A 48,616-nucleotide genomic window follows, 5' to 3' on the forward strand; every position below is an offset into this window, starting at 1 on the left:
CAACAGGTTCACCGGGTGGCGAAAACGAATACCGCTATCATAGAAATAATCACGATCGGAACTACGATCGCAAAGAACACGACGGCTTCAATAAGCTTGTCGGTCGGCGGTAAGTGAAGTGCGCGCATGATGGCCTCCTGATTTCAGGGTCCGTTCACGGACGCTGTGCGAGTTACCATCGTCACCGTCTGGCGGGAACTGAAGGCATGACGATTCAGTGACACCCGTCTGCGTAGCGGATCCACCCGTTAAGGGTAATCGATGCATGCCAGACATATTAATCATAGGCCGAGTTTTTGCTTGGGGTGTAATTAAAAGAATTAATTTAAGCATTCTCTTATGGACCACTCGCCAATGAGCAGTGATAGTAACGGGAATCTCCTATCCTGCGATGTCAGCCTGTGGTACGGTGGCAATTGTCCGCTCTGAAGAATAGTTGACAGATTTACTTGGTTCATGCGGCGACAGCGTGAACAACAATAAAATTTGGGACGGAAGCGGACGCTCTCGCTAAGTGATTTCTTTCTTGGAGTTGATCCATATCATATCTCCATAAAAGGCTTGAGACTTAAAATAATCCCGCATAAAGATTTCGATGCATAATTTTATCTTAGCCGCGGTCTGGGTAGGAGGAGTCAAGTATCATGCTGAAGATAGGTTTACTGATCGTCGCGCCGTCGATCCTTACATATCTGGCGTCGACGTATTTTCAATTCATGGAAAGTTTCTTTTATATTTTTGTGCTGTCGTCAGCCGCACTCTTGGTGGCGATTCTGTCGCATATCGGCGCGAAGTCTAAATCCTAAGAATTTTTGGCGTCCGCAACACCATCTGATTGTTGAGGACGGAGGGTGGTTGGGCTGGTTTTAGAAAATTGTGCCTGGCCCCTCTTAATGCTTTTCATGTCTGCCCTGCTCTTCAAGCCTCAAACTCACTGCGTTGGAGCCCACTTTGCCGAATGATGGAAAGTAGCGTGCCAATTTTCAGCTCCAAGTGATCTGGCACTGGAACAGTTGTGGTACCAACGTCGGTCTTGCGCTACATGACGACATGGCTGCCGCGCCTGCGAACCTCAACAAACCCGTGTTTACCTAGGATACGACAGACCTCGCGCCCCGAGAGGACACGCAGTTTAGCCATGCGCTGCTTCGAAGGTGGTTACCAATATCCGGTCGTGCAGGCGTTGTTTGATTTCGGCAGGATCAGCGGTTTCCAGGAATAATTCCACCGCTTCTTTCAAGTTGGCAGTGGCCTCTTCCACGGTTTTTCCCTGGCTGGCGATATCCAGTTCCGGGCATAAGGCGACATATACATCGCCTTCACGCTCTAAAATCGCTGTATAAAGATTCTTGGCCATTTTAAAGTTCTCCTGTATCGAAACGGAATAGCACGATATTCATGAATGACGCATAAGTCTGACTATACCGTGGTACAGGCGGTGGTCAGCCCTCGATGTAAAGGTTGGATATGAAACAGAACAGTGGAAAGGCATGATTCATTCTTGTTCGTCACCCCGCGTAGGCGGTAGAAAATCGAGCCAGGCCCCATTAATTCCAAAAGCTGTATATGAAATCCTCCCAAGCAACGGTCGAGAAATACACACACCTGTAATCTTTCGGCATCGTTCGCACATGCCCCAAACCGCCCCGGCGCCTTGACCCGCAACGACATGTATATACAATATTGCATATACTGATAAAAGGACTTGCTCTGTGCGCGTCGAATGGGACGAGAAGAAAAATCGCGCGAACCAGAAAAAGCACGGCGTCAGTTTCGAGCTGGCGCAGGAAATATTCGACGATCCGCTTGCGCTCAGCAAGCTCGATCGCGTGGAAGGCGACGAAGAGCGCTGGCATACCCTCGGGGTGGTTGAGGGAATTGTATTGTTGCTGGTGACACACACGGCGCGTCACGATGAGGACGAAGAAGTCATCCGCATTATCTCTGCGCGAAAGGCGACCGCGCACGAACGGAGGCATTATGAGCAAGACTAAGCGAACGACACGACGCAAAAAGGAAGTGCGGGCAGTGAAATACCTTCAAGAGAAGGAGATCGACACCAAAGATATCCCGGAGGTGCGCGACTGGGACGGCGCCGTGCGCGGGCGTTTCTACCGCGCCGTCAAGAAACCTATCAGCCTGCGCCTCGATGCCGACGTGCTCGCTTGGTTCAAGACACGCAGCGAAAAGTATCAATCAAAGATCAACGAAGTACTGCGCGAGTACATGCGCCGGCATCAGTAGTCGTATTTGGGCCTCTGCCCTGGGCGGCAACAGGTATTGAATGACCCAAAGCCGCCCCTTGGGCAGCTTTTATCCTTCTTGCTTGTCACCCCCGCGGAGGCGGGGTGAGGCGGTGACTTCGCGAACATACTTAACGTATGTTCGCGCCGCCGAACGGGTGCAACGGGTTTTGTTGCACCCTGGGCGGCAACAGGCTTTACACATCATCCCCGCTCAGCGGGGATTCTTTTTACGCCTTATACCTTCTTCACGAACTCGGATTTCAGCTTCATCGGCCCAATCCCATCGATCTTGCAGTCGATATTGTGATCGCCCTCGACCAACCGGATATTTTTGACCTTGGTGCCGACCTTGACCACCGATGAGGAACCTTTGACCTTGAGATCCTTGATGACGGTGACGCTATCGCCGTCCTGCAGCACGCTGCCGTGGGCATCCTTGACCACGAGCGCCTCGTCGCTAGTTTCGGTTACCGCCTCTTTTGACCATTCGTGCGCGCATTCCGGGCAAACGAACATATTTCGATCTTCATAGGTGTATCCGGAGCCACACTTCGGGCACTTGGGCAGGTTGCTCATGGTGATATTCCGTTGCTGATTAACACAAACGTGGCAGTTATGATGAAAAATATGGCTGAACTCGTACTCAGCTCCTGACAGTTCTTCATATTAACAAAAACTGTCCTTTGATCCGGTTTATTACTGCCGAATCCCGCTCCGCCCCGGTTTTGCGCGTATAGTGACACTGTGGCCCACGGGCCAGCACGCGTTAAATCGAGGAACCGCAGTATGGAAGGCATCAGCGATATCAGAATCACGGGCATCGACGAAAGGCGCCCGCCGCGAATCCGCAAGGAACCGTACATCGACCTCTGCTTCCGGCTCACGCACAAGGCGCCGGTTGACTGGTGTCACGATTTCATCGATCACCAGTCTAAAGCGACCTTCCCGTCAAAGATCGACACTAATGAGTGCCTGTACATCGAAACCTGGGTTCGAACACAGGAAGAGATCGTCGGGCACCTGCAGAACCTCAAGCAAGCCGTGGCGCAGTGCAACGCGCGCTACATTGAAAAGATCGAGGCGCGCGAGCGCGACCGGGACGGCAACATTGATGCGCTGGCCAAGGAGGCCGGCCCCCAGGGGCAACTGAACCGCCTCATCGCCGCGCTGGACTTCAGCGACTAACGCCCACCCGACTGGTATCCCGGCCAGCCGCCGCACATGCCGCGATGGCGGACCGGCGGCACAGATTCACGCCCCATTTCCGCTGCTTAATCTTTAATCCATCCGTCCCCTTTTATTGCGCAGCATAGCCACCGACTGCGTATAACGCTATACGCCGTCTGATGGGCCTTGCCAATTGTAATGTCACGCATTACACTTGATTCGTGATCGTTCGCTTCCGGCACAAGGGCCTGCAACGCTTCTTCGAGACCGGAGATCATCGGGGCATTGACCCAAGCACGCGGCGCGTATCCGCCGCCTGCTCGACCGGTTGGATGCTGTTTCCGGCCCCCAAGACATGAACCTGCCGGGTTTTGGATTTCACCCGCTCAAGGGCGACCGGAAAGGCGTTTATGCCATCGACGTGTCGGGAAACTGGCGCATCACCTTCCGGTATGGACCGGATGGAGCCTACGACGTGAACCTGGAGGATTATCACTGATGAAGACACTGCGCGATCCTAAGCGTCGCCCGACGCACCCCGGAGAGATTCTGCGGCAAGACGTGCTGCCCGCGCTGGGCATCACGCAGGGCGAGTTCGCCAGACGCCTGGGCGTATCGCGGCTCACTGTCTCGGAGCTGCTGCGCGAGAAGCGCGCGGTCTCGCCCGACATGGCGCTGCGCCTGGCGCGCCTCCTGAATACCACGCCGGAGTCCTGGCTCAACATGCAGCAGGCCGTGGACCTGTGGGAACTGGGGCGTGCGCGCACCGGTCGCTATGCGCGCATCAAACCGGTGAAGAAAGCGGCCTAAGAAAGCGGGGCCAGATCAGAATGGCACTTACTTAAGCCAAAATGTAGGGGATGTTGCGCGGCCCTTCTGCGCCGTGGTCACCAACACCACCGGACCGGGCGGAAGCCAGCCGTAGACTTTGGACAAGGGAAAGGACTTTTTCATGTCTTGTCTCCCGTGGAAAATCGGGCCAAGCCACTTTAATTACGCTTCTCACCTGCCCCGATCAAGAATATTGGAAACGCCGCTATCAGCACGGTTTTTCCGCGTTACGTTCTGGTTGAAGCAGGGTAAGACCTTGAGCTATCGTCCGCACATGAAGATCGATCTGCTAGACGCCATTGACGCCGCGCTTGCCGGCGATTGGCAACGCGCGCACAAGACCGTGCAACAGGACGAAGACGACCCGCTCGCGTGCTGGATTCACGCCGTGCTGCACAAGATCGAAGGCGATGCGGGCAATAGCCGCTATTGGTATTCGCGGACGACGCATTCATATGGTGAATTTGCCGACGTCGAGCAGGAGTTGGCGGTAATTAAACACGAGGTAGAGAGCGGACGCTAAGACCCGCGGGAGCGAGTATTAGCGAAAACTGTGATCTTACCCCGGTTTTTTGCCTGCCGTGGCCAACACATTATTTTGCGCTGGAATTTCCCAAGCGGTCGCCTTATTGTTTCGGATGGCCGCGATACCCGGCCAGTCGGGAGAACATCCATGGCGACCAGCAGCGACGATCCGCCTAAATTGCCGAGCGTTGTCATCCACCCGCTCGTAGTGCGAGTCGTCCACTGGATCAACGCGTTCGCGATCCTTGTCATGATCCTCAGCGGCTGGCGCATCTATAACGCCTCGGCGATATTCCCATTTCATTTTCCGTCGAGCCTGACTCTGGGCGGCTGGCTCGCGGGCGCGCTGCAATGGCATTTCGCGGCAATGTGGTTGCTGGTGGCCAACGGCATCGTTTACGTGCTGTACGGCGTTATTTCCGGGCATTACCGCGCCAGCTTCTTCCCGTTCACCGCGCGCGCCGTCGCGCGCGAATTTGCCGATCTGTTTCGTGGTCGGATGTCGCATCGCGTGGGGGCCTACAACGCGATACAAAAAATGGCCTATCTCGTCGTCATCCTGCTCGGCATCGTGCTCGTCCTGTCCGGGCTTGGCATCTGGAAACCGGTGCAGTTCCAGAGTCTGACCGCGCTCATGGGCGGCTACGAGGGTGCGCGCCTGCTGCACTTTTTCGCCATGGCCGGCGTCGTCGGGTTCATCGTGGTGCACGTCGCCTTGGTGATCCTGGTGCCGCGCACGCTGCTCCCCATGTTCACCGGCCGCGCGCCACACGGTGCCACCTCGCCCGAGAATGAGCACTGACATGAAAAAACGCCCACGCCTCGCCAACGCCCTCGCGACCGTCCCGCCGAAACAGATCCAGCTCATCGAACGCCGGCTGTTCCTCAAACGTTCCCTGAGCCTTGGTGCACTGGCGCTGCTCACCGGTTGCGACGTCACCGATACCGACGCAGTGGAGAAGACGCTGTGGGCCATGTCCCGGTGGAACGACCGCGTACAAGGCTGGCTGTTCAACCCTCGCCAGCTCGCGCCTGTCTATCCGGAAAGCGCGATCACCCAGCCGTTTCCGTTCAACGCCTTCTACGACGAAGACGAAGTTCCCGTGGTGGATCCCCAGAGCTACCGGCTGGCGCTCGGTGGCCTGATCCGTGACAAGAAACCCTGGACGCTGGCGCAACTCTACGCCCTGCCCCAGGTGTCGCAGATCACGCGCCACGTGTGCGTCGAGGGCTGGAGCGCCATCGGCAAATGGACCGGGGTGCCATTCCGCTATTTTCTCGAGCGCGTGGGCGCCGATCTTTCGGCCCGATACGTCGGCTTCAAATGCCTGGACGACTATTACACCAGCATCGACATGGCCACGGCGCTGCATCCACAGACGCAGCTGACCTTCCAATTCGCCGACCGGGTACTGCCCGCCAAGTACGGCTTCCCCATGAAGCTGCGTATTCCCACCAAGCTCGGCTTCAAGAACCCGAAACACATCGCGGAAATCTTCGTCACCAACGTGTACCCGGGCGGCTACTGGGAAGACATGGGTTACAACTGGTTCTCCGGTTTGTGAGGTCCGGCATGAAAAAACTCTTCTTCGCCCCGTTCATCCTGACGCTGGCGTGCGCCCTCCCGTCAACCGCCGCCGAGAGGAGCGCGCCGGTGTCGTCCGGTGACCAGCCCGCCGGGAGCAGCGCCGATCAGGACACTGCGCGCATGCACAAGACGATGCAAAGAGAATCCACGCAGCCCATGAACATGAACGAACCCATGCCGACGGGCATGGCCAAGAAAGGCATGAAAAAGGGCGATGTGAAGTCGCGCGCGAAACAGAAAGAAGCCGTCATGGACGAGATGATGAAGCAGGAGGAAATTAAAAAGTAAACCACCCCTCCCCGCGAGTGTGACAGCGTCAAGATAAAAAAGGATCGTAGTCTTGGCTTCCATCACGTCCGCATCGCGCAGCCCACGCGCGGTTTCGTGCACGACTTTCAGAATCGTTTTACGCTTCGCCGTTTGCTTATTCGTACGCGCCAATGCAAGCCGGAAAAACAAGGGGCTCCGGAAGAGCCCCTGTGCCCTGGGTCGAATCCACAGGGGAAGTAATTAATTTCTATTTCAAGCGACTTTGAAGTCGAGGTGTTTCAGATCAGCCAATGGCACCCGCTCCTTCACGCGCAAAATTTCAACCCCTACTACTTGTTTGTTGTCGTTATAGTCGAGAACAATCCCCGGCTGGACTTCCTCAGACTCGATAATTTGCGAATTGTCGAGCCGTAAGTACAGCGCATCAGACTTCTCGTCATAGTGCATTTTCATAACTTGCCTCTCATAGCCCGGTCGAAATAAGCCGTCACTACCCGCCATGGTTCAGTGTTTATATTGTAGACCACTCGCAGTATCCGGTCATCACGCTCAGCAATACGTCCAAGCGCATGGTGCAACTCAGGGTCAACCCTGTCCGGCTCGATCCGTTCCGGCCTCATCAATACGCGCTCAACCCAAGCCAAGGGTATTTTCCGTTCAGCCATCACGGTAACCGCATGACTGGTTAGCTCGAAATGAATTTTTCCTGGCATTCTTTGTTACCGTGCCCACGAAATAGACTGTTTACTCCACGGTCTGGGCCGGGCGGCTCGACGGTTCTTGGCCAGTCGTTCCAGCCAAGAGTGAACATCCCCTGCCCGGTATACTGCCGCACCCTTCTCAATCGAAATATCCGAAGCAAGCGCCTCGCGCACGAATTCACGCATCCGTTCTTCTGTTGTACGTTTCATCAACAAGTGTTCTTAGTAAAGATTTGTGACTTAGTGCCGTTATTTCAATACGCCAACAAGCATATTCATGATCAAATGGATGACGATCTCCTTGTCCTTGGGATCGGATTCCGCCACAAGCAACGCCAGCGCGGCAAGCCCAACGTCGTTGATCACCGCTTCACCGTTACGAAACAATTGCCCGTTGCGGTTCAGAAAATCCACGAACAGCAACGACCCGATGCGCTTGTTGCCATCGCTGAACGGATGGTTCTTGATAACGAAATACAGCAAATGCGCCGCCTTGGATTCGATGCTGGGATAGGCTGGCGCACCGAGCACGCTTTGTTCCAGGTTCCCGAGAATGGACCCAAGGCCTGCGTCCCGCTCCTGACCGAACAGCGGGCCGGCCTCACGCCGGGCGATCAGATCCTTCTTGAGTGTGGTAACGGCGGACCGGGCCTCAGTTGTCGCGGGTAATGTACCGCCGGCAGTGCCCTTCGGTTCCGTCAGCAGCCCTTCGTCATAGCGCTGCAACAGCAGGAAAGTCTGGGTGTAGCGGGAAATAACATCCACCAGCCCCCGCCCCTGATCGCCGGACAGCGCCTCGCGCCCGGCAGTTTTGCGCACCAGCGTGAGCGCTGCTTCCAGCTCGCGGGCATTTTCCTCGAAGCGCTGACGATTCAGGGTGTAACCGCGAACCAGGTGGTCCTTGAGTGTCTGGGTGGCCCAGATGCGGAACTGTGTGCCGCGTTTGGACTTCACCCGATAACCGACCGAAATGATGACGTCCAGATTAAAGTATTTGGTGCGGTACTTTTTGCCGTCTGGGGCAGTTGTCAAGGATTCCTTGACAACTGCTTTTTCAGCGAGCTCCCCCTCGCGAAATATGTTGCGGGTATGCAGGCTAATGTTCTGTTTCGTATTCTCGAAGAGTTTTGCCATCTGGACTTGGGTAAGCCAAACGGTGTCGCCTTCAAGCCGTACGTCGAGGGCGGCTTTGCCGTCCTCCGTTTTATAAAGAACAACTTCGCCCAGTTTGTTCTCTCGATTTTTCACTTTCCCACCTTAAGGGTTTGTCCTGTCCGCCGCCATGGTTTTTTACCAATCTCTGCTTTGGGTTTGATTATATCGTCGTATATGCGGCGGTCAGCCCTCGATGTAAAGGTGGGTAGTAAAACGGGACGGCGGAAAAACAGGGACCCCCTCCCCTCGCGGGAGGGGGATAGGGGGAGGGGGTCGGCAAACGCGTCAATCAATATTCCGGCTCACTTCATCCGCGAAGGCAGCGTGATCGTCCTGCCGTCGACGACGAAGCGGCCCTTGCCGAGGTGATGCAGGGTGCGTGGGCGTTTGCGCGCCGGGTCGATCCAGGCCTTGAGCACTTCGAGCACGAAGAAATTGTACCGCGTCGCCATGCGTGCGTCGGTGACGCGGCATTCGAGGCTGGCGTAACACTCGTCGATCAGCGGCGGCGCGACATGCCGGGCCGGCTGCGGCGTGAGACCAAAGGCGGCGAACTTGTCGAGGCGCCGGCCGGAACTGTTGCCCACGCCAACCACCTTCGCGGCCAGTTCCACGGTGGGAATATTGATGACGCACTGCTTCGTGGCCTTCAGCGCCGCAAAGCTGTAATTGCGGTCGCTCATCACCACGCCAACCAACGGCGGTTCGAAGTCCATCATCGTGAGCCACGACAAGGTCATGACGTTCGCCCGGCCCTTCTGTGCCGTGGTCACCAGCACCACCGGACCGGGTTCCAGCAGGCCGTAGACTTTGGACAAGGGAAAGGACTTTTTCATGGTCTGGTCACCCGTGGGAAATCGAGCTAGGCCTCTTTAATTCCGCTTTAATTCCGTCGGCAGCACTCATGATCAGCCGACGGATATCGGGAGGTGCAGCGACAATGGTGTCTGACCATATTGAAATGACCGTAGATACTTCGCAAAAACTATGCAGGGAAATTGGTCCTTTTCTGACAAATAATGTTGTTCCATTCACCCGGCATTGCCTTCGCGTTGCTCGCTCCACGGCGAATGTAAAGATTATTATCCTGCCGGATATAGATAGGCCTGTTTTGTGCCTCAGCAACTTCGATAATGGCTATGCGACGATCTTCAACGACTGTCTGTAAAAATCGAACAGATGGATCTCCCACCACGACATCACGAATTTTCCCACGCAGCGCACCAAGATATTCTTCGCACGCGTTATCGTCTGGGGAATTTTTTACCCATTCAGCCAGTTTTTCATCTATGCCCAATAAGCTACAGCTGTCATCAATCCCAAGAAAAATGCGTCCACCCTGCGCATTGGCAAAAGCGACGATAGTTTCGACTAACTCGCCTAACTTTGTCTTTTTGTATCCGCCATTAAGCTCAATAAATGGCTTGAATTCAACTTTCAATCCTTCTCCATCACGACAAACCTCTTGCACAATTGCAACGAGAGTGGAATCTGCACCAAGGAGCCGCTTTCGTCCAAGCCCGGTATGTCTATAAATGTCTTCGCGCTGAAAGTCGTATATCGTGCCATTGGAACCCATAAGTACATATTCCAGACGGTCGACATTTTCAGGAATATGAAGTTCTGCGTGACCTTTGGTAACTGGCTCCTCGATATGATGTATGCCATCCTCCGCCCACCAAGCTCCTTTGAGGAAAAGTGCAAGTTGGTTTATCTGCGTTCCTGCTATCTCGACCTCAAGCGTCTCACCTTTGGGAAGAGTATTAACCAAATACGCTCTCGTTTCTGGTAAGAAAAATACGATATGACCGTTATGACTGTCGCTATTGCCATGATACACGGGGAAAGGCAACCAATATCGGGCTGCTTCTGCAAGGTCAGGGTAATACGGTTGGTCGGTTGTCACCAATGCACTATACATTCCCGATAGTCTGCTATTGAATCGCGTAGACAACACATGGCCCGCGCGGAACATGTGATGATTACTCAAGGCAACTTGTTCCATGTCCCATTGTTGTCGTGTCTCGGTCGTTTGCACGATCAGATCACCGAAATGCATACGTCCTTCCGCAATTTGAATCATAAGCTTTGAACAGGCTTGGTTAGTAAGCCATTCTTCGAACAGGATAGCCTGAGGATAGTGCCTGGAGGAAACGCGTCCGACAGGTATAGTGTCACTAGTAATTGCTTCTATAACACAGCTAACTAATTCCCACTTACTGTTCGAGTAATTGAGTACAGCTCTAAGCCGTAACTCTCGGTAGCCCTGTTGGTTAGCTTCGAGAAACCCGGCCAGTATTTTTTCTGGATCAACTATGTTGTATTGGTGCTCGATCATTAATAACCAACTCCTCTACAGCTGGAACGGTCTGGATCAGAGAACAAATAACGCTAATTTTTAAAGACTAGTATTGTCTGACTCTATTCTTCTATTTTTTCAACACCTTCTTAATCTCCCGAATCTCGCGAGAATGAACTGCGAGAATTTGCCTAAGGATGCCATTGATGTCTGCGTCCTTCGGTACATGCCCTTTCACTCGGTTACCAGGAAGGTCCATCAGATGAGTAAGCAATGTTTCAATATCTTTTAGGTAATTTACTCTTTTGATACGCGCAATGACAAAGTGATCCCACTTGCTTTTATGCCTGTCTTTTAGATGGTGACTAACACGACCGAAAAGATTCGTCGTCAACCCGACATAGTAGACGCTACCCTTCCGATAAAGCGCATAGATTCCCGCGTAGCCTTTCATCAGCTCCTTAAGTTTTTCCCGAAAAATCGGACTTGCTAGAATTTCACTCGGGAGCTTCCGGGACATCCCTTTTATTAAGGCTCCCTTAGTAGTTTTAGTTTTCCGTCTTTTTTTTGCCATTTCTTATCCTCCATACCTTAGCTCTAAGGGCTAACTGACGAGGTGTGTTGTTACATCTGTAGGATGCTGTCCACCTTTGAAACGTAACTCTATCTTTCCCGCTTCATCTTCGACGAAGTGAACATGCCAGTACACCCGGTCTTCCTTTTCTGTAATGTTCATTTTTGGCAACCAAGCTACGAACTCAGCAAGATTAAATAGAAGAATCTTTTCAGGACCCCCACAGCCAAACGCTATATATGATTTTTTGTACTCGTTCAATGGGTCCTTGTAATACGGATGAAAAGCATACCAATAATATTTATTCGGTCCTCCGACGTGCGACTTAGAAACCAAGGCGCGCGCGGAAACAACCTTGTCGGGTGTTACGTATAGAGTGCGTGTCTCTTTCTTTAGCTCAACACTCAATGCCTTCTGTAAACGACTAACCACTTCCTCATGAAAGGCAACCGGCGTGAATTTTTTCTCCTTCTTACCTGAGAGAACAGCTCCCTCCGCTTCCTCATCTGACGAGACTGTTTCCTTAATATCATCTGCCGTAGTGGCAAGAAGATCGACAATAAAGTCGACCTTTGTAAGATCTAGAGGCCTTAAGACAGTCCTGATTTTTTGAATTGTCTCTTTGTTATCTGCGGCTTCCTTAATTTCTACAAGCTTGAGAAGCTTATCGGCACTGATAAGCCGAATATCCCATCCATGTCTTGAGCCGCGCACTTGTGCTTCAAGACTATCTGTGTCTTTTCTCCCGACTACTATTAACACAGATGAATTCTCCGAGATCTTACCTTCCTTAATTAAGGCATTACGGTATCCTGCAATTTTTTCTAGTGAGATGTTATACGCATCGGTCGTTTTAACTTCGACAACAATGCTATAGCCACCTGGAAATCTCCAGATTCCGTCAAATCCAACAACATTCTGCTTGCCTCGGTAAAGACCACGATCAATGTCGCACCCAAGCCTTTCACCGAGTTCATTCACAACATCTTGCAGGACAAGGCCACTGTCATCAAACGATGTATCAAGGCATTGCTTAAGGTATCGCTCAACCACCTCTGTCGGGACAGCTGCAAGGAACTCCCTTAATTCAGTAGAAGCTTGACCGCCGTCCTTGAGCGCTCCGTCGCCCGCTATCTTCACAAGCTGCTGGATATGCTTATTTCCAATATCTATTGGATTGGACTGCCACAGCGTTAGTAGAGACACATGGCCCTCCCTATGAATCAGGCAGACTTAATCACTAGAAGTATCCTGCGCGCCGCTAAGGTTTGTTGCAATCTCCCGGAACTGCTCCTACGCAGCTTCAAGCTGAGTTGTCCCCGATTTATTATCAACCTTGCCACCGCCACATTAGCAATCACACCATAGATTGAGCTCTGAAATAGGGTGAAGGCACGGTCGGGTAGGCTCTGTAGATATGGCGGAACACCTCTTCAGCTCTCGCCTCCACGTCATCTTCAGCAAAAGCGTCCACGGGCAAACCTGTCGCCTCATCCCAAAGGTAATCATGGATAACCACCCGAACCGCATCACGGGTCGCTTCTTTGTCGCGCCAGTGATCCACTCGAAGTATCTCTGCCTTCAACCTTTCGAGCAATTGCACAGCGACGGCCTTGATACGCTTGATCTCGGATGCTTTGAGATGCGGTTTTCTCAGCAGGTCGAATATCGCCAGTGACTCTTCGTCAAGACCTTCGCGGACGGCGCGTCTCTCTTCCTCATCGAGTTCCTGAACGAGCTTGAACAAGGCCTCAAAGGTATGCTCGATGGTCACTCGGTCCTTCTCGCGGTTGTACTCGGAAACAATCTGCTCGTAATGCTGCTGATAATTTGTGCGTAAAGGGTTTTGCAGCAAGAGGCGTTGCAATCGTTGCTCCACGGCCTGCCGCAGGTTCTGGACGGTGGTTTTTTTTCTAGGGCTGCTTTCGAACTCTTTGCGCAGTCGGTCGAAATCGATCTTACTGATGTCATAAGTTGAAGATGGATAGTCTTGGGTGCCTGGTCGTACTTCGATTGCGTCGTTCACCACAAGGTGAAGCTGCCGGATGATGTCGGTGATGTCGGCCTGTTCGCGATCCTGTTGCAGACTCTTGTAGACGATATTAATCGCATCCCGATCAGACCGGTGGGCATTCACGCCCTGGACGTTAATGCAGGCCTTGAACTTCTTGAACACCTCGCGGCACATCACCTCGAAGCGCTTGCGGGACTCATCGTTCTCGTTGGCCACCTCCTTGCACGCAACTATGGCTCCGTTGCGCTCAAAGCCGGTCTTCTGAATGACATCATCGAGTGCGGAGTACCTGTCTTCAAGGAAGGCTCGCACCAGGGCGATTGCCTCGGCCAGGTCCGCCAGCAACTCCTCGTCAGATCTAGCCGGGTCGGTTTCTTTGCCTTCGCCCTCCGGCTGCGTTCCGGCAAAGGTCGCCAGTGCCTTGCGCAGGTGTTTGAGAATGCCGCAGTAGTCCACGATCAGGCCATTGTTCTTGCCCTCGTTCACGCGGTTGGCGCGGGCTATGGCCTGCATCAGGGTGTGGGCCTTGAGCGGTTTATCGAGATAGAGGGTGGAGAGGCTGGGCACATCGAACCCGGTCAGCCACATCGCGCAGACGATGGCAACGCGCAGCGGGTGCTCCTCTGCCTTGAATGCATCATCCAGCGCCAACGTCTGCATGTTGCGGTACTCGGGTTTGCTGCGCATTGACTCGGGCAGGTCGATGCCCTCCTTGATCAGCCTGCGGTGCGGGGTGATATCCAGATCCCACTTGCGGAACTTGTCCACCTCGCCCTGCTCCTCGCTCACCACCACCGCCATGCGGGTCTCGCGCATCCAGTCGATCTGGCGACGGCGGAACAGCTCCTCCTGCTCGTCGGCGACCGATGCCAGCTCCTTCTCTAGCTCGCGGACTCGCTCGTCCCAGTATTTGGCGATCAGGTTGTACATACGCACGCAGGTCACTTTGTCAATGCACACCAGCATCGCCTTGCCGGTTTCCCACGCGGTGGAGTAGTGCCGCACTAAGTCCCGCGCCACCTGATCGAGCCGCTTGTCTGCGGTGATAATGTGATAGTCGCGCTTGAGTTCCTTCTCCAACCGCTGCTCTACATCGATGTTGTCGGTCTCCAGTTCCTCCAACTTTTCGGCAATGCGTTCGTTGAGGTCACCGATGGCCACGCCCAGCTTCTCGCCTCGGGCGTCGTAGTAGAGCGGCACCGTGGCCTTATCGTCCACCGCCCGCTGAAAGTCGTAAGTGGAAACATACTCGCCGAAGACCCGGCGCGTGATCTCGTCGTCCTTGAAAAGCGGCGTGCCGGTAAAGCCGATGTAGCTGGCGTTAGGCAGGGCGTTACGCAGATTGAGTGCCAACGTGCCGTACTGGGTGCGATGCGCCTCGTCGGTGATGACGATGATATCGTCGCGTTCGCTATACGGCTGCTCTGGCTCCACCTTTTGATTAAACTTCTGGATCAGTGAAAACACATAGGCCTTGTGTAGAGTCAGCAGCTCATTCAGGTGATGGCCGCTGGCGGCGCGGCATAGTTCCTGGTCGCTCACCACACCACAGCCGGCAAAGGTCTTGTAAATCTGAGTATCGAGATCATCTCGGTCGGTCAGCACCAGAAAGGTAAAGTTACCACCGAGCTTGCGGTGCACCTTGCGGGTGAACATCACCATCGAATAGCTCTTGCCCGAGCCCTGAGTGTGCCAGAAGACCCCCAGCTTGCCCTGTCGCGCCTTGCGGTCGCGCACAGATTCAATGGCGCGGTTGACTCCAAGAAACTGGTGATTGCGGGCGATGATCTTCTTCGGCTCGCCGGCGGACTCATCGAACAAAATGAAGTTCTCCATCAGGTCGAGGAAGTTGCGCTTCTCACACGCACCCTTGAGCAGCGTCTCCATGTCGACCGCACCCGGCGCCTCCTCGGCCAGACGCTTCCACTCATTGAAGTGCTCCCAGCGGCTGGTGATCGAGCCGATCTTCGCTTGCTCACCATTGCCAAACATCACGATGGCGTTGTGGTGAAACAGATGCGGAATGGTGTCGCGGTAGTCGGAGAAATTCTGCTCGAAGGCAGTCTTGAGATTCCTGTGCAGGTTCTTGCACTCGATGAACAGCAGCGGCAGGCCGTTGACGAAACCGATGATGTCCGCCCGCCGCCGGTAAAGGTCGCCCCGCACCCACAGCTCGCGCACGCATAGGAAGTGATTATTGTTCGGCTTGTCGAAATCGAGCACCCGCAACCGTTGCCGCACCCGCTCGCCTTTATCATTGCGGAAGGTGACATACACGCCGTCGCGCATCTGGGCGTACTTCTCCCGGTTGGTGGCGACCAGAGTTTGCGAGGCGACGATGGCGGTGATTTCCCGCACGGCGTCATCGTAGGCTGCATCCGGCAACCCCGGATTTAGCGCTACTAGCTTCTCGCGTAGCGTGCGCGTCAGCACCACCTCGCGGTCTGAAGTGCGCCCCAACAGGCTGTCTGGCCCGAAGCCCTCGTTGTTATAGGCATAAACCGACTGCCAGCCGAGCCGCTGCTCCAGGTAGTCGGCGGTGGTCTGCTGGACGAGGGTGTCTTCGGTATAGTTACTGGGACTCATCTTTAGTTACCTTTTCATTTACTTACACCATTCCACCCCTTCTGATTAGCTCAGCCAAACGAATAAAACGAACATCATTGGCCAACTGCTGGTCCGCATGCTCAATGGCGTCCAGGCATTGCCGTAGCTCTCTTGGCAACCACTGAGCATCATCGGCAACGACAACGGTCAGAAACGCCAAAGCATCTTCTGGGAACTTTTCACAGAGTTTTGCCTCGTGCATGAGATGAACTAGAAAATCTGGGTTTTGTGCTGGTTGTAGCCAGTAGCGTAATTCCTGTAATGCTTCAGGAAACGCTGCACCGGCTGCCACGCACAGTCGTGCGAGATTTTCAGATATCGCCGGTGTTATTAATTCACGAGTTTTCGGCCAGATGCTGCGAAGATATGGAAGAAGACGATTACGCCAATATTCACCGCGCTGATCCCTCGCTCCTTCTAGCGCTCGCACCAGAGCCTGTGCCGAGCTTTTCAGCCCGTCTGCTGGTAAACGGCGAATTGCATCAGCCAATTCCTTCGGTGTGAAAGTATCGCCTGGGTCCAGTGCCGCAAAGGTCAAAAAAGCTGCATACTGATCAGCATGTTTGCCAAGTTCACCATAACGAGCCGCCGTTTCCAGCAGCGGTTGCTTAATAGCAGATAGAAGTGGCCGATATAGGCGTGGTGACCACAGAAAACCTTCCCAGACTGCACGAGCCTCAATCGGTGAGCGCTGCCAGTCAAACATCGGCAAGAGATGCTCCGTTGTCCAATCACGATCAACGCGGTACAGCGCAATAACGTGCGCGGCCAATAACACACGACCATGGCGGAACTTTTCTATCTGTATGTTGCATAGCTCTGTGAAGATGGGTTTGAGTTCTTCTGGCAGGCTTTGGCCATCTTCCAGCGACCTCCGATACCACCACTGCAGAAGCGCCTCCGTCACATGGCCCACGGGATGATTGATGGCCTGCATGACAGGATCTTCACCTTCCACCCCATCCTCGTGATTCATCGCAAGAATGCGGCGGCAAAGGAGAAAGAAAAGTGCTTCATGCCCTTCGAACGTCTTGGCGATGGCCTTTAACCACCAACTGATCCCATGAGTGTGCGAACGCACCAACTCATCAGGTGCATTAATCAGGACAGGACTCATGTAGCGCCATGATCGCTTAATGAGCTTCTCTTCTGACCAGGCTTGAAGTGCCTCGCGCCAACGGTCACCCAGCCATACACCTTCATTGGCTAACGCGCACAAGGCGCATGCCGTAGTTGGAAAGTCGTCGCGACAACGCTGTCGCCAGTCATCGTCCTTCCAGGGGTCAGAGCTGGCGTGTTCCTTGAGCCATAGAACCAGTTCACGGCGGCGGTGTGGCGTGCGGTAGAATTCTCGCCATTCATCCCCCTCTCCCTCTCCCATCCAATACGGAAACTCGTCTCGCTCGTCTTCGGCCAGCTGCCAACGTGGGTGCTGCAGTGTAAGCTCATCCAACTTGGTTTTTGCAACCTGACCCAGTTCAGCCCCGGTAGCCTGTACTTTCGCAAGGCGCAACCACATTTCCCGATTAACAATCCGCTCCCACTCTTCCTGCTCAATATCCTTCTTGAACATGGCACGTGGTGGTCCTCGAAGAATGGCCTGTTCCAGTTCAGCCATTTCAGGCTCACTCAATTTTGGTGCCAATGCCACCAACAGGCGCAACGCCTCACGCTCGGTTTCCACTGACCACAACCACCAGCACTCATCAGCCAATACCCAATCCAGCGCCTGTCGCCGTGAAATCACGCCTTCATGAGTGGCCGCAAATAAAGCCAACCGTTTAAACACTGGATAAGGCGCTTGCCACCAGCCTTCGGCGGCATGTCGTGCTGGCACACGATCCGATTGCGCAGTCGCTAACCAAGCATCCCGAGTCAGTTCGATCAGAGCTGTCCAATCATGGAAATCTCTATTTTGGGGGTGCTCGCTGATCGAAGGTTGATGGATATAAGTCGAATCGCTCTTATCTTCCACGCCGCCCAATTCCTTCATCAGATCAAGCGCATCGCGCAATAATCCGGTGAAGTCCTGCAACAGATCAGGCAATGCTGCCTGCCACTTCGATTTGTCTTCCCGATCACGCAATGCGGAATGTACATAATCACTTGCCAGTTCAAGCTCCCAGTCAACAAGGTCTTTGATGCGCCTCGGCTCAAACGGGTCAGGTTTTTCCTCATCCCAATGAAAGGGTGCACGCAAAGTTACGTAGGGCGTCAGAATTTCGCGCAGCTCCATACGCAAAGATGGTGTAATGCCATCCTGTTTTATGCGGCGTAACCAATCGTAGAGATCAAAACGTCGGGAAAGTGGCCTTAGGCGGCCTGCCAAAAGAATCCGCCATAGCGTGCGCATCAATGGGCCGGGAATGGCTCTGGGTGCATCAGCACGGATGCGATCAAGGTCGTCCTGCTTCCCCTCGGCATCTAGCCGGTCTAGCTCTTCTAGTCGGCTGCGGATCAGCCTTGCGAATCGCTCATGCAACTGACCGCCTTTTTTGGCGAGCCAAATGATTAGGCCTGGGTCGTCTAGATGCCGCGTGAGCCAACGCGCCAATTGAAACATTACGACGTCCCAGTCGCTTCCCCGTCCACCCATATCAACGATGCACATCCAGGGCGAATGCGTATACGGTGCTGGACGGCGAACGATACTGAAACTTAGTTTCTTATTCTCGTTGCTGTTAGCAGCAACCCCAAAGCGTGATAAGTCTCGATGTTCAAACTGGTCTTCGCATAACGGCTCCAGCCACTTTATTGGAGGTACGGGATTCAAATCGGCAAAGTGTTTTGCTGCTAGTCCATCTGTTAGCGCCCACAGCACGCGACCCACGGCATAGTCTGACCGTGATGGGGCCAACGGCGGCGTACTCGCGTGCTGAGCGATGATCATCTCCTTGCCCCGCACCCCATCGCGATAGGTATCTGCCCACTCTTTGAGGGTACGATGGAGTGCAGAATGGTCTTGCGTACCCGTAGGCACCTTATACAGCAACGGAATAACCCCTTTCGCCTCCCATTCTGTTAAAGTTTCTTTCTCTTCGCCGTCGCAGAAGCTTGCGAATGCGTACGCATCTGGCTTCGCCTCGCCAAGCAATTCATCAGCAGCAAGCGCATCCATCATATAGCGCAAAACAGGATCATTAATACCGTAACCGACAAAGCAAACAATGTGATATCGGAAAAGCTCACTTACGAACCGAGCCGCCCAACGCTCGGTTAAGTATGCCAAACCAAAATCACCGCTACTGAGCACCAGGCGATTTAGTGCCGTGTCATCAGATCGATCCGGCAACAATCCATGTAGATGCACCACTCCATGCCAGCGACTTGGTTTGGGGATAGGAAGAAGAGGCGCCGCTAAGCTAGGAGTATCAAGTTTTTGCTTGGCGATAACTCGCTGGAAAATTCGGTCAAAATTAGTCGTAACGATCCTGACCGCACCTTTTCTGTCTGTCGCGAGCTGCAATAGTGCCCCGTGCGTGGTCGTGGCATCTTTTCTGTGCCACTTAGGCTTGAGAATTGTCGCCAATGTTGACCTAACTGCCAGACGCTGTCCTGGGTACCTTCTCTCAAGCTGATCGAGTGTCGCGTCATATTGTTCTTTTTCATAAGCCTTGTCCTCTACAGGCGTTTTGGTCGTGCCCAACTGTGCATAGATATCGTCAACCAGTCCTTTGAAAAGCGGCAAGCCTGCCGGAGTAGAAATACCGGCACCACAGAAAAATACAACGCGGCCGTCTTCGTGCGCTTGCAATAGATGCTCTGGGATATTTGGACCATTGGAAACGAAGGCAGGCATCAGACCGCCACCTCTCCGTTCATCAGACGCGGTAGGAGCAAGCCGCGAGCTTGGGATAGCTTTATATTCGCATGTGCCAACGTAAATATCTGAGAAAAAAGTGGCTCAACGGTGTCGTCAAATGCGGCGAGTAGACCTTGCTCCTTTGGCAACAACACAATCTGTCTACCGATGTAGTCTGTATTCAGATTCTTCTGGGTCGCACCTTCACCAATACCAGCGAGTATTTCTCGCTGCTTTTCAAAAAGACAGCAATAGAAAAACCATTTGGATATGCGTTTAAGCTGCTTGAAATAGAGCCATCCGTCATGAATACATCCTGTAATGCCAGTGAAGTACGGTATTCCGCATGTTGCGCTATTGGAAAGGATGAGCTCTAGCGGTTGCAGCATGACGCTCTTTTTTACCCCATCCTCGATGATCTTTTCAGCGGTTGAGAAGACAAAGGGACTCTCAGATGCTGTCGCATCTCCGATCTTGAACCAGGGAACCGTTCCGTCTAAATAGTCGTTGATTGGCCGGGGCGAACCACCACGACCGACCGTACAGAAGTTTGAGATCGGGGCCTTCTCCCAACCCTCCGGCACGCCGTCTTTGATTTTGACGTGTTCGTGGCCGGGGTAGCAGAGGTGGACGAACCATTCCTGATAGAGCAGTCGTGCGGCCTGCTCCAGCAACTGTATCCGCCGCCGGTTGTTTTCGATCAGGTCATCGTAGGCATTGAGAGTATCGATGATCCGGTCTTGCGTGGAGGGCGTTGCGATGGCAACCTTTAGACTTAACGCATTCGTCCTGTTCAAGCCAGGAACCGCGACATCCGTGTTCATGCTCGGCAGTGGTAACGTCTTCAACAGGTAGTAGACATAGCGCAACCGAAGATGGGTGTCTTTGGGAAGCACATAATAAGTAGTATCGATCGGATAGAAGTCGCTGTCAGACCAATGCACCGCACCCACCGTGCCCTTCCGACCAACAATCACGCCAGGCCCTTTTACAAGGGCCACATCATGTGTGTCGACGCAGCCAGCAGACCCAAATACTGGAACAAGCCCCGGCTTACGATCACGAGCCGGTAACCCTTTGCCGTAGGCGAACTGAACGAAATCTCCAAGCTGGCCATGTCTCATACCCCTAACTCCTCAAAATTCCTTTTGATAGTAGCAGCCAGGGCGACAGCCTCAGCGTTGAGGTCTTCCAGCTCGACATGAATTTCGCGCAGGGTTTCCTCGAAGTCGAAGTCTTCGTCTACTTCCTCGGGGGCAACACCGACGTAACGGCCGGGGGTGAGACTCCAGTCGTTAGCTTCGATTTCCTTGATGTTCACCAGTTTGACCAACCCTGCCACCTCGCGCAGTTTGGCCTCGGGGAAGCGCTCGGTAAGCCAGTGGGTCTGTTTCCAGAAGTAGCGCACCTGCTTGAGTTGTTCGACGGCAAAGTGGCGCGCTTCGTCGGCAACCTTGCGGGCGCGGATGATGTCGCGACTTACCCAGGCGTCGCTCTCTTTGGCCTTGCATTCGTTTTCGCAGGTATCGATCAGACGGGTGGCGAGCTTATATATAAGATCGGTCTGCTTGATCAGGTCGCGGCTCGCTTCGGCTATTGGCTCGAACTCTTTGGTGAGCTTGAGCAGCGCGGCGTTTGTATCCGGTGCCGCCTCCCATTGTTTGGCTGCCTTCTGCACGCTCTTGCGGAATAGTTCAATGTCCTGACCGAACAGTTCGGTCTCTTTTTCCAGTTCCTTCAGCACTTCTACCTGCGACCCAGTTTTGGGCTGGCTGCTCAGGAACGGCGCCAGTGTTTTTCGCAAAACCTTCAGCGCCTCGGCATAGTCTGGCAATGGCTGGGCGGTCTGCCCCATTTCATCTTTTAGCTCAAAACAGGCTTGCGCTTCCTCCGCGACATTCCCGAGGTATTGCGAAACCAGTTCCAGATAGCGTTCGGTTTCACCTCGGTAGAGCCAAACGATGGCTTGCAGGTTTTTCTGCTGTTCGGGGGAGAAGTCGTAGATCTTGCGCGTGACCTTGCGGTAGACGTTGCGCGCATCGATCATCAGCACCTTGTCTTTGTGTGCCTTGGGCTTGTTACGGTTAAGGAACCACAGTTCGCAGGGCACGGCGCGGGTATAGAAGAAGTTGGAGCGAATGGCGATCATGGCGTCGACATCGCCGGTCTCGATCAGCTTCTGCCGCACCTTGGCCTCACCACCACCGGCGCTGGAGGCCTGGGACGACATGACAAAACCGGCGCGGCCCTTCTCGCTCAGGTAGCTGTAGAAATAGCTAATCCAGACGTAGTTGCCGTTGCTGACTTTCTCTTTTTTATTGACGCCGGGCAGACCGAAGGGCAAGCGCGGATCGCTCTTGATTTTGTCCGCGTCGATTTCGTCCACGTTGAAGGGCGGATTAGCCATCACGTAGTCGACCTTGCCAACCAATTCGTGCGGGTCTTCGTAGTAGGTGATGGCCTTCTGGATGTCGCCTTCCAGGCCGTGGACGGCCAGGTTCATCTTGGCCAGGCGAATGGTGGTGGCGTTCTTTTCCAGGCCGCGGAAGGTGAGCCGCTCGGTGGGGCTCTGGCCGTGCTCCTCGACAATGCGCGCGCTCTGCACAAACATACCGCCGGAGCCGCAGGCCGGGTCCAGCACCGTGCCGCGCTCGGGTTCGAGCACGTGGGCGATCAGCGAGACCAGTGAGACAGGGGTGAAGAACTCACCGCCGTCGTGGGCCTTCTGGTCGGCGAACTGGGTGAGGAAGTATTCGTAGATGCGGCCGAAGACGTCGCCGGAGACCTTCTTCAGCTCATCGGGGTTGAGAGTGCGCAGGAGTTGGCCGAGGACTTGATTGTCTAGTTCCTGATATTCATTCTTTGGCAACACACCGCGTAGGTTCTCGTAGTCCTTCTCGATGGACTCCATCGCCTCGATGATGGCGCGGGCGCGGTCGGCGCTGTCGGGTAGAGCCACGAGGTAATCGAACTGCACATTGGGCCGCAGGAAGATGGCGCTTTGCTGAGAGAAATCCTCCTTGGTCAGTGCGCGCGTCTTGCCGCCGCGACTGGGTAAGTTAGGCTCGATCTTTTCCTTCACCATCAGATAGCGACTGTAGGCGTGGCGCAGGAACACCAGGCCCATGACCGGCAGGAAGTATTCGTTGCTGGCGTAGTTGGAGTTGGAGCGCAGCGTGTCCGCCGCGCTCCAGAGGCGTTTTTCGATCGCTTCGATGTGTTCGAGCTGTGGCATAGGCGTTTGTTTTCCTATATTTCTATCTGCGCCTGGCTGGTTAGGTAAAAATTGGAATAGCTGTGGCAGGACAACGAGAATTCTGGGATTAATGCGCGACGAAGGGCCTGAGTACCTCCATTAAAAGGATTGCAGACCACCCTGCCGGCTTGAGTAAGCAGCTTATCAATTGTCTCCCTGGCTTGTTGTTCTGGTTGTGCGACCAACGCCCTCCTCCAATCCCTTCTAAATTATGTTGGAATCCTAACATCTGGGTCCCGGCTTACACCATGCCAGGATGTCGATGATGTAGATGAGTCGTTTTTTAAAGCCTGGATTCCCGCTTTCGCGGGAATGACAACCTGTTTCTGGATACCCGCCTACGCGGGCAGGACAACCCACTGCTTTGGCGGGGATGACGGCCAAATATAGGCAGAGTTTGAAACGCCCTTCCCCCACCCCCATTGGTTTGGGACTATGGACGACAAAACTGTCATGGACCGGAAGGTAGAACTGACGGGCGGCGAGGACTTGGGCAGCAGCGGGCGGGGGGGCGATGCAGTGGCGCCCGCGGACGCGGAGCTGCTCGATGCCTATTCGCGCGCGGTGATTCACGTGGTCGAGCGCGTGGGGCCGGCGGTGGTGAATATTCGCGTGGGGCATGCATCAACGAATGATTTTCACCCTCTCCCTAGCCCTCTCCCTAAAAGGAGAGGGGAACAGAATGATCATTCGCGCGGAGGGAGAGGGAATAATAATTATGGCGAGCCGCACGGCGCGGGCTCGGGCGTGGTGATCGCGCCGGATGGTTATCTGCTCACCAACCATCACGTGGTGCAGGGGGCGGCGCACCTGTCAGTCACGTTCACCGACGGTGCGGCGGTGGCGGCCGAGGTCGTGGGCAGCGATGCGCCGACCGATCTCGCGGTGCTGCGCGCGCACAGCTCGGGCCTGCCGTATGCCGCGCTCGGGGATTCGGCGCGGTTGCGCGCGGGCCAGCTCGTGATCGCGATGGGCAATCCGCTGGGGTTCGAGTCGAGCGTGTCCACCGGGGTGGTGAGCGCACTCGGGCGCAGCCTGCGCAGCCAGACCGGCCGGCTCATCGAGAACATCATCCAGCACACCGCACCCCTCAACCCGGGCAACTCGGGCGGGCCGCTGCTCGATTCGCGCGGGGCGGTCGTGGGCATCAACACCGCGATCATCGCGCGCGCCCAGGGCATCGGCTTTGCGATCCCGGCGCGTACCGCGCAGTGGGTGCTGTCGCAGATTCTTGCGCACGGGCGCGTGCGCCGCGGCTATCTCGGCATCGGCGGGCGCGACCGGCCGGTGGAACGGCGGCTAGTGCGCGCGCTCGATCTGCCGGCGGAGCGCGCGGTGGAGGTGATGTCGGCCGAGCCGAACGGCCCGGCCTACCGCGCCGGCGTGCGCACCGGGGATTTCATCCTGGCGTTGAACGGGCAGGCGGTGCAGTACGTCGATGACCTGCACCGGGGGCTTTCCGAATCGCCGTTCGGGGAGCCGGTGCGGATCGAGTTGCTGCGAAGGACGCGGAGGATGGAGTTGGAGGTGGTGCCGGAGGAGATGGATCCCCAGCGATGATGTAATCGGGGGCGGGCATGACACCTTTTTTTGCGGGCCAACCTCTAGCTGTAAAGATTTTTATTGTTATTTACTAGGCACCAAAGGTTCGAGTTGTGAAATTAATTTCGGGACTTCGTTTCGAACGGTTTTCCAAACCTCTTCGATGTCCACATCGTCATATTTATGAATGAGCACATCGCGCATGCCGGCCACACTTTTCCAGGGAATATCAGGGTGAGCATTTCGAATGCCCTTCGGACAATCGTTTTACTGCTTCACCGGCAAGAAGCAACTGATGCAACACGGCGGACTGCGTTTTGATATCCCGAAAGAACGAGGCTTTATCCATGCCCCCTACAAACTCCTTGGCCAGCTTTACAGACTTGAGTATATCGAGAACGACGGCATTATCGCGCGACATAAACCGACTCTGCCGTAGAGAGTATATTCTCACGCCGAATCCAGTTGCCGCTGCGCTCAATGGCCCGGCGGCTGACGAGATCGACTTTACGATTGAGCAGCGCTGAAAGCTCTTCCTGCATGGCGGCATGGTCGAGCAGACTCCACTCAGCATCGGCCGCATAACTGACGAGCACATCAATATCGCTATCTGGCCGGAAATCGGCACGCAGAACAGAGCCGAACAGGGAAAGCTCGGTAATTTTCCACCGCCGACAGAAGTTAGCGATGCTATCCCGGTCTATGGCAACCTTAGCATTCATAATGCGCAATCTTTTGCTTATTTAAGCCACATAGAGCAGCTTTCGACTCTGATTAATCTGCTCAATAAAGTATGGGTTCCGCAAGCCGCCAATCATCACGAGATCGACTTTGTGTCCAAAGAGGCGCTCAAGCGCATCCTTAAGGTCAAAATATTCCGCGAGCCATGGCCCCATCTCGTGGTCAGGAACAAACTCGACAAGAAAATCGATATCACTCGTCTCAGGCTTGAACTCTCCAGTCGCGGCCGAACCGAACAGTTCCAGGCGCTGGACGTGATAGCGCTGGCAGAGCTGCTCCAATTCAGAGCGATGGGCTTCAATGAGCGTGTTCATGGCGATTTGTAAAGAATAACCCAGAAATTGATGTATTGCATGGGATAAAGAGCCGCTCCCGGATGCTTCGACGGTCTTTATCGTACTCCCTAAGTATAAATTACATGTAAGGGTGGTGATGTCGGCCGAGCCCAACGGCCCGGCCTACCGCGCCGGCGTGCGCACCGGGGATTTCATCCTAGCGTTGAACGGACAGGCGGTGCAGTACGTCGATGACCTGCACCGGGGGCTTTCCGAATCGCCGTTCGGGGAACCGGTGCGGCTCGAGCTGCTGCGCAGGATGCGGAGGATGGTGTTGGAGGTGGTGCCGGAGGAGATTAAGACTTAGATCGAATCCCCGCTAAAGCGGGGATGATATTCAAAACCTGGACCCCCGCCTTCGCGGGGGTGACAATTATTTTAATGCTACGGTTGCTGGACGCCCAGCTTTCGCGAAGATGACAGATAAAAGGAAGGTTGTCATTCCCGCGAAAGCGGGAATCCAGGGATTACATGACATCCCCGCGCAGCGGGGATGCATTCTCTCACTCACTTGGAAATGCACTGCCGGGAGAATTACGGAAAAACTAAGCGTGGGCTGGGCTGAGTGACAACGAAGCTTTTGTTACACTACTTACGTAGCTCATCAGCTTACTTCTACTGGTTTAACGTCTACTGGCTTCGCTCCTCAGCCCACCCACTTGGGATGGCGCGCCTCTCACAGGTGAGAGGTATTTCTTAGAGTTACGCTCCACCGTCCTCCGGTATCGAGGACAGAATTAGGTTACTCCCATGTGCCAAAATTACAACGCAGCGAAATAGTAATTTACTGATTTGGTCGGGTATCGCTATACGCTGGAAGCCCGTAGGTTGGGGTGAATGAAATAAACCCCAACATTGGGGTTACGGGGCCATGCTGTGTTGTGGTTCGCGATGCTCGCCCCAACCTACCGAGCTACGATGTCTCGGCACCGCCGAGGCGAGCCGGTTCTTCCAGAATATCGAGAATCGCCTTGGCGCAATATACCTTGTCACGCTTTGCCTGGCTTATTTGCTTCACGATGGAAAGTGCTTCGAGCCGTGCCACGGCGCGCTGCGCGGTGGTGAACGCGGTGTCGAACTCCTCGGCGACCCGCTTCACGGTCAGAAATGGGTTCGCCGCCACGCGATCGAGCAGCAGGAGCGGCAGTCTCGAAGAGGCCCCTGCCACTTGCACGCGCCATTTGGCGATCAGCTTGTTGATGCGCTCGGCGCGCGAAAGCGCGTCTTCCGCTTGCCGCGCCACGCCGTTGAGAAAATAGGCGAGCCAATCCTGCCACGCGCCGCGCCGGCTGACTCCGAGTAGCCCGTCATAGTAGTCGCGTCGGGTCGCTTCAAAAAAGGCGCTGAGGTAAAGGAGTGGCGTTGGCAGAATGTCACGCTCGACGAGAAACAGGGTGATGAGCAGACGCCCGACACGGCCATTGCCGTCCAGAAAGGGGTGGATCGCCTCAAACTGATAGTGCACAAGCGCCACCTGCACGAGCGGCGGTAAGGCGCGATCGTGGAGAAAAATTTCCCACTCGCCGAGGCAGCGCATGAGCTCCTCCGGGGGCGGCGGAACATAGGTTGCGTTGGCGAGTGTACTGCCGGGCGCGCCGATCCAGTTCTGCGAGCGGCGAAACTCCCCCGGTGTCGCGTGTTCGCCACGCACACCGGTCATGAGTTTCTTGTGTAGTTCGCGCACCAGCCGCAGCGACAAGGGCAGCTTTTTCAGACGGCGAATGCCATGTTCCAACGCCGCGACGTAGTTGCCCACCTCGCGCAGATCCGCCGGGCTGCGTTCGACCTTGGCGCCGGCTTCGGCCGCGAGCAACTCTCCGAGCGTGGCCTGTGTGCCCTCGATGCGGCTCGACAATACCGCCTCGCGCCGTATGAACGGGCGCAAAAGCAGGTGCGGGTTTGGTAGCCTCCCTCCCTCGCCCGCGAGTCGCCCGATCAGGCGATCAGCATCCGAAAGCGCTCGCACCAGTTCCGGTGACCAGACCAGTGCCGGCGGCAACGGGTCCGGTACATACGCCTGGTGGCCACCGGCGGCGCGGATTTCCCTGCCGGGTCTCTTTATTGAATTTGCCACATCCGTTCCTTATTTTCGGGTCTGAAAATAGCCTGACATGTTATTTTCATAATTGTGGTATTTCGATAATAAATGGTCAAGCCTTTTATGCAAGCCTTTCACAGCTTTCCATTGTGGTTTACCCGTTTTGCGGCCAATCCAGGGAGGAGCCCGTAGGTTGGGGCGAATGAAATGTACCCCAACGACTGTGATACACCGGCCATGTTGTGTTGGGGTTCGCGATGCTCACCCCAACCTACCGAGCTCAGGTCATCGAGGATTTTTTAGTAGTTATGCCTCACGCGGCTTTGCGGCGTGAACGGATTTCCTCGCGAACAATACGGCGCAGAACTTTCTCCAGAGCTTCGCGCCCCATGGCCTGTCGCAGCGCTTCGTTAATCAACGTCTGATAACCACGGCCACCGGCCTTGGCCTTGAAATACTCGATCACGGCCACATCGAGCATCATGTTGACTTGCTTTTTGCCAAGCAGGCGGCGGAAGGCAGCGCGACCCGCCTTTTTGCTGATTCGCTTTCCGCCGCGTTCGAACCAGCCCTTCGAAAGAGCGATGGTCGTCAGATCTGGGGCATCATCACGTGGATCAAGCGAAGAACTGCGCGTAGTAACGCCTTTCCCTTTCATTGGCATACCTCATTGAAATGATGCGACGGCTTCCGGTGCGCGGCGTGTAGACAATCACTACCATCTTTCTTTCCTAAAGATCGTCTTATCCATTTGCTGTGTCGGATTATATCGTCGTGCGTGCGGCGGTTAGCCCTCAATGTAAGGGCCGGGGCGATAAAGGCGCGGCTATTCGCCGTCTTCGATCTGAATAGCCCGTAGGTTGGGGTGAATGAAATGAACCCCAACGTGCGATACACGTGGCCATACTGTGTTGGGGTTCGCGGTGCTCACCCCAATCTACCGAGCTTTTGGGCTCCCACCGAAACTCACCCTCGAATAATGTGGTAATTGAGGGCGGGAAATAAAAACATTCTATTTGTTCGCGCGCGCCGGAAGATTTATTTTAATCGCATTGCTGGACCACAGGAGGTGATAACCATGGATATTCCCATCGCTGATGTCATGATCCATATCGATGAAGCCCTGCCCCGGGACGCGCTGATGAAGCTCGAGTACACGGTGCGCGAGGACGAGTGCGTGATCAGTGCGAGCGTGCCCGCCGGCAAGGAGCACATGATGCTGGTGGCCTACAACCCGGATTGCACCTCGGCCACGGACATACTGGCCAGGGTCAACAAGCAGGGGATTCACGCCGAGTTGGTCGGTCTATAGTCAGACAGCCGCACATGGAATCCCCGCTGACGCGGGTATGATATTCAAAAACCTGGACCCCCGCCTTCGCGGGGGTGACAAATCATTTTTTTGCCGTCATGCCTGCTCCTGACTACTCTAGTCGAGGGCAGGCTTCGATGAGAAACCAAAAAGCTATAACGTTAAAGGTTGTCATGCCCGCGGAGGCGGGCATCCAGGCTTTACATAATTATCCCCGCATCAGCGGGGATTCCTTTGCTTACGTGGAATTGCAACGCCGGGAGAACAAAGCGTGGGCTGGGCTGAGAGACAACGAAGCCTTTACATTTCATCGATAAAACATCTTACGGCAGGAGGACTAACTTCTACTGGCTTCACTCCTCAGCCCACCCACTATCAGAGATGGCGCGCCTCACGAACGTGAGAGGTACTTCTTTTGATTGACGCTCCACCGTCCTCCGGTATCGAGGACACACTAAGGCTATACCCACGTGCCAGAAATTCAACGGAGCGGAATAGTAATTTATTGATTTGGTCGGATATCACTTTGCGCTGGAAGTCAGATATTGAATCCCCGCTAACGCGGAGATGAGATGTAAAACCTGGACCCCCGCCTTCGCGGGGGTGACAAGCTTTATAAGCCCGCAGGTTGGGGTGAAGGACACAGGCAGCGCAAAAAACCAGGGCGTCCGGTGGACGCCCTGGTGGCTTGAGGCTTGGTTTTTGATCGCTAGAAGTTGTGCACCGTGCTGGTGTTGGCCGTCACCGTTACCGTCGTGGTGCCACTGAAGGTCAGCGCATCATCGACGATCGGATCGTCAGCCGCGGCGTCACAGGTGTAGGCGATGGTGTAGCTGCCGGCCTCGAGGAAGGCGGCTTTGTATTTGTACAGACCGTCGTTGCTGTCGAGCTTCACGCTTGCGGTGGTCACGGGGTCGGGCGCGATGCCGTCGATGTCATCGGGCGCGACGCCGCTGCCTGCGAAGACATACACGGCCGGGGTACAACCGCCGGGGACAAGTGACGCACTGACCGTGCCGGAGATGGAACCGACCATGACGTTGTCCACCATGCGCAGCGTCGGGCGCAGCATGTACTCGCCGGTGCCGGTGACATGCACCGACTTGCGCAGATCGAAGTCGATGGTGAAGTCGGCACTGCCACCGTCGGGCACGTCGAAGCCGCGGTTGAGCTTGAGCCCTGTCTGATCACCGCTGGGAATGGTAAGTTCGTGTTCTGCGCCGCCCAACAAGACAATGTAGGAATCATGCGCGCCGTCGGTATCGACCATCAGCCGTACCCAGCTGTAGTGGCCGGAGGGGAGCGTGAAGTCATCCAGCAGTAAATCCGCCTGGCCTCCGGAAAGCGCCAGCAGATCGAGCTGTTTCGGCGCTGGCGGCGTGGTGCACGCGGTATCCTTCAGGACGGTTTTGGTGGCATCCGCCGGGTCCTGGCAATAATACAGTGTGGTGCGCTTGCCGTCGGCGGACTGGATTTCGAGTCCGCTGAATTGGACATACACATGCTCAGCGGTATCGACCGGCCCATCGGTGATCTGCAACGAGAGCGTGCCGGTGGAGGCACCACCACTGCCGCCGCCCGAGCCGCCACAGCCGGCAATGGCCAGCATGGTACCGAATACCAGAATGGAACCGCATCGTTTCAGGATGGAGGGGGTATTCATATCTCTGCTCCTCATAACCGCATTGAATCAATGTTTATTGCCCTTTGGCATGCCAATACTGCCGCGCTTCCGGGCTGCTTAACAATAGTAAATGCACCTAACGGTCTATCTTCCTTGACGCGCGGCAAATAACCAGGGAGGCAGGATCAACGACGTTCCTGTTCATGCCAGTAACGGCACAACTCGTCAACTCTCATTCACGCATGATATACATCCATGCGCATGCATTCTGTACGGTACCTAACATAAACGGAAACGCTACGCTGGAAGTCAGACATTGAATCCCCGTTAATGCGGGGATGACATGTAAAGCCTGGACCCCCGCCTTCGCGGGGGTGACAGATAGGAAGGTTGTCATTCCCGCGAAAGCGGGAATCCAGATTTTGAATATCATCCCCGCATTAGCGGGGATTCCATTGGTTTTCCGCCACCCCATTGTCCGTGCCACGCGGCCGCTCTACCATATATCCCGCTAGGATCACCGCCACGGAAAGGAGGCACGCCATGGTCAACCTGCTTATCAACGGAAAACAGCAGGAGGTGGACGTGGCCGCCGACACGCCGCTGCTGTGGGTGTTGCGCGACCATCTCGGTCTCACGGGCACGAAGTACGGCTGCGGCATCGCCGCCTGCGGCGCGTGCACCGTGCTCGTCGACGGACAACCGGTGCGCAGTTGTATCACCTCCGCCTCGACGGTGAGCGGCAAGCCCATCACCACCATCGAAGGCCTGTCACCGCAACACGCGCACCCGGTGCAGCAGGCATGGATTGCCGAAGACGTCCCGCAGTGCGGCTATTGCCAGTCGGGCCAGATTCTCTCGGCGGTGGCGCTGCTCGGCAACAAACCCAAACCCACCGATCAGGATATCGACGAAGCCATGAGCGGCGTGCTGTGCCGCTGCGGCACCTACGTGCGCATCCGCCGCGCGATCAAGAAAGCCGCAGTGCTGATGGCGAAGGAGGCGTGACATGAACATATCCGTGAACCTCAATCGTCGCGAATTTCTCAAGGTCTCGGCCGCGGCCGGTGGCGGGCTGCTGATCGGTTTGTATCTGCCCGGCCGGCTGGAGGCCGGCACCAACCAGGCGGCCGTGGAATTCACGCCGAACGCCTTCCTGCGCATCGCGCCGGACAATACCGTGACAGTGATCGTCAAACATCTGGAAATGGGGCAAGGCGTTTATACCGGCTTGCCGACCATCGTGGCGGATGAGCTGGATGCGGACTGGAGCCAGATCCGCGTGGAATCCGCGCCGGCGGATGTCACGCGCTACGCCAACCTCAGGTGGGGTGGCAAGGCACAGGGCACCGGCGGCAGCACCAGTATCGACAATTCCTGGGAGCAGATGCGCCGCGCCGGCGCGACCGCGCGCGCGATGCTGATTGCCGCCGCGGCGCAAACCTGGAAGGTGAACGCGCGCACGCTGCGCGCCGAAAACGGCTTCGTCATCGATACCCAAGGCAAGCGCCGCGCGAGCTATGGCGAGCTCGCCTCGCTGGCCGCGACATTGACGCCGCCCGCGGACGTGCCGCTCAAGACTCCCAAGCAGTGGAAACTCATCGGCAAGCACGTGCCACGCATCGACAGCGTGGATAAATCCAGCGGCAAGGCGATCTACGCCAGCGACATCCGCCTGCCCGGCATGCTCACCGCGCTGGTGGCGCGCCCGCCGCTGTTCGGCGCGAAGGCCAAGAGCTTCAATGCCGAGGCGGTGAAGGCGATGCCGGGAGTGAACGCCGTGGTCGCGATCCCGCAGGGCGTGGCGGTGGTCGCCGCCGATTTCTGGTCGGCCAAACTGGCGCGCGATGCGCTGCGCGTGGAGTGGGACGACAGCGCGGCCGAGAAACGTTCGAGCGACGAACTGCTGGCGCAGTATCTGGAACTGGCCAAAAAACCCGGTGCCGTCGCGCGCCGCGATGGCGACGCGATGGAGAAGCTCGCGGGCGCGGCGAAAAAACTCGAAGCCACGTTCGAGTTTCCCTACCTCGCGCACGCGCCGATGGAACCGCTGGCCTGCGTGGTGCGGTTGCGCGACGACTCCTGCGAGATCTGGGCCGGTTCGCAGTTACAGACCTTCGACCAGGCCACCGCCGCCCAGGTTGCGGGGCTCAAACCCGAGCAGGTCACGATCCACACGCTGCTCGCCGGCGGCAGCTTCGGCCGGCACGCGAACCCGACGGCCGACTATATCGCCGAGGGTGTCGCGGTTGCCAAGGCCACGCGCGCTTTGGATGCGCCGATCCGGTTGATGTGGACGCGCGAGGACGACATCCACGGCGGTTACTACCGGCCGATGTATGTGCACACGATCGTCGCCGGTCTCGACAAGCGCGGCCGGCCGCTGGCCTGGCAGCACCGTATCGTCGGGCAGTCCATTCTCACGGGTACGGTGTTTGCAGGAATGGTGAAGGACGGTATCGACATCACTTCGGTCGAGGGAGCCTCCACTCTGCCCTACGCGATACCTAATATGTTGGTGGACCTGCACACCACCCAGGTCGGCGTGCCGGTGCTGTGGTGGCGCAGCGTGGGCAGCACGCACACGGCGTTCTCGACCGAAGTCATGATCAACGAGCTTGCCGTCGCGGCCAAGCAAGACCCGGTGGCGTTTCGGCGCGCACTGCTCAAGAACCATCCGCGCCATCGCGGCGTACTCGAACTCGCGGCGCAGAAGGCCGGCTGGGGCAAGCCGCTGCCGAAAGGCCGCTGGCGCGGTATCGCGGTGCACGAGTCATTCAATACATATGTCGCCGAGGTGGCGGAGATCAGCATCGCCGACGGCAAGCCGAAGGTCGAGCGCGTGGTGTGCGCCGTGGACTGCGGCGTGGCTGTCAACCCGGACATGGTGCGCGCGCAGATGGAGTCGGGCATTATTTTCGGATTGTCGGCGGCGCTGCACGGCGAGATCGCGCTCAAGGACGGCCAGGTGGTGCAGTCGAACTTCCACGACTATCAGATCCTGCGCATCAACGAGACCCCGAAGATCGAGGTGCATATCGTGCCCAGCAGCGCCAAGCCGACCGGTGTCGGCGAGCCGGGCGTGCCGCCGATCGCCCCGGCCGTGGCCAATGCCGTGTTCGCCGCCACCGGCAAGCCGGTGCGGCGGCTGCCGATCCGGATCTAGGGACGGTCAGATTTAGTTCGTTCGTGGTGAGCCTAGTTCGACTGGCTCACCACAGGTTTCGACCCGTTCGTGCTGAGCCCTTCGACGCACCGTTCTGTCTGAGCTTGTCGAAGTACGAACGGATTGAACAGAATCGAATGGCACACCACGACCGGCTTTTGGCAAACCGTTCGCCCTGAGCCTGTCGAAGCCTGCGGTGAGCGCGGTCGAACCGGGTGAATGGAAGAACTTAATCGGAATCGGAGGTTCACTGCACATGGAAACAGCTGACCGCGAAGTCCTGCGCACCGCCGTCGACTGGCTGACGGCGGGCGAGACGGTTTATCTCGCCACCGTCGCCAAAACCTTCGGCTCGTCACCGCGCCCGCCGGGATCGCTTGCGGCGCTGCGCGCCGACGGCCGCTTTGTCGGCTCGGTCTCGGGCGGCTGCATGGAAGAAGATCTGGTGGCGCGGTTGCGCAGCGGCCGGCTGCCGGAAAAATTCCCCGCCGTGGTCACGTATGGGGTGACGCAGGAGGAGGCGCAGCGCTTCGGTCTGCCCTGTGGCGGCAAGCTGGATCTGGTGCTCGAACGGCTGGAAAGCGCGGCGTCACTGAAGAACATTCTGAATAAAATCGACACGCGCCAGCTCGTGGTCCGGCATCTGTGTCTCGACACCGGCGAAGCGAGCCTGCATCCAGCCACGGCGCGCGAGGAATTCTTTTACGATGGCCGCGACCTGCGCAAGATGTTCGGTCCGAGCTGGCGGTTGCTGCTGATCGGCGCCGGGCAATTGTCGCGCTTCGTGGCACAGATGGGCCTGGCGCTCGACTATGAAGTCATCGTCTGCGAGCCGCGCGAAGAGCTGGCCAGCCTGTGGCAGGTGGACGGTGCCAGCATCGATGAAGGCATGCCGGATGATGCGGTGCGGATACTCGCTGACGAGTGTTGCGCGGTGCTGGCGCTGACGCACGATCCCAAACTCGACGACATGGCGCTGCTGGAAGCGCTCGCCAGCCCGGCATTTTATGTCGGCGCGCTGGGCTCGCACGCCAACAACGACAAGCGCCGCGTGCGACTCGCTTCGCTCGGCGTGCCACGCGAAAACCTCGCGCGCCTGCACGGGCCGGTCGGTCTGCCGATCGGCAGCAAGACCCCGGCGGAGATCGCGGTCGCGGTGCTGGCGGGTGTCACCGCCGCGCGCCACGGGATCGCGCTCGCGGCCCAGTCTCAGATCGCGCCGGCGCGGCACAAGGTCGGTGGCTAAAGGCTATCTCAATAAAACCCCCTCTCCCTTGAGGGAGGTGAGACGGAAACAGAGAAAGGTCCGGTGGACCTTTCTCCCGACGAACGGGCGCAGATGATTCTTCTGTGCCCAGGTGGGAAGAGCGGGGGTGAGGGTGATGACGGGACAATGATGCGGCGTTCGCCCCTCACCCTACCCTCTCTACCCTCCGGGGAGAAGGATTTCTAAAATGACTTCCAATATCGTCGGTGTGCTGCTGGCGGCCGGTCGCGGCGAACGTTTCGGCGGACATAAACTGCTCGCGCCCTGGCGCGACGGCACGGCCATCGCGGTCGCGGCGGCGCAGCATCTCATCGACGCCCTGCCCAATTCCATCGCCGTGCTGCGTCCCGGCGATGAAATCCTCGCGTCGTTGCTCGCGGCCGAGGGTCTGCGTATCGTCGTCAACCCGAATGCCGATGGCGGCATGGGCACGAGCCTTGCCCGCGGTGTCGCCGCCGCCGAGGCCGACGGCTGGGTCATCGCATTGGCCGACATGCCCGCGATCCGGCCCGCGACCATACTGGCCGTGGCCGAAGCACTCGCCGCCGGCGCAGCGCTCGCCACACCCGTCTACCACGGGCAGCGCGGCCATCCCATCGGTTTTGCGCGCCGCTTTCAGGCGGATCTTGCCGCGCTGGAAGGTGACCGCGGCGGACGCGACATCCTTGCGCAACACTCTAATGAATTGCGCCTGATCGAAGTGGACGATCCGGGCGTGCTGGTCGACATCGATCATGCCGCTGATCTTACCGTCGAAGGGTGCTGAGGAACTTCTGATAATGAATCCCCGCTGTGTGGGGATGATGTTCAAGACTTAAGGTGAGAATCTACATGTAAACCCTGTTGCTGCCCGGGGTGCAACAGAACCCGTTGCACCCGTTCGGCGGCGTGAATGTCCACTGGACATTCACGACAACACCACCTCACCCCGCCTTCGCGGGAATGACGGCTTAGTTTTTATTCGCGGCTTGGCGGGCATCCAGGATGATACACATCATTTAGCTTGTCACCCCCGCGAAGGCGGGGGTCCAGGTTTTAAATGTCATCCCCGCATCAGCGGGGATTCCATAAACGTGGAGTCGAGAATTACCGAACCTTCTGCATCCGGCCCGGCGCTTGCGCCGCCTGCTCTTCCTGGCTGCGCAGGTAGTCCTCGTAAGTGCCACCGTAATTCTCGACGCCCCGCGGCGTCATCTCGATGATGCGCGTGGCCAGGGACGAGACGAATTCACGGTCGTGGCTGACGAAAATCAGCGTGCCCGGATATTTTTCCAGCGCGGTGTTGAGCGACTCGATGGATTCCATGTCCAGGTGGTTGGTGGGCTCGTCCATGATCAGCACGTTGGGCTGTTGCAACATCAGCTTGCCGAACAGCATGCGTCCCTGCTCGCCGCCGGAAAGCGCCTTCGTCGATTTTTTGATCTCATCCTGGGAAAACAACAGCCGGCCCAAGACGGCGCGAATCGCCTGCTCGTCGTCGCTGGGTTTTTTCCACTGGTTCATCCAGTCGAGCAAGGACATCTCGGTGGCGAAGTCGGCGGCGTGGTCTTGCGCGTAGTAACCGACGTTGGCGTTCTCCGACCATTTGATCGCGCCGCTCGCGGGCGCGAGTTCGCCGATCAGGGTACGCAACAGCGTGGTCTTGCCGACGCCGTTGGGGCCGATCACGGCCACGCGCTCGCCGACCTCGACCGAGAGATTGAGCCCTTTGAACAGCGGCGTCGCGCCATAACCCTGGCTCATCTTCTTCGCTTCCAGCGCCTGACGATAAAGCCGCTTGGCCTGATCGAAACGTAAAAAAGGATTCTGCCGGCTCGACGGCTTGACCTCGGCCAGCTCGATCTTTTCGATCTGCCGCGCGCGCGAGGTGGCTTGCTTGGCCTTGGAGGCGTTGGCGGAGAAGCGGCTGACGAAGGTCTGAAGCTCCGCGATCTGCGCCTTCTTCTTGGCGTTGTCGGACAGCAACTGATTGCGCACCAGGGTGGCGGCGGTCATGTATTCGTCGTAGTTGCCGGGATAGACGCGCAGCTCGCCGTAGTCGAGATCCGCCATGTGCGTGCACACGCCGTTCAAAAAATGCCGGTCGTGGGAGATGATGATCATCGTGCTGTTGCGCGCGTTGAGCACGTCTTCCAGCCAGCGGATGGTGTTGATGTCGAGATGGTTGGTGGGTTCGTCCAGCAGCAGGATGTCCGGGTCGGCGAACAGGGCCTGCGCCAGCAGCACGCGCAGCTTCCAGCCCGGCGCCACCGCGCTCATCGGGCCGGTATGCTGTTCCAGCGGGATGCCGACGCCGAGCAGCAATTCGCCGGCGCGCGCCTCGGCGGTGTAGCCGTCGAGCTCGGCGAACTTGTGTTCGAGATCGGCCACCTGCATGCCGTCTGCCTCGCTCATTTCCGCGAGGCCGTAGATGCGGTCGCGCTCCTGCTTCACGCGCCACAATTCGGCGTGGCCCATGATCACGGTGTCGAGCACCGTGTAATTCTCGAAGGCGAACTGGTCCTGGCGCAGCTTGCCGAGGCGTTCGTTGGCGTCGACCGAGACGTTGCCCGAGCTCGGCTCCAAGTCGCCGCCGAGTATCTTCATCAGCGTTGACTTGCCGCAGCCGTTGGCGCCGATCAGGCCGTAGCGATTGCCGTTGCCGAATTTGAACGAGATATTTTCAAACAGGGGCTTGGCCCCGAACTGCATGGTGATGTTGGCGGTGGTGATCAAGGCACTGTTCCAGGAAAAAAGTTAACACGGGGCTTTCTGAATCGTGAATGGCACACGCCACCGCGCTCCCAAAAAGCCTTCAAAAAATCTATCGCGATGGCATGTATTGCTGGGCAGACCCGCGGCGTGGCCGGATACCCCTGGCCAGGCGCCTGGCAAACATCAAACGCAGGCGGCGGATTGTCTCACATTTTGCAGCGGCACCGCGACCCGGATGCGACTATCGGGCCTTGAGCGTTATTGAGCCGGCTCCGCCTGGAATGAGCGCTGAGCAGCGTTTCCCGAGGTTTCCCGCTCGCGGGCTTGGTTTAGTGCGTCAGTCCGGGACTTCAGCCGCCTGTGCCGCGGCCGCCGCGGCCGGCAGATCCAGCCGGTAATCAACGGTAATGCGTGCCGCGCCGGCCTGCAGCCATCCGATCGCCGCGGCACTGGCGAATCCCGCGTCACGAAACAATGACAGCACCTCGGCGACCGCCCGCGGCGCACAGGTGACCGGCGACCCGCGCCCCTAACCCAACCTACATTACGATATCTCCGGGAGCGGGCTACTTCACCACCCCGCAGGCGATGCGTGCCCCGCCGCCGCCGAGCGACTGCGGCTGATCGGAGTAATTGTCGCCGCCGGCGTGGAGCATGAGCGAGCGGCCCTTGAGATCGGCGAGTTTCAGCCGCGGAGCGACCAGGCGCAACGTGGCGTTGCCGTCGGCGCCCACGGTCAACGCCGGCAGATCGCCCATGTGCCCGTGGCCCGTCGGGCCTTCGTGCTTGCCGGATTTGTCCGGGTCATAGTGGCCGCCAGCGGCGAGACCGGAGGTCATCTTGCCGTCCTTTTCCTTCGCGGCGCAGTCCGGATTTTCGTGCACGTGAAAACCGTGCGCGCCGGGTGGCAGGCCCTTGAGGTCGGTGACGAGCACGAGTCCCGTGGGGCTGTCCTCGGCGCGGATCTCCCCGACCGATTTGCCGACGCCGCCGGCGTCGATCAGATGCATGTCTATCGTCTGCGCCGCGTACGCGGCGGGGGCGGCGCACAGACCCAGGATCAACGGAAATACAATATGGATAGATTTCATGTCTAGACTCCTTCGAGGTTGATATAGGCGTAATGGTGTCGGCGCGAATTCACGCCGGGACTTCGACAACCCGGTTCGGAGGCGACGGCTCCGGAAGATCCAGGCGGTATTCAACGGTAATGGATGGCTCACCGGACTGCAACTCTCCGATCAACGCGGCGCTGGCGAATCCCGCGCCGCGAAACAATGCCAGCACTTCGGTGACCGCCTGCGGCGCACAAGTGACCAGCAATCCGCCGCTCGTCTGCGGGTCGCACAGGAGCGCCTGCTGCCAGGGCGCGAGATCGTCCGGCAGATGCACGTCATGGCCGTAACTCGCCCAGTTGCGCGGAGCGGCGCCGGTGTTGTAACCCTGCTGCACGAGCGACAGCGCCGCCGGGAGGACCGGCAGCGACTCGAACGCAACGCGCGCGCCGAGCCGCGAGCCGCGGCAGATCTCGGCCAAATGTCCCAGCAGGCCGAAACCGGTGACGTCGGTCATCGCGTGCACGCCGGGAATTTCCGCCAGCGGAGGGCCGACGGTGTTGAGCTGCGTGGTGCAGACCAGCATCTGCCGGTATCCCTCCTCCGACAGCGCGCCTTTCTTGAGCGCGGCGCTGAGAATCCCGACGCCCAGCGCCTTGCCGAGCACGATGGCGTCACCGGCGCGCGCAGTGCTGTTGCGCTTGACGCGCTGCGGGTGAATCACGCCGAGTGCCACCAGGCCGTAGATCGGCTCGACCGAATCGATCGAGTGGCCGCCGGCGATGGGAATGCCCGCGGTCTCGCACACCGAGGCCCCGCCCGCGAGGATGTCCTGAATCACGTTCACCGGCAACTTGTTGAGCGGCATGCCGACGATGGCGAGCGCGAGGATCGGACGCGCGCCCATGGCGTAAACGTCGGACAGCGCGTTGGTCGCGGCGATGCGCCCGAAATCGTACGGGTCGTCCACGATCGGCATGAAGAAATCGGTGGTGGCGACGACCGCCTGCTCGTCGTTCAGGCGATACACCGCGGCATCGTCGCTGGTCTCGATCCCCACGAGCAGCGCGGGATCGAGAAACGGGCGCGGGACCTTGGCGAGGATCTCCGTGAGCGCGGCGGGCGCGATCTTGCAGCCGCATCCGCCGCCGTGCGACAAACTGGTCAATCGAACGTCTGACATAACACACCTCCATGCCCGGTTAAATTGGCGGAAGAGCGTGGGAGTCGAACCCACCAAGGACCGGCTGACGGCCCTTACCGGATTTGAAGTCAGGTCGCCCCACCGGGGTGCGAGTCTCTTCCAGAAACCTGTGCCTCACGCCGGCTACTGCCGGCGTCGGCGATATTCGTAAGAAAGCTCTGATTAAATCATTCCGTTCGCCCTGAGCTTGTCGAAGCCTGTCCTGAGCTGGTCGAAGGGGGTGAACGACAAACACTGTAATCACAGAGCACCATCTGTTCGTGCTTCGACAGGCTCAGCACGAACGGACTTGATCGGAGTTCTCTGATTGCGTCCGACCAGCAGCGTCGGATCGCGCACGCAGTGGGTATCGCCGACGCGGCGCGAGAATCCGGTCTTGTCGAAATACTCGAGGATCCGGATCGCGAGCTTGCGACCGGTGCCGATATGGTCGCGGAACTCCGACGCCGTCACCGCGCCGTTTTCCGCCGCGAGCTCCGAGACAATGCGCGCGAGTTCGGCGATCGCCTCGCGCGTGAAGAAGCGGTCGCGCATGACCTCGTAGGTGTCGCCCAGCATGGTCACGCGCTGCAACAGGCTGCGCACCTGCGGCTCGGGCGCTGTGAGCGTCTGCGCGATGTCGCGCACCCACGGCGGCTGAAACGGCGTGGCTCGAAGCAACGGCGCCACCGCGCGCCAAAGCTTTTCTTCCGCGCCGGTGAGCGTGATGCGATGCGTCGGCAGATGCAGCCATGGGCCGTGACGCGCCACGCGCTGCCCGGCGAGCAATTGATCGATCAACGCGGTGAACACCTCCCACGGCAGATCCGGAGTCGCCAGCCGGCGCAGGCGCCGGCCTTCGAGGCCGAGCAATTCCGGTGCACGTTCGTGTTCGGCCGCGAGCGCCGCCAGCACATCCTGCTGCATCGTCTCCCAGCGCGACGGCGCAAAACCAAAGCGGCCGGCGCCGCCGACGTTGACCAGCACCATCGGGATCTCGCGATACAGCGACTCGGCGGCCTCGGCACGCAAATTGAAACTGCGCGCGAACCATGACAGATCCACGCCCGCCGGCGCGTCGTTGAGCAGCTGCTGCAAGGCCTCGGACGTCGTGGGACGCTCCAGTGCCGCGAGGACCGCCAGACGCGCGGGCGTGCGTACTTTGCGCGCCGGCGCGAACGGATCGAGCACCACCCCGCCCGCGAGCGTCTGCTGCGCCGACTGGTCGCGCAAGATAAAGCGGTCGCCGCGCAACGCGCCGACGGGCCGATCGAGCACGATCTGCGCAAGGCCGCTGCCACCCGGCTCGATGCCCGTGCCTTGCAGCATCGAGACGCGGCCCATCACGTCCGCGGCGCCGAGATGCACGTGCACCGGGGTCCAGTGCTTGAGCGCGCGCGTGGCGGAGGGCGGCAGCTTGAGAGACGCGTCGAAGCGCGCGGTCGGTGCATGCGCGGCCGGCTCCAATACCCAGTCGCCGCGCGCGATGTCCTTCTTCTCAACGCCGGCGAGGCTGAGCGCGCAGCGTTGGCCCGCCTCGCCGCGCTCGGCCGCGCGGTTTTGCGCGTGAATGCTGCGCACCCGCGCTTCCCGGCCGGACGGCGACACCAGCAAGCGGTCGCCCACGCGCACGCTTCCGGAAAACACCGTCCCGGTCACCACCGTACCGCTGCCGGTAAGCGTGAAGCAACGGTCCACGGCGAGACGGAAGCAGCCGTCCGCCGCGCCCGCCGGCGGCGACGCGGCCACGGCCTCGAGATGCGCGCGCAACGCCGGCACGCCGTCGCCGGTGACGCTCGACAGCGCAAACACGGGGCTGCCGGCGAGCGCCGTGCCACGGAGCAGAGCCTCGATCTCCGCCCGCGCCGCGGCCGCGCGCGCCAACTCCACGCGGTCGATCTTGGTGAGCGCCACCGCGCCGTGCTTTACGCCGAGCAGGTCGATGATTTCCAGGTGCTCGCGCGTTTGCGGCATCACGCCGTCGTCCGCCGCCACCACCAGCAGCACGAAGTCGATGCCGGTCGCGCCGGCGAGCATGTTGTGCACGAAGCGCTCGTGCCCCGGCACGTCGATGAAGCCGAGCACCGCGCCGTGGCTCAGCGGGTAGAAGGCGTAACCGAGGTCGATGGTGATGCCACGCGCCTTTTCTTCCTTCAGGCGATCGGCGTCCATGCCGGTGAGCGCCTTGACGAGCGCGGTCTTGCCATGGTCGATGTGACCCGCGGTACCAATCAGCATGACGTTTTACCTGCCGACTTCCCCTCTCCCGCTTCGCGGGAGAGGGCAAAGGGAGAGGGCAGCATCATGGCATCCCTCCTTCGCCATCGAGCCGCAGCTGCACCAGTTGTTCGATGAACTCGCGCTCATTCTCCAGGCAGCGCAAATCGAACTTGAGCGCGCCGTCGGAAATGGTCCCGATCACCGGGATGGGAAGCGCGCGGAACGCGGCCGCCAGCCGCTTGAGGGCGGTGCCCTCGCCGCGTCCGCGCCTGAGCGGCGCGAGCGCGAGCGCCGTGCTTGGGAGTAACTCCACCGGCAGCGCGCCGCTGCCAATCTGGCTGTGGCATGGCACTACGCTCACGTGCGCGACGTTGCTGATCGCCTGCGTCATCGCGGGCTCGATACGCCGGCAGAGTGATTCGATGTCGGCCGCCGGACGCGTGAGCAGCCGCAATGTCGGCAGGCGCTGCGCGAGTTTCTCCGGCTGGCGATAGAGCCTGAGCACCGCTTCGAGCGCGGCCAGCGTCATCTTGTCCACACGCAACGCGCGCTTGAGGTGGTTGCGTTTGATTTTTTTCACGAGCTCGGCGCGCCCGACGATGATGCCGGCCTGCGGCCCGCCGAGGAGCTTGTCGCCGCTGAAGGTCACGAGATCGGCGCCGTGTGCCAGCGTCTCCTGCGGGGTCGGTTCCTTCGGCAATCCATATTGGCTCAGATCCACCAGCGTGCCGCTGCCCAGGTCCACCACGAACGGCAGCCCGCGGGCGTGCGCGAGCGCCGCGAGTTCCTTCTCCGGCACCATCGCGGTGAAACCCTGGATCGCGTAGTTGCTGGTGTGAACCTTCATGAGCATCGCGCTGCGCGCGCCGATGGCCTGCTCGAAATCGGCGAGATGCGTGCGATTGGTGGTGCCGACCTCGCGCAGGCGGCAGCCCGCGCGCGCCATGATCGCGGGAATACGGAACGATCCGCCGATTTCGATCAGCTCGCCGCGCGAGACGATCACTTCCTTGCGCGCCGCGAGCGTGGCGAGCACCAGCAGCACCGCGGCGGCGTTGTTGTTCACCACCGTGGCGGCTTCGGCGCCGGTGAGTTCGGCGAGCAGCGCCTCGACATGGCTGTCGCGGTCGCCGCGCTCGCCGGGCGCGAGGTCGTATTCGAGGTTGCACGGCTGCGCCATCACCGCCTGCACCGCGTCGACGGCCTCCGCCGGCAACAGCGCGCGTCCGAGATTGGTGTGCAGCACCGTTCCGGTGAGGTTGAACACGCGCCGCAGCGAGGGCTGCATGGCGGCCTCAAGGCGGGCCTGGAGGCGTTGTGCGAGCGACGGTGCTTGCAGCGCTTCGACGCGCAACGCGGCGCCGTCGAGCATGGCCTGACGCATTTCGGAGAGCAGGGAACGGATGGCGTGGACCACGGCGGTGTGGCCATACTGCGCGCCCAATGCCTGCACCGCAGGCATCTGGAGCACACGATCGACCGCCGGCAAAACAGCGGCTATTTGCGGATTCTGCGCTTGGACCAAGGACGGTTCCGCCTATGCGTGACTACTGACAATAATCTACAACGGTTTACCGGGCTATTCACTTCCTCCTAATAAGAAGAAATTCACCCCATTGCGAGTGATACCGGATTCGGCCATCAGGACATCGAGCGCGACGCTCGCCACGTCATCCGCGAGCGCGTCCACGTTCGGGTCCTTTTCCATGTACAGGATCTTGAGATAACCCTGGCAGGCATCGCAGCTCTCGGCCTTGACCGCGGCGCTGCCGCCCTCGATGCCGTAGTAAGCGATGCCCTTGGTGGTATCGCAGAAGACGCACTTGATGCGCACCGCGTGCCATTGCGCGTTGCACAGCGAGCAGGTCAGATAACGCAGCCCGTGGTCCGCGGCGCCGATGCGCACGACACTCGCCATGGGCGCGGAACCGCACGCCGGACAGAGATGCGGGGTGTCGAGCCGGCCGAAGGCGCCGGCCCCGAGCGTCGTGACCAGATGCAGCCAGTACGCCTGCAGCGCCGCGCCGATGAACGGGATCGCCGCCCGATCGAGTTTTGCATAATCGCCGGCGAGCAGCGCGTCGGCCAGGCGTTCGAGCGACGCGTCGTCCGCGTCCTTGAGCCGCGCGATCGTCGCGCGCGCCGCCTCCGGCAGTGCGCCGGCTTCGAGCTGCGCGAGAATACGGCGCAACGCCTCGCGCCACACGGGATCGCGGGCCCAGGCCCGGGTCCCGAGCGGTGGCAGCCCGTGTTCGCGGCAGCGTTCGAGCTGCTGCGCCTCCGGCAGCGGGACATGGCGGAACAGCGAAATCGATTCATGCTGCGCGCGCGCCAGCGCCGCCAGGAACCGGAGGTAATCCGCGAGGGCGTGGCCTTCGGCCAGGGCGCTCAGGCGCTCGGCGCGCGCCTGAAAGGCGTTGCGCTCCGGCAGGAGCAGAAAAGGTATTTCGCCCGCCGGCGCCTCGATGGTTCCGGGTTGAATAACGGTTGCGGTCATTTCGTGCCCTTGGTCACCTCGCGATACCACCCCGGGTGATGATGCTTGGCCCAGGTTTGCGTCACGGTACCACGGGTCATGGCCGGGATCGAGCCGCGCACCCAGTAGGCGGCGTAAATATGCACGATCAACGCCACTACCGCCACGAACCCGGCGACGGAGTGCAGCAAAATCGCCACTCGCAGCAGCCACAACGGAAACAGCGGGGCAAAGTACGGCTGCCACACGACGAAGCCGGTGACGGCCAGCACGGCAATCGCGACCGTGAGTATCCAGAAGTAGTATTTCTGCGCAATGTTGTACTTGCCGGTCTCGACAAGTTTCACCGGACGGTTGGCAAGCATTTCTTTAAGCTGCCCCATCCACTCACGGTCCGCGGGCGCGATGCGATTCGCGTTCCAGAACCTTCGCGCCAGGTCCACGAAGGCAACCGCGAGCACCACGCCGAAGAATGGATGCAGGATGCGCGCCCAGGTGCCACCGCCGAACAGGTTATTCAGGACGTTGAACACCGGATGAAACACGGAAAGCCCGCTGAGGGCGAGCAGGATGAACGTGAAGGCGACGAACCAGTGCGCCAGCCGTTCGCGGAACGTATAACGCTCGATGAAGTTTTTATCGCTCATGATAGATTCCTCGCGTCAGGCGCGCAGCGGGCCTTCCCCTGCGCGGTTGCATAGATGACGATCAATTGTCCTCCTCGCCGGACTCGTTGGGCCCCACCGTGAAGTAGTGGAAGAACGCCGCGAGTCCCGCTATCCCGAGACCCAGGGCCATCAGCGACTTGAACGGCCCCTTCCACAGGCTGACCAGCGGACTGATATGCGGATCCTTGGGCAAACCGTGGTAGATCTGCGGCATGTCCGCGTGCTGCAGCACGTACATCACGTGCGTGCCGCCGACACCCGGCGGATCGTACAGGCCGGCGTTCTGGAAGCCGCGCGACTTGAGATCCGCGATGCGCTCCTCGGCATGATCGATCATGTCGTCCTTGGAACCGAACACGATCGCGCCGGTGGGACAGGTTTTGACGCAGGCCGGCTCCTGTCCCACAGCCACCCGATCGGAGCAGAGCGTGCACTTGTACGCCTTGCTGTCCTTCTTCGAGAGCCGCGGGATGTTGAACGGACAGCCGGTGATGCAATAGCCGCAGCCGATGCAGTTCTCCTCGTGGAAATCCACGATGCCGTTCGAGTACTGCACGATCGCGCCCGGCGCGGGGCAGGCCTTGAGGCAGCCCGGGTCGGCGCAGTGCATGCAGCCGTCCTTGCGGATCAGCCATTCGAGCTTGCCGGCCTCGACTTCCACTTCGGAGAAACGCATCACGGTCCACGACTTGTCGGTGAGGTCGATCGGGTTGTCGTAGATGCCGTGATTAGTGCCGACCTCGTCGCGCAGGTCGTTCCACTCCATGCACGCAACCTGGCAGGCCTTGCAGCCGATGCACTTGGAGATGTCGATGAGCTTCGCGACCTTTTGCGTCTCGCGCACCCCCGGCGACGGCGTGGTGGTGGCGGAGCGGCGTACGATGTCGAGTGATTGCAGTGCCATATCGCCTCCTTACGCCTTCTCGATGTCGACCAGGAACGCCTTGAATTCCGGCGTCTGGGTGTTCGCGTCGCCCACGAATGGCGTGAGCGTGTTGGTGATGTAGCCGTTCCGCGCCAGTCCCTGGAAACCCCAGTGGATCGGTATGCCGACGGTGTACACCTTCTTGCCTCCGACCAGCAGCGTCCGGATGCGCTTGGTCACCACGGCCACCGCCTTGATGAACCCGCGGCTCGATCGCACCTTCACGTGGTCACCGTTCGCGATCTTCTTCTCCTGGGCGAGGTCCTCGCCGATCTCGACGAACTGCTCGGGTTGCAGGATCACACTGAGCTTCGTGTGCTTCGTCCAGAAGTGGAAATGCTCTGTGAGCCGGTAGGTGGTCGCCACGTACGGGAACTCCTTGGCATCGCCGAACTGCTCGAGATCGCCCTTGAACACGCGCGCCGCCGGACTGCTCTTCACGTTCGGATGCTTCGGGTGCAGCGGGTTGACGTCGAGCGGTGACTCGAACGGTTCGTAGTGCTCGGGGAACGGTCCGTCCGCCATCTTGTCCACGACGAAGAAGCGTCCGACGCCCTCCGAGTTCATGATGAACGGATTCATGCCTTCCTCGGGCGCGGAGTCGACCTTGATGTCCGGTACGTCGGCTCCACCCCACTTCTTGTCTTTGGCGTTCCAGCCGATGAGCTTGCGTTTCGGGTCCCACGGCTTGCCCGAGGGATCGCACGAGGCGCGGTTGTAGAGGACGCGGCGGTTGACCGGCCACGCGTACGCCCAGTTGAGCGTGTTGCCCAAACCGCTCGGGTCGGAATTGTCGCGCCGCGCCATGAGGTTGCCCTTCTCCGACCACGCGCCGGAAAAGATCCAGCAGCCGCAAGAGGTCTTGCCGTCGTCGGCGAGTTGCCCGAAGCCGTCGAGCTGCTCGCCGGCCTTGCGCACCACCTTCTTCTTGTCCTTGGGGTCCATGAGGTCGTCGAGCGCTTTTCCGCTGAACTCGCGCGCGATCTCCTCGGGCGAAGGCGCGGACGGGATCTTGTGACTCCAGGTGAGATTCAGGATCGGGTCCGGGAACGCGCCGCCCTCCTTCCGGTAGAGCTCGCGCAGCTTCATGAAGATGCCGGCCATGATATCGATATCCGACTTAGCCTCGCCCGGCGGCTCGGCGCCCTTCCAGTGCCACTGCAGCACGCGGCTACTGCTCACCAGCGAGCCGTCGTCCTCCGCGAAACAGGTGGACGGCAAACGGAACACCTCGGCCTGGATCTTGGCTGGATCGACGTTGTTGTATTCGCCGTGGTTCTGCCAGAAGGTCGAGGTCTCGGTCGCGAGCGGATCGATCGTCACCAGATACTTGAGCTTCGCCAATGCTCCATCGACTTTAGCCTTGCACGGGAACGAGGCAAGCGGGTTGAAACCCTGGCAGATATAACCGTTCATCTTGCCCTGATGCATATCTTCAAACACCTGCAATATGTCATGCACCTTGTCTAGCTTCGGCAAATAATCGAACGCCCAGTTGTTGGCCTTAGTCGCGGCGTCGCCATACCAGGCCTTCATAAAGCTCACGTGGAACTTGGCATAGTTCTGCCAGTACGAAAGCTGACCCGGACGCAACGGCTTTTGCACACGTTTCTCGATGTAAGCCTTGTAGTCGGTCTCCTTCTCGCCCGGCAGCGTCATGTAACCGGGCAGCAGATTGGACAACAGCCCGAGGTCCGTGAGGCCCTGGATGTTGGAATGCCCGCGCAACGCGTTCATGCCGCCGCCAGCCATGCCGATGTTGCCTAGCAGCAACTGCACCATGGCCGCGGTGCGGATCATCTGCGAGCCGGTGGAGTGCTGCGTCCAGCCGAGCGCGTACATGATGGTCATGGTGCGGTTCGGCACCGAGGTCTCGGCGATCATCTCGCAAATCTTGAGGAATTGCTCCTTGGGCGTGCCGGTGATGTTGCTCACGACCTCGGGCGTATAACGCGCGTAGTGCTGCTTCATGAGATTGAACACGCAGCGCGGGTTAGTGAGCGTCGGGTCGGTCTTGACGTAACCGTCCGCGCCCAGCTCGTACATCCACGTGGACTTGTCGTAACTGCGCTTTTCCGCGTTGTAACCCGAGAACAGACCGTTCTCGAACGTGTAGTCGGCGCGAACGATGAGGCTGGCGTCGGTGTACGCCTTCACGTACTCGTGCTGGATCTTGTCGTGCGTGAGCAGGTAGTTGATGACGCCGGCCAGGAACGCGATGTCGCTGCCGGCGCGCACCGGGGCGTAATAGTCGGCCACCGCCGCCGAGCGCGTGAAGCGCGGATCGACGACGATCAGCTTGGCCTTGTTATGCGCCTTGGCCTCGGTCACCCAC

The 48,616-nt window shown here is 58.5% G+C and carries 45 protein-coding genes, 1 tRNA gene and 2 pseudogenes; 17 read left to right on the forward strand and 31 right to left on the reverse strand.

Features of this window, described 5'->3' with window-relative positions; all coding sequences use genetic code 11:
- Window positions 1-644 precede the first annotated feature (644 nt).
- The gene (locus ACC569_RS03380) at window positions 645-806 is read left to right on the forward strand and encodes a hypothetical protein (RefSeq protein ID WP_372522091.1); all 162 of its coding nucleotides are present in this window, start codon (window positions 645-647) and stop codon (window positions 804-806) included.
- A 112-nt stretch (window positions 807-918) separates the two neighbouring features.
- Here the strand turns inward: ACC569_RS03380 and ACC569_RS03385 are convergent.
- Window positions 919-1,140 (reverse strand): annotated as a pseudogene (locus tag ACC569_RS03385) (type II toxin-antitoxin system HicA family toxin).
- Window positions 1,133-1,357, reverse strand: coding sequence for a type II toxin-antitoxin system HicB family antitoxin (locus ACC569_RS03390; RefSeq protein ID WP_372522092.1), 225 nt, complete (start codon window positions 1,355-1,357; stop codon window positions 1,133-1,135). Before ACC569_RS03390 ends, ACC569_RS03385 begins: the two are co-directional and overlap by 8 nt.
- Before the next feature lie 355 nt (window positions 1,358-1,712).
- On the opposite strand from ACC569_RS03390, the gene ACC569_RS03395 reads away from it, so the two are divergent.
- Window positions 1,713-1,994: a BrnT family toxin gene (locus ACC569_RS03395; RefSeq protein WP_372522093.1), complete on the forward strand. Its 282-nt coding sequence runs from the start codon at window positions 1,713-1,715 to the stop codon at window positions 1,992-1,994.
- Window positions 1,995-2,028: 34 nt separating this feature from the next.
- On the forward strand, window positions 2,029-2,244 hold the full coding sequence (locus ACC569_RS03400) for a BrnA antitoxin family protein (RefSeq protein ID WP_372522094.1): 216 nt from the start codon (window positions 2,029-2,031) through the stop codon (window positions 2,242-2,244).
- 236 nt (window positions 2,245-2,480) lie between these two features.
- On the opposite strand, the gene ACC569_RS03405 is transcribed toward ACC569_RS03400, so the two are convergent.
- Window positions 2,481-2,822 (reverse strand): zinc ribbon domain-containing protein YjdM, encoded by a 342-nt coding sequence (locus ACC569_RS03405; protein WP_372522095.1) that lies wholly within the window; start codon window positions 2,820-2,822, stop codon window positions 2,481-2,483.
- 210 nt (window positions 2,823-3,032) lie between these two features.
- Here ACC569_RS03405 and ACC569_RS03410 point away from each other — a divergent pair, with 210 nt between their 5' ends.
- From ACC569_RS03410 to ACC569_RS03440, 7 genes are all read left to right on the forward strand, one after another.
- Entirely contained in the window at window positions 3,033-3,431 is a 399-nt protein-coding gene (locus ACC569_RS03410; RefSeq protein ID WP_372522096.1) for a hypothetical protein, read from the forward strand.
- Window positions 3,432-3,741: 310 nt separating this feature from the next.
- Window positions 3,742-3,912, forward strand: coding sequence for a type II toxin-antitoxin system RelE/ParE family toxin (locus ACC569_RS03415; RefSeq protein ID WP_372522097.1), 171 nt, complete (start codon window positions 3,742-3,744; stop codon window positions 3,910-3,912).
- Window positions 3,912-4,223 carry a HigA family addiction module antitoxin gene (locus tag ACC569_RS03420; RefSeq protein ID WP_372522098.1) on the forward strand — a complete coding sequence of 104 codons (312 nt, stop codon included), beginning with the start codon at window positions 3,912-3,914 and terminating at the stop codon, window positions 4,221-4,223. The genes ACC569_RS03415 and ACC569_RS03420 overlap by 1 nt, the downstream gene beginning before the upstream one ends.
- Window positions 4,224-4,500: 277 nt before the next feature.
- The gene (locus ACC569_RS03425) at window positions 4,501-4,767 is read left to right on the forward strand and encodes a hypothetical protein (protein WP_372522099.1); all 267 of its coding nucleotides are present in this window, start codon (window positions 4,501-4,503) and stop codon (window positions 4,765-4,767) included.
- Between the two features lie 150 nt (window positions 4,768-4,917).
- Window positions 4,918-5,571: a cytochrome b/b6 domain-containing protein gene (locus tag ACC569_RS03430; protein ID WP_372522100.1), complete on the forward strand. Its 654-nt coding sequence runs from the start codon at window positions 4,918-4,920 to the stop codon at window positions 5,569-5,571.
- A 1-nt stretch (window position 5,572) separates the two neighbouring features.
- Window positions 5,573-6,334, forward strand: coding sequence for a molybdopterin-dependent oxidoreductase (locus tag ACC569_RS03435; protein WP_372522101.1), 762 nt, complete (start codon window positions 5,573-5,575; stop codon window positions 6,332-6,334).
- Between the two features lie 8 nt (window positions 6,335-6,342).
- On the forward strand, window positions 6,343-6,645 hold the full coding sequence (locus ACC569_RS03440) for a hypothetical protein (RefSeq protein ID WP_372522102.1): 303 nt from the start codon (window positions 6,343-6,345) through the stop codon (window positions 6,643-6,645).
- Between the two features lie 234 nt (window positions 6,646-6,879).
- On the opposite strand, the gene ACC569_RS03445 is transcribed toward ACC569_RS03440, so the two are convergent.
- The 11 genes from ACC569_RS03445 to ACC569_RS03495 form a co-directional block, all read right to left on the reverse strand.
- Window positions 6,880-7,080 carry a DUF2283 domain-containing protein gene (locus ACC569_RS03445; RefSeq protein ID WP_372522103.1) on the reverse strand — a complete coding sequence of 67 codons (201 nt, stop codon included), beginning with the start codon at window positions 7,078-7,080 and terminating at the stop codon, window positions 6,880-6,882.
- Complete coding sequence (locus ACC569_RS03450; protein ID WP_372522104.1) at window positions 7,077-7,340, reverse strand: DUF4258 domain-containing protein; 264 nt, start codon at window positions 7,338-7,340, stop codon at window positions 7,077-7,079. Before ACC569_RS03450 ends, ACC569_RS03445 begins: the two co-directional genes overlap by 4 nt.
- 237 nt (window positions 7,341-7,577) lie before the next feature.
- A complete protein-coding gene (gene rhuM, locus ACC569_RS03455; RefSeq protein ID WP_372522105.1) occupies window positions 7,578-8,576 on the reverse strand; it encodes a RhuM family protein in 999 nt (332 codons plus the stop codon).
- A 209-nt stretch (window positions 8,577-8,785) separates the two neighbouring features.
- The gene (locus tag ACC569_RS03460; protein ID WP_372522106.1) at window positions 8,786-9,319 is read right to left on the reverse strand and encodes a flavin reductase family protein; all 534 of its coding nucleotides are present in this window, start codon (window positions 9,317-9,319) and stop codon (window positions 8,786-8,788) included.
- A 149-nt stretch (window positions 9,320-9,468) separates the two neighbouring features.
- On the reverse strand, window positions 9,469-10,821 hold the full coding sequence (locus ACC569_RS03465) for a helix-turn-helix domain-containing protein (protein WP_372522107.1): 1,353 nt from the start codon (window positions 10,819-10,821) through the stop codon (window positions 9,469-9,471).
- 91 nt (window positions 10,822-10,912) lie between these two features.
- A complete protein-coding gene (locus tag ACC569_RS03470) occupies window positions 10,913-11,356 on the reverse strand; it encodes a GIY-YIG nuclease family protein (RefSeq protein ID WP_372522108.1) in 444 nt (147 codons plus the stop codon).
- A 30-nt stretch (window positions 11,357-11,386) separates the two neighbouring features.
- Window positions 11,387-12,562 carry a hypothetical protein gene (locus tag ACC569_RS03475; protein ID WP_372522109.1) on the reverse strand — a complete coding sequence of 392 codons (1,176 nt, stop codon included), beginning with the start codon at window positions 12,560-12,562 and terminating at the stop codon, window positions 11,387-11,389.
- Between the two features lie 151 nt (window positions 12,563-12,713).
- Window positions 12,714-15,956 (reverse strand): type I restriction endonuclease subunit R, encoded by a 3,243-nt coding sequence (locus ACC569_RS03480; RefSeq protein WP_372522110.1) that lies wholly within the window; start codon window positions 15,954-15,956, stop codon window positions 12,714-12,716.
- 22 nt (window positions 15,957-15,978) lie between these two features.
- Window positions 15,979-19,776: an anti-phage defense-associated sirtuin Dsr1 gene (dsr1, locus tag ACC569_RS03485; protein WP_372522111.1), complete on the reverse strand. Its 3,798-nt coding sequence runs from the start codon at window positions 19,774-19,776 to the stop codon at window positions 15,979-15,981.
- The gene (locus ACC569_RS03490; RefSeq protein ID WP_372522112.1) at window positions 19,776-20,903 is read right to left on the reverse strand and encodes a restriction endonuclease subunit S; all 1,128 of its coding nucleotides are present in this window, start codon (window positions 20,901-20,903) and stop codon (window positions 19,776-19,778) included. The genes dsr1 and ACC569_RS03490 overlap by 1 nt, the downstream gene beginning before the upstream one ends.
- Window positions 20,900-23,014, reverse strand: a complete 2,115-nt coding sequence (locus ACC569_RS03495; protein ID WP_372522113.1) for an N-6 DNA methylase — start codon at window positions 23,012-23,014, stop codon at window positions 20,900-20,902. The genes ACC569_RS03490 and ACC569_RS03495 overlap by 4 nt, the downstream gene beginning before the upstream one ends.
- 474 nt (window positions 23,015-23,488) lie before the next feature.
- On the opposite strand from ACC569_RS03495, the gene ACC569_RS03500 reads away from it, so the two are divergent.
- A complete protein-coding gene (locus ACC569_RS03500) occupies window positions 23,489-24,595 on the forward strand; it encodes a S1C family serine protease (protein WP_372522114.1) in 1,107 nt (368 codons plus the stop codon).
- 66 nt (window positions 24,596-24,661) lie between these two features.
- Here ACC569_RS03500 and ACC569_RS03505 read toward each other — a convergent pair.
- From ACC569_RS03505 to ACC569_RS03515, 3 genes and pseudogenes are all read right to left on the reverse strand, one after another.
- Window positions 24,662-24,998 (reverse strand): annotated as a pseudogene (locus ACC569_RS03505) (DUF86 domain-containing protein).
- On the reverse strand, window positions 24,985-25,299 hold the full coding sequence (locus ACC569_RS03510) for a nucleotidyltransferase family protein (protein WP_372522115.1): 315 nt from the start codon (window positions 25,297-25,299) through the stop codon (window positions 24,985-24,987). Before ACC569_RS03510 ends, ACC569_RS03505 begins: the two are co-directional and overlap by 14 nt.
- Window positions 25,300-25,320: 21 nt before the next feature.
- A complete protein-coding gene (locus ACC569_RS03515; protein ID WP_372522116.1) occupies window positions 25,321-25,632 on the reverse strand; it encodes a nucleotidyltransferase family protein in 312 nt (103 codons plus the stop codon).
- 118 nt (window positions 25,633-25,750) lie between these two features.
- Between ACC569_RS03515 and ACC569_RS03520 the strand changes: the two genes are divergently transcribed.
- Window positions 25,751-25,960 (forward strand): PDZ domain-containing protein, encoded by a 210-nt coding sequence (locus ACC569_RS03520; RefSeq protein ID WP_372522117.1) that lies wholly within the window; start codon window positions 25,751-25,753, stop codon window positions 25,958-25,960.
- Between the two features lie 606 nt (window positions 25,961-26,566).
- Here the strand turns inward: ACC569_RS03520 and ACC569_RS03525 are convergent.
- Complete coding sequence (locus ACC569_RS03525; RefSeq protein WP_372522118.1) at window positions 26,567-27,727, reverse strand: Fic family protein; 1,161 nt, start codon at window positions 27,725-27,727, stop codon at window positions 26,567-26,569.
- Window positions 27,728-28,004: 277 nt separating this feature from the next.
- Window positions 28,005-28,349 (reverse strand): BrnA antitoxin family protein, encoded by a 345-nt coding sequence (locus ACC569_RS03530; RefSeq protein ID WP_372522119.1) that lies wholly within the window; start codon window positions 28,347-28,349, stop codon window positions 28,005-28,007.
- Between the two features lie 420 nt (window positions 28,350-28,769).
- On the opposite strand from ACC569_RS03530, the gene ACC569_RS03535 reads away from it, so the two are divergent.
- Window positions 28,770-29,003: an ATP-binding protein gene (locus ACC569_RS03535; RefSeq protein WP_372522120.1), complete on the forward strand. Its 234-nt coding sequence runs from the start codon at window positions 28,770-28,772 to the stop codon at window positions 29,001-29,003.
- 709 nt (window positions 29,004-29,712) lie between these two features.
- Here the strand turns inward: ACC569_RS03535 and ACC569_RS03540 are convergent.
- Window positions 29,713-30,666 (reverse strand): DUF4382 domain-containing protein, encoded by a 954-nt coding sequence (locus tag ACC569_RS03540; RefSeq protein ID WP_372522121.1) that lies wholly within the window; start codon window positions 30,664-30,666, stop codon window positions 29,713-29,715.
- A 504-nt stretch (window positions 30,667-31,170) separates the two neighbouring features.
- On the opposite strand from ACC569_RS03540, the gene ACC569_RS03545 reads away from it, so the two are divergent.
- The 4 genes from ACC569_RS03545 to ACC569_RS03560 all read left to right on the forward strand — a co-directional run bounded on the left by ACC569_RS03545 (window position 31,171) and on the right by ACC569_RS03560 (window position 35,826).
- Complete coding sequence (locus ACC569_RS03545; RefSeq protein ID WP_372522122.1) at window positions 31,171-31,635, forward strand: (2Fe-2S)-binding protein; 465 nt, start codon at window positions 31,171-31,173, stop codon at window positions 31,633-31,635.
- A 1-nt stretch (window position 31,636) separates the two neighbouring features.
- Window positions 31,637-33,793 carry a molybdopterin cofactor-binding domain-containing protein gene (locus ACC569_RS03550; protein WP_372522123.1) on the forward strand — a complete coding sequence of 719 codons (2,157 nt, stop codon included), beginning with the start codon at window positions 31,637-31,639 and terminating at the stop codon, window positions 33,791-33,793.
- 256 nt (window positions 33,794-34,049) lie between these two features.
- Window positions 34,050-35,039 carry an XdhC family protein gene (locus tag ACC569_RS03555; RefSeq protein WP_372522124.1) on the forward strand — a complete coding sequence of 330 codons (990 nt, stop codon included), beginning with the start codon at window positions 34,050-34,052 and terminating at the stop codon, window positions 35,037-35,039.
- Between the two features lie 208 nt (window positions 35,040-35,247).
- Complete coding sequence (locus tag ACC569_RS03560) at window positions 35,248-35,826, forward strand: NTP transferase domain-containing protein (RefSeq protein ID WP_372522125.1); 579 nt, start codon at window positions 35,248-35,250, stop codon at window positions 35,824-35,826.
- A gap of 320 nt (window positions 35,827-36,146) precedes the next feature.
- Here the strand turns inward: ACC569_RS03560 and ACC569_RS03565 are convergent, their stop codons facing one another.
- The 11 genes from ACC569_RS03565 to fdnG form a co-directional block, all read right to left on the reverse strand.
- Window positions 36,147-37,775 carry an ABC-F family ATPase gene (locus ACC569_RS03565; protein WP_372522126.1) on the reverse strand — a complete coding sequence of 543 codons (1,629 nt, stop codon included), beginning with the start codon at window positions 37,773-37,775 and terminating at the stop codon, window positions 36,147-36,149.
- Between the two features lie 316 nt (window positions 37,776-38,091).
- A complete protein-coding gene (locus ACC569_RS03570; protein ID WP_372522127.1) occupies window positions 38,092-38,229 on the reverse strand; it encodes a hypothetical protein in 138 nt (45 codons plus the stop codon).
- A gap of 91 nt (window positions 38,230-38,320) precedes the next feature.
- Window positions 38,321-38,845, reverse strand: a complete 525-nt coding sequence (gene sodC, locus ACC569_RS03575; protein ID WP_372522128.1) for a superoxide dismutase [Cu-Zn] SodC — start codon at window positions 38,843-38,845, stop codon at window positions 38,321-38,323.
- Between the two features lie 49 nt (window positions 38,846-38,894).
- Window positions 38,895-39,992, reverse strand: a complete 1,098-nt coding sequence (gene selD, locus ACC569_RS03580; protein WP_372522129.1) for a selenide, water dikinase SelD — start codon at window positions 39,990-39,992, stop codon at window positions 38,895-38,897.
- Window positions 39,993-40,017: 25 nt separating this feature from the next.
- Window positions 40,018-40,114, reverse strand: a tRNA-Sec gene (locus ACC569_RS03585).
- Window positions 40,115-40,253: 139 nt separating this feature from the next.
- Window positions 40,254-42,230, reverse strand: a complete 1,977-nt coding sequence (gene selB, locus ACC569_RS03590; protein WP_372522130.1) for a selenocysteine-specific translation elongation factor — start codon at window positions 42,228-42,230, stop codon at window positions 40,254-40,256.
- A 64-nt stretch (window positions 42,231-42,294) separates the two neighbouring features.
- Window positions 42,295-43,701 carry an L-seryl-tRNA(Sec) selenium transferase gene (gene selA, locus ACC569_RS03595; protein ID WP_372522131.1) on the reverse strand — a complete coding sequence of 469 codons (1,407 nt, stop codon included), beginning with the start codon at window positions 43,699-43,701 and terminating at the stop codon, window positions 42,295-42,297.
- Window positions 43,702-43,791: 90 nt separating this feature from the next.
- Window positions 43,792-44,709, reverse strand: a complete 918-nt coding sequence (gene fdhE / locus ACC569_RS03600; RefSeq protein WP_372522132.1) for a formate dehydrogenase accessory protein FdhE — start codon at window positions 44,707-44,709, stop codon at window positions 43,792-43,794.
- Entirely contained in the window at window positions 44,706-45,335 is a 630-nt protein-coding gene (locus ACC569_RS03605) for a formate dehydrogenase subunit gamma (RefSeq protein ID WP_372522133.1), read from the reverse strand. The genes fdhE and ACC569_RS03605 overlap by 4 nt, the downstream gene beginning before the upstream one ends.
- A 61-nt stretch (window positions 45,336-45,396) precedes the next feature.
- Complete coding sequence (gene fdxH, locus ACC569_RS03610) at window positions 45,397-46,260, reverse strand: formate dehydrogenase subunit beta (RefSeq protein ID WP_372522134.1); 864 nt, start codon at window positions 46,258-46,260, stop codon at window positions 45,397-45,399.
- Between the two features lie 9 nt (window positions 46,261-46,269).
- Window positions 46,270-48,616: formate dehydrogenase-N subunit alpha (gene fdnG, locus ACC569_RS03615; RefSeq protein WP_372522135.1), on the reverse strand; the 2,347-nt coding region annotated here is incomplete at its 5' end.

Origin of the sequence: Sulfuricaulis sp., from assembly GCF_041499725.1 — a bacterium.
Lineage (GTDB): Bacteria > Pseudomonadota > Gammaproteobacteria > Acidiferrobacterales > Sulfurifustaceae > Sulfuricaulis.

What these genes read in the sequence shown, in the direction of transcription:
- ACC569_RS03480 (WP_372522110.1), bottom strand. Translation starts at nt 15,956, where the DNA reads ATGAGTCCCAGTAACTATACCGAAGACACCCTCGTCCAGCAGACCACC.
- ACC569_RS03405 (WP_372522095.1), bottom strand. Translation starts at nt 2,822, where the DNA reads ATGAGCAACCTGCCCAAGTGCCCGAAGTGTGGCTCCGGATACACCTAT.
- ACC569_RS03555 (WP_372522124.1), top strand. Translation starts at nt 34,050, where the DNA reads ATGGAAACAGCTGACCGCGAAGTCCTGCGCACCGCCGTCGACTGGCTG.
- selB (WP_372522130.1), bottom strand. Translation starts at nt 42,230, where the DNA reads ATGCTGATTGGTACCGCGGGTCACATCGACCATGGCAAGACCGCGCTC.
- ACC569_RS03465 (WP_372522107.1), bottom strand. Translation starts at nt 10,821, where the DNA reads ATGATCGAGCACCAATACAACATAGTTGATCCAGAAAAAATACTGGCC.
- sodC (WP_372522128.1), bottom strand. Translation starts at nt 38,845, where the DNA reads ATGAAATCTATCCATATTGTATTTCCGTTGATCCTGGGTCTGTGCGCC.
- ACC569_RS03435 (WP_372522101.1), top strand. Translation starts at nt 5,573, where the DNA reads ATGAAAAAACGCCCACGCCTCGCCAACGCCCTCGCGACCGTCCCGCCG.
- ACC569_RS03545 (WP_372522122.1), top strand. Translation starts at nt 31,171, where the DNA reads ATGGTCAACCTGCTTATCAACGGAAAACAGCAGGAGGTGGACGTGGCC.
- ACC569_RS03535 (WP_372522120.1), top strand. Translation starts at nt 28,770, where the DNA reads ATGGATATTCCCATCGCTGATGTCATGATCCATATCGATGAAGCCCTG.
- ACC569_RS03380 (WP_372522091.1), top strand. Translation starts at nt 645, where the DNA reads ATGCTGAAGATAGGTTTACTGATCGTCGCGCCGTCGATCCTTACATAT.
- fdhE (WP_372522132.1), bottom strand. Translation starts at nt 44,709, where the DNA reads ATGACCGCAACCGTTATTCAACCCGGAACCATCGAGGCGCCGGCGGGC.
- fdxH (WP_372522134.1), bottom strand. Translation starts at nt 46,260, where the DNA reads ATGGCACTGCAATCACTCGACATCGTACGCCGCTCCGCCACCACCACG.
- dsr1 (WP_372522111.1), bottom strand. Translation starts at nt 19,776, where the DNA reads ATGCCTGCCTTCGTTTCCAATGGTCCAAATATCCCAGAGCATCTATTG.
- ACC569_RS03470 (WP_372522108.1), bottom strand. Translation starts at nt 11,356, where the DNA reads ATGGCAAAAAAAAGACGGAAAACTAAAACTACTAAGGGAGCCTTAATA.
- ACC569_RS03490 (WP_372522112.1), bottom strand. Translation starts at nt 20,903, where the DNA reads ATGAGACATGGCCAGCTTGGAGATTTCGTTCAGTTCGCCTACGGCAAA.
- ACC569_RS03500 (WP_372522114.1), top strand. Translation starts at nt 23,489, where the DNA reads ATGGACCGGAAGGTAGAACTGACGGGCGGCGAGGACTTGGGCAGCAGC.
- ACC569_RS03605 (WP_372522133.1), bottom strand. Translation starts at nt 45,335, where the DNA reads ATGAGCGATAAAAACTTCATCGAGCGTTATACGTTCCGCGAACGGCTG.
- ACC569_RS03550 (WP_372522123.1), top strand. Translation starts at nt 31,637, where the DNA reads ATGAACATATCCGTGAACCTCAATCGTCGCGAATTTCTCAAGGTCTCG.
- ACC569_RS03420 (WP_372522098.1), top strand. Translation starts at nt 3,912, where the DNA reads ATGAAGACACTGCGCGATCCTAAGCGTCGCCCGACGCACCCCGGAGAG.
- ACC569_RS03495 (WP_372522113.1), bottom strand. Translation starts at nt 23,014, where the DNA reads ATGCCACAGCTCGAACACATCGAAGCGATCGAAAAACGCCTCTGGAGC.
- ACC569_RS03510 (WP_372522115.1), bottom strand. Translation starts at nt 25,299, where the DNA reads ATGAATGCTAAGGTTGCCATAGACCGGGATAGCATCGCTAACTTCTGT.
- ACC569_RS03520 (WP_372522117.1), top strand. Translation starts at nt 25,751, where the DNA reads ATGTCGGCCGAGCCCAACGGCCCGGCCTACCGCGCCGGCGTGCGCACC.
- ACC569_RS03460 (WP_372522106.1), bottom strand. Translation starts at nt 9,319, where the DNA reads ATGAAAAAGTCCTTTCCCTTGTCCAAAGTCTACGGCCTGCTGGAACCC.
- ACC569_RS03445 (WP_372522103.1), bottom strand. Translation starts at nt 7,080, where the DNA reads ATGAAAATGCACTATGACGAGAAGTCTGATGCGCTGTACTTACGGCTC.
- ACC569_RS03450 (WP_372522104.1), bottom strand. Translation starts at nt 7,340, where the DNA reads ATGCCAGGAAAAATTCATTTCGAGCTAACCAGTCATGCGGTTACCGTG.
- ACC569_RS03515 (WP_372522116.1), bottom strand. Translation starts at nt 25,632, where the DNA reads ATGAACACGCTCATTGAAGCCCATCGCTCTGAATTGGAGCAGCTCTGC.
- ACC569_RS03440 (WP_372522102.1), top strand. Translation starts at nt 6,343, where the DNA reads ATGAAAAAACTCTTCTTCGCCCCGTTCATCCTGACGCTGGCGTGCGCC.
- ACC569_RS03560 (WP_372522125.1), top strand. Translation starts at nt 35,248, where the DNA reads ATGACTTCCAATATCGTCGGTGTGCTGCTGGCGGCCGGTCGCGGCGAA.
- selD (WP_372522129.1), bottom strand. Translation starts at nt 39,992, where the DNA reads ATGTCAGACGTTCGATTGACCAGTTTGTCGCACGGCGGCGGATGCGGC.
- ACC569_RS03410 (WP_372522096.1), top strand. Translation starts at nt 3,033, where the DNA reads ATGGAAGGCATCAGCGATATCAGAATCACGGGCATCGACGAAAGGCGC.
- ACC569_RS03390 (WP_372522092.1), bottom strand. Translation starts at nt 1,357, where the DNA reads ATGGCCAAGAATCTTTATACAGCGATTTTAGAGCGTGAAGGCGATGTA.
- ACC569_RS03430 (WP_372522100.1), top strand. Translation starts at nt 4,918, where the DNA reads ATGGCGACCAGCAGCGACGATCCGCCTAAATTGCCGAGCGTTGTCATC.
- ACC569_RS03540 (WP_372522121.1), bottom strand. Translation starts at nt 30,666, where the DNA reads ATGAATACCCCCTCCATCCTGAAACGATGCGGTTCCATTCTGGTATTC.
- ACC569_RS03530 (WP_372522119.1), bottom strand. Translation starts at nt 28,349, where the DNA reads ATGAAAGGGAAAGGCGTTACTACGCGCAGTTCTTCGCTTGATCCACGT.